The sequence below is a fragment of the Acidovorax sp. genome (assembly GCF_021287135.1).
GTDB lineage: Bacteria > Pseudomonadota > Gammaproteobacteria > Burkholderiales > Burkholderiaceae_C > Acidovorax.
The window spans coordinates 1-55,039 of sequence record NZ_JAJTBB010000070.1 but is presented as its reverse complement, the minus strand read 5'-3'; the positions used below and the strand labels follow the sequence as shown (position 1 = coordinate 55,039).

51 protein-coding genes and 2 pseudogenes are annotated in these 55,039 nt (G+C 69.2%); 32 read left to right on the top strand and 21 right to left on the bottom strand.

Features of this window, described 5'->3' with window-relative positions; all coding sequences use genetic code 11:
• The first annotated feature begins 9 nt into the window (after window positions 1-9).
• The 7 genes and pseudogenes from LWW96_RS16520 to LWW96_RS16490 all read left to right on the top strand — a co-directional run bounded on the left by LWW96_RS16520 (window position 10) and on the right by LWW96_RS16490 (window position 6,567).
• Complete coding sequence (locus LWW96_RS16520; protein ID WP_291488894.1) at window positions 10-1,044, top strand: amidohydrolase family protein; 1,035 nt, start codon at window positions 10-12, stop codon at window positions 1,042-1,044.
• Between the two features lie 58 nt (window positions 1,045-1,102).
• A complete protein-coding gene (locus LWW96_RS16515; protein ID WP_291488892.1) occupies window positions 1,103-2,467 on the top strand; it encodes an MFS transporter in 1,365 nt (454 codons plus the stop codon).
• A gap of 40 nt (window positions 2,468-2,507) precedes the next feature.
• Window positions 2,508-3,191, top strand: a complete 684-nt coding sequence (ligK, locus tag LWW96_RS16510; RefSeq protein ID WP_291488890.1) for a 4-carboxy-4-hydroxy-2-oxoadipate aldolase/oxaloacetate decarboxylase — start codon at window positions 2,508-2,510, stop codon at window positions 3,189-3,191.
• A gap of 79 nt (window positions 3,192-3,270) precedes the next feature.
• The gene (locus tag LWW96_RS16505) at window positions 3,271-4,215 is read left to right on the top strand and encodes an amidohydrolase family protein (RefSeq protein ID WP_291488888.1); all 945 of its coding nucleotides are present in this window, start codon (window positions 3,271-3,273) and stop codon (window positions 4,213-4,215) included.
• A gap of 2 nt (window positions 4,216-4,217) precedes the next feature.
• A pseudogene (ligA, locus tag LWW96_RS16500) lies at window positions 4,218-4,586 on the top strand (protocatechuate 4,5-dioxygenase subunit alpha); the annotation flags it as partial.
• 99 nt (window positions 4,587-4,685) lie between these two features.
• The gene (locus LWW96_RS16495; protein WP_291488931.1) at window positions 4,686-5,594 is read left to right on the top strand and encodes a class III extradiol dioxygenase subunit beta; all 909 of its coding nucleotides are present in this window, start codon (window positions 4,686-4,688) and stop codon (window positions 5,592-5,594) included.
• Window positions 5,595-5,616: 22 nt separating this feature from the next.
• Window positions 5,617-6,567, top strand: a complete 951-nt coding sequence (locus LWW96_RS16490; protein WP_291488886.1) for a Gfo/Idh/MocA family oxidoreductase — start codon at window positions 5,617-5,619, stop codon at window positions 6,565-6,567.
• 84 nt (window positions 6,568-6,651) lie between these two features.
• On the opposite strand, the gene LWW96_RS16485 is transcribed toward LWW96_RS16490, so the two are convergent.
• Both LWW96_RS16485 and LWW96_RS16480 read right to left on the bottom strand, forming a co-directional pair.
• Window positions 6,652-7,254, bottom strand: coding sequence for an ATP-dependent Clp protease proteolytic subunit (locus LWW96_RS16485; protein WP_291488884.1), 603 nt, complete (start codon window positions 7,252-7,254; stop codon window positions 6,652-6,654).
• 177 nt (window positions 7,255-7,431) lie between these two features.
• Window positions 7,432-7,785 (bottom strand): FlxA-like family protein, encoded by a 354-nt coding sequence (locus LWW96_RS16480; RefSeq protein WP_291488882.1) that lies wholly within the window; start codon window positions 7,783-7,785, stop codon window positions 7,432-7,434.
• Window positions 7,786-7,891: 106 nt separating this feature from the next.
• Here LWW96_RS16480 and LWW96_RS16475 point away from each other — a divergent pair, with 106 nt between their 5' ends.
• A complete protein-coding gene (locus LWW96_RS16475) occupies window positions 7,892-8,719 on the top strand; it encodes a sigma-70 family RNA polymerase sigma factor (protein WP_291488880.1) in 828 nt (275 codons plus the stop codon).
• Between the two features lie 64 nt (window positions 8,720-8,783).
• On the top strand, window positions 8,784-9,401 hold the full coding sequence (locus LWW96_RS16470; protein ID WP_291488878.1) for a YdeI/OmpD-associated family protein: 618 nt from the start codon (window positions 8,784-8,786) through the stop codon (window positions 9,399-9,401).
• 10 nt (window positions 9,402-9,411) lie between these two features.
• Here the strand turns inward: LWW96_RS16470 and LWW96_RS16465 are convergent, their stop codons facing one another.
• The 4 genes from LWW96_RS16465 to LWW96_RS16450 all read right to left on the bottom strand — a co-directional run bounded on the left by LWW96_RS16465 (window position 9,412) and on the right by LWW96_RS16450 (window position 12,882).
• Window positions 9,412-10,524, bottom strand: coding sequence for an MFS transporter (locus LWW96_RS16465; RefSeq protein WP_291488929.1), 1,113 nt, complete (start codon window positions 10,522-10,524; stop codon window positions 9,412-9,414).
• Window positions 10,525-10,709: 185 nt separating this feature from the next.
• Window positions 10,710-11,195 (bottom strand): PaaI family thioesterase, encoded by a 486-nt coding sequence (locus tag LWW96_RS16460; protein WP_291488876.1) that lies wholly within the window; start codon window positions 11,193-11,195, stop codon window positions 10,710-10,712.
• The gene (locus LWW96_RS16455) at window positions 11,192-12,175 is read right to left on the bottom strand and encodes an MDR family oxidoreductase (protein ID WP_291488874.1); all 984 of its coding nucleotides are present in this window, start codon (window positions 12,173-12,175) and stop codon (window positions 11,192-11,194) included. The genes LWW96_RS16460 and LWW96_RS16455 overlap by 4 nt, the downstream gene beginning before the upstream one ends.
• A 68-nt stretch (window positions 12,176-12,243) precedes the next feature.
• Window positions 12,244-12,882 carry a TetR/AcrR family transcriptional regulator gene (locus LWW96_RS16450; protein WP_291488872.1) on the bottom strand — a complete coding sequence of 213 codons (639 nt, stop codon included), beginning with the start codon at window positions 12,880-12,882 and terminating at the stop codon, window positions 12,244-12,246.
• Window positions 12,883-12,993: 111 nt separating this feature from the next.
• Between LWW96_RS16450 and LWW96_RS16445 the strand changes: the two genes are divergently transcribed.
• From LWW96_RS16445 to LWW96_RS16410, 8 genes are all read left to right on the top strand, one after another.
• Window positions 12,994-13,692 carry a TetR/AcrR family transcriptional regulator gene (locus LWW96_RS16445; protein ID WP_291488870.1) on the top strand — a complete coding sequence of 233 codons (699 nt, stop codon included), beginning with the start codon at window positions 12,994-12,996 and terminating at the stop codon, window positions 13,690-13,692.
• A 90-nt stretch (window positions 13,693-13,782) separates the two neighbouring features.
• Window positions 13,783-14,319: a TRAP transporter small permease gene (locus tag LWW96_RS16440; protein WP_291488868.1), complete on the top strand. Its 537-nt coding sequence runs from the start codon at window positions 13,783-13,785 to the stop codon at window positions 14,317-14,319.
• 20 nt (window positions 14,320-14,339) lie between these two features.
• Window positions 14,340-15,617 carry a TRAP transporter large permease subunit gene (locus tag LWW96_RS16435; RefSeq protein WP_291488866.1) on the top strand — a complete coding sequence of 426 codons (1,278 nt, stop codon included), beginning with the start codon at window positions 14,340-14,342 and terminating at the stop codon, window positions 15,615-15,617.
• Between the two features lie 45 nt (window positions 15,618-15,662).
• Complete coding sequence (locus tag LWW96_RS16430; protein WP_291488864.1) at window positions 15,663-16,667, top strand: TRAP transporter substrate-binding protein; 1,005 nt, start codon at window positions 15,663-15,665, stop codon at window positions 16,665-16,667.
• A 61-nt stretch (window positions 16,668-16,728) separates the two neighbouring features.
• Window positions 16,729-17,562 carry a shikimate dehydrogenase gene (locus LWW96_RS16425; protein ID WP_291488863.1) on the top strand — a complete coding sequence of 278 codons (834 nt, stop codon included), beginning with the start codon at window positions 16,729-16,731 and terminating at the stop codon, window positions 17,560-17,562.
• Between the two features lie 26 nt (window positions 17,563-17,588).
• Window positions 17,589-18,470 (top strand): VOC family protein, encoded by an 882-nt coding sequence (locus tag LWW96_RS16420; protein ID WP_291488862.1) that lies wholly within the window; start codon window positions 17,589-17,591, stop codon window positions 18,468-18,470.
• Between the two features lie 13 nt (window positions 18,471-18,483).
• Entirely contained in the window at window positions 18,484-19,419 is a 936-nt protein-coding gene (locus LWW96_RS16415; RefSeq protein ID WP_291488861.1) for a sugar phosphate isomerase/epimerase family protein, read from the top strand.
• Entirely contained in the window at window positions 19,416-20,441 is a 1,026-nt protein-coding gene (locus LWW96_RS16410) for an aldo/keto reductase (protein WP_291488860.1), read from the top strand. Before LWW96_RS16415 ends, LWW96_RS16410 begins: the two co-directional genes overlap by 4 nt.
• A 69-nt stretch (window positions 20,442-20,510) precedes the next feature.
• On the opposite strand, the gene LWW96_RS16405 is transcribed toward LWW96_RS16410, so the two are convergent.
• A complete protein-coding gene (locus LWW96_RS16405) occupies window positions 20,511-21,431 on the bottom strand; it encodes an OmpA family protein (RefSeq protein ID WP_291488858.1) in 921 nt (306 codons plus the stop codon).
• Window positions 21,432-21,505: 74 nt separating this feature from the next.
• Entirely contained in the window at window positions 21,506-21,883 is a 378-nt protein-coding gene (locus LWW96_RS16400; protein ID WP_291488856.1) for a DUF4398 domain-containing protein, read from the bottom strand.
• A gap of 323 nt (window positions 21,884-22,206) precedes the next feature.
• Between LWW96_RS16400 and LWW96_RS16395 the strand changes: the two genes are divergently transcribed.
• On the top strand, window positions 22,207-23,373 hold the full coding sequence (locus tag LWW96_RS16395; RefSeq protein ID WP_291488854.1) for a mechanosensitive ion channel family protein: 1,167 nt from the start codon (window positions 22,207-22,209) through the stop codon (window positions 23,371-23,373).
• Between the two features lie 228 nt (window positions 23,374-23,601).
• On the opposite strand, the gene gap is transcribed toward LWW96_RS16395, so the two are convergent.
• The 6 genes from gap to LWW96_RS16365 all read right to left on the bottom strand — a co-directional run bounded on the left by gap (window position 23,602) and on the right by LWW96_RS16365 (window position 33,948).
• Window positions 23,602-24,600, bottom strand: coding sequence for a type I glyceraldehyde-3-phosphate dehydrogenase (gene gap / locus LWW96_RS16390; RefSeq protein ID WP_291488852.1), 999 nt, complete (start codon window positions 24,598-24,600; stop codon window positions 23,602-23,604).
• 77 nt (window positions 24,601-24,677) lie between these two features.
• Window positions 24,678-26,720: a transketolase gene (tkt, locus tag LWW96_RS16385; protein WP_291488850.1), complete on the bottom strand. Its 2,043-nt coding sequence runs from the start codon at window positions 26,718-26,720 to the stop codon at window positions 24,678-24,680.
• A 406-nt stretch (window positions 26,721-27,126) separates the two neighbouring features.
• Window positions 27,127-29,268 carry a glycosyl hydrolase family 18 protein gene (locus LWW96_RS16380; protein ID WP_291488848.1) on the bottom strand — a complete coding sequence of 714 codons (2,142 nt, stop codon included), beginning with the start codon at window positions 29,266-29,268 and terminating at the stop codon, window positions 27,127-27,129.
• Window positions 29,269-29,280: 12 nt separating this feature from the next.
• Window positions 29,281-29,979: a hemerythrin domain-containing protein gene (locus LWW96_RS16375; protein WP_291488846.1), complete on the bottom strand. Its 699-nt coding sequence runs from the start codon at window positions 29,977-29,979 to the stop codon at window positions 29,281-29,283.
• A gap of 58 nt (window positions 29,980-30,037) precedes the next feature.
• Complete coding sequence (locus LWW96_RS16370; RefSeq protein ID WP_291488844.1) at window positions 30,038-32,878, bottom strand: IPTL-CTERM sorting domain-containing protein; 2,841 nt, start codon at window positions 32,876-32,878, stop codon at window positions 30,038-30,040.
• An 89-nt stretch (window positions 32,879-32,967) separates the two neighbouring features.
• Complete coding sequence (locus LWW96_RS16365; protein WP_291488842.1) at window positions 32,968-33,948, bottom strand: AraC family transcriptional regulator; 981 nt, start codon at window positions 33,946-33,948, stop codon at window positions 32,968-32,970.
• A gap of 57 nt (window positions 33,949-34,005) precedes the next feature.
• On the opposite strand from LWW96_RS16365, the pseudogene LWW96_RS16360 reads away from it, so the two are divergent.
• From LWW96_RS16360 to pyk, 5 genes and pseudogenes are all read left to right on the top strand, one after another.
• Window positions 34,006-34,359: pseudogene (locus LWW96_RS16360) on the top strand (S-adenosylmethionine decarboxylase); the annotation flags it as partial.
• Window positions 34,360-34,374: 15 nt separating this feature from the next.
• Entirely contained in the window at window positions 34,375-35,181 is an 807-nt protein-coding gene (locus LWW96_RS16355; protein WP_291488927.1) for a nucleotidyltransferase family protein, read from the top strand.
• On the top strand, window positions 35,178-36,575 hold the full coding sequence (locus tag LWW96_RS16350) for an aminopeptidase P N-terminal domain-containing protein (protein ID WP_291488840.1): 1,398 nt from the start codon (window positions 35,178-35,180) through the stop codon (window positions 36,573-36,575). The genes LWW96_RS16355 and LWW96_RS16350 overlap by 4 nt, the downstream gene beginning before the upstream one ends.
• Window positions 36,576-36,616: 41 nt before the next feature.
• Window positions 36,617-37,393, top strand: a complete 777-nt coding sequence (locus tag LWW96_RS16345; protein ID WP_291488838.1) for a CPBP family glutamic-type intramembrane protease — start codon at window positions 36,617-36,619, stop codon at window positions 37,391-37,393.
• 93 nt (window positions 37,394-37,486) lie between these two features.
• Window positions 37,487-38,923, top strand: a complete 1,437-nt coding sequence (gene pyk, locus LWW96_RS16340; protein ID WP_291488836.1) for a pyruvate kinase — start codon at window positions 37,487-37,489, stop codon at window positions 38,921-38,923.
• Here the strand turns inward: pyk and LWW96_RS16335 are convergent.
• A complete protein-coding gene (locus LWW96_RS16335) occupies window positions 38,901-39,512 on the bottom strand; it encodes a phosphatase PAP2 family protein (RefSeq protein WP_291488833.1) in 612 nt (203 codons plus the stop codon). The genes pyk and LWW96_RS16335 overlap by 23 nt on opposite strands.
• Window positions 39,499-40,245 (bottom strand): phosphatase PAP2 family protein, encoded by a 747-nt coding sequence (locus tag LWW96_RS16330; RefSeq protein ID WP_291488831.1) that lies wholly within the window; start codon window positions 40,243-40,245, stop codon window positions 39,499-39,501. Before LWW96_RS16330 ends, LWW96_RS16335 begins: the two co-directional genes overlap by 14 nt.
• Before the next feature lie 82 nt (window positions 40,246-40,327).
• Here LWW96_RS16330 and LWW96_RS16325 point away from each other — a divergent pair, with 82 nt between their 5' ends.
• The 9 genes from LWW96_RS16325 (at window position 40,328) to LWW96_RS16285 (ending at window position 50,219) form a co-directional block, all read left to right on the top strand.
• Window positions 40,328-41,032: a response regulator transcription factor gene (locus LWW96_RS16325; protein ID WP_291488829.1), complete on the top strand. Its 705-nt coding sequence runs from the start codon at window positions 40,328-40,330 to the stop codon at window positions 41,030-41,032.
• The gene (locus LWW96_RS16320; RefSeq protein ID WP_291488827.1) at window positions 41,029-42,411 is read left to right on the top strand and encodes a histidine kinase dimerization/phospho-acceptor domain-containing protein; all 1,383 of its coding nucleotides are present in this window, start codon (window positions 41,029-41,031) and stop codon (window positions 42,409-42,411) included. Before LWW96_RS16325 ends, LWW96_RS16320 begins: the two co-directional genes overlap by 4 nt.
• An 80-nt stretch (window positions 42,412-42,491) precedes the next feature.
• On the top strand, window positions 42,492-43,556 hold the full coding sequence (fba, locus tag LWW96_RS16315) for a class II fructose-bisphosphate aldolase (protein ID WP_291488825.1): 1,065 nt from the start codon (window positions 42,492-42,494) through the stop codon (window positions 43,554-43,556).
• 201 nt (window positions 43,557-43,757) lie between these two features.
• Entirely contained in the window at window positions 43,758-44,873 is a 1,116-nt protein-coding gene (locus tag LWW96_RS16310; protein ID WP_291488823.1) for a Re/Si-specific NAD(P)(+) transhydrogenase subunit alpha, read from the top strand.
• Window positions 44,870-45,637, top strand: coding sequence for a hypothetical protein (locus LWW96_RS16305; RefSeq protein ID WP_291488821.1), 768 nt, complete (start codon window positions 44,870-44,872; stop codon window positions 45,635-45,637). The genes LWW96_RS16310 and LWW96_RS16305 overlap by 4 nt, the downstream gene beginning before the upstream one ends.
• Before the next feature lie 55 nt (window positions 45,638-45,692).
• The gene (locus LWW96_RS16300) at window positions 45,693-46,022 is read left to right on the top strand and encodes an NAD(P) transhydrogenase subunit alpha (protein ID WP_291488819.1); all 330 of its coding nucleotides are present in this window, start codon (window positions 45,693-45,695) and stop codon (window positions 46,020-46,022) included.
• Window positions 46,019-47,443 (top strand): NAD(P)(+) transhydrogenase (Re/Si-specific) subunit beta, encoded by a 1,425-nt coding sequence (locus LWW96_RS16295; RefSeq protein WP_291488817.1) that lies wholly within the window; start codon window positions 46,019-46,021, stop codon window positions 47,441-47,443. Before LWW96_RS16300 ends, LWW96_RS16295 begins: the two co-directional genes overlap by 4 nt.
• Before the next feature lie 181 nt (window positions 47,444-47,624).
• Window positions 47,625-49,304: a long-chain-fatty-acid--CoA ligase gene (locus tag LWW96_RS16290; protein ID WP_291488815.1), complete on the top strand. Its 1,680-nt coding sequence runs from the start codon at window positions 47,625-47,627 to the stop codon at window positions 49,302-49,304.
• Window positions 49,305-49,448: 144 nt separating this feature from the next.
• Window positions 49,449-50,219 carry a 5'-methylthioadenosine/adenosylhomocysteine nucleosidase gene (locus LWW96_RS16285; protein ID WP_291488813.1) on the top strand — a complete coding sequence of 257 codons (771 nt, stop codon included), beginning with the start codon at window positions 49,449-49,451 and terminating at the stop codon, window positions 50,217-50,219.
• Between the two features lie 283 nt (window positions 50,220-50,502).
• Here the strand turns inward: LWW96_RS16285 and corA are convergent, their stop codons facing one another.
• The 5 genes from corA to LWW96_RS16260 form a co-directional block, all read right to left on the bottom strand.
• The gene (gene corA / locus LWW96_RS16280) at window positions 50,503-51,492 is read right to left on the bottom strand and encodes a magnesium/cobalt transporter CorA (RefSeq protein WP_291488811.1); all 990 of its coding nucleotides are present in this window, start codon (window positions 51,490-51,492) and stop codon (window positions 50,503-50,505) included.
• Between the two features lie 147 nt (window positions 51,493-51,639).
• Window positions 51,640-52,455, bottom strand: coding sequence for a uracil-DNA glycosylase family protein (locus tag LWW96_RS16275; RefSeq protein WP_291488809.1), 816 nt, complete (start codon window positions 52,453-52,455; stop codon window positions 51,640-51,642).
• 52 nt (window positions 52,456-52,507) lie between these two features.
• Window positions 52,508-53,005: a ribosomal protein S18-alanine N-acetyltransferase gene (rimI, locus tag LWW96_RS16270; protein ID WP_291488806.1), complete on the bottom strand. Its 498-nt coding sequence runs from the start codon at window positions 53,003-53,005 to the stop codon at window positions 52,508-52,510.
• A gap of 37 nt (window positions 53,006-53,042) precedes the next feature.
• Window positions 53,043-53,771, bottom strand: coding sequence for a tRNA (adenosine(37)-N6)-threonylcarbamoyltransferase complex dimerization subunit type 1 TsaB (tsaB, locus tag LWW96_RS16265; protein WP_291488804.1), 729 nt, complete (start codon window positions 53,769-53,771; stop codon window positions 53,043-53,045).
• A 34-nt stretch (window positions 53,772-53,805) separates the two neighbouring features.
• Complete coding sequence (locus tag LWW96_RS16260) at window positions 53,806-54,804, bottom strand: DMT family transporter (protein ID WP_291488802.1); 999 nt, start codon at window positions 54,802-54,804, stop codon at window positions 53,806-53,808.
• Between the last annotated feature and the right edge of the window lie 235 nt (window positions 54,805-55,039).

Here is a 55,039-nt window from a genome sequence, read left to right as displayed (position 1 = left end):
AGCACACAAATGAGCCTCATCATCGACTGCCACGGCCACTACACCACGGCGCCCAAGGCGCTGGAGAACTGGCGCAACGCGCAGATCGCCGGCATCAAGGACCCCGCCGCCATGCCCAAAGCGGCGGACCTGAAGATCAGCGACGACGAGCTGCGCGAATCCATCGAGACCAACCAGTTGCGCCTGATGAAGGAGCGCGGCAGCGACATCACGCTGTTCAGCCCGCGCGCCAGCTTCATGGCCCACCACATTGGCGATTTCAACGTGTCCAGCACCTGGGCGGCCATCTGCAACGAGCTGTGCTTTCGCGTCTCGCAGCTCTTCCCCGACCACTTCGTGCCTGTGGCCATGCTGCCGCAGTCGCCCGGCGTCGACCCGGCCACCTGCATCCCCGAGCTGGAAAAGTGCGTCAAGGAATACGGCGCCGTGGGCATCAACCTGAACCCCGACCCCTCCGGCGGCCACTGGACCAGCCCGCCGCTGACCGACAAGCACTGGTACCCCATCTACGAAAAGATGGTGGAGTACGACCTGCCCGCCATGATCCACGTGAGCACCAGCTGCAACGCGTGCTTCCACACCACCGGCGCGCACTACCTGAACGCCGACACCACGGCCTTCATGCAATGCATCCAGGGCGATTTGTTCAAGGACTTCCCCACGCTCAAGTTTTTGATCCCGCACGGCGGTGGCGCGGTGCCCTACCACTGGGGGCGCTTCCGCGGCCTGGCGCAGGAGATGAAGAAGCCGCTGCTCGAAGAGCACCTGCTGAACAACATCTTCTTCGACACCTGCGTGTACCACCAGCCCGGCATCGACCTGCTGAACACCGTGATCCCGGTGAAGAACGTGCTGTTCGCCAGCGAGATGATCGGCGCGGTGCGCGGCATCGACCCCACCACCGGAAACTACTACGACGACACCAAGCGCTACATCGAGGCCAGCAAGATTCTGAGCGCCGAAGATAAGCACCAGATCTACGAAGCCAACACGCGCCGCGTGTTCTCGCGTCTGGACACGCGCCTGCGCGGCCAGGGCCGCTGAGCCGCCGGGTTCCTTCCATCACCCCTCCAAGACCTCATAACAACAGGAGACACACGCCATGGCGATCCCCGGCCAGGACATGGACGTCCAGACCTTCTTCAACCGCAACCGCTTCTCGGGCATGCAGTGGCTCACCTTTGCCCTGTGCTTCCTGGTGGTATTGCTGGACGGCTTTGACACCGCTGCCATCGGCTACATCGCGCCCTCGCTCATCAAGGAGTGGGGCGTGACCAAGCCGGCGCTGGCGCCGGTGCTCAGCGCCGCCCTGTTCGGCCTGGCCGCAGGGGCCCTGCTGGCGGGACCGCTGGCCGACCGGCTGGGCCGCAAGCGGGTGCTGACGGGCTCGGTGCTGCTGTTCGGCGTGGCCTGCCTGGCATCGGCCTTCAGCCGCGACCTGACGGAGCTGAGCGTGCTGCGCTTCATCACTGGCGTGGGCCTGGGCGCCGCCATGCCCACGGCCGTGACGCTGACCAGCGAATACTGCCCCGAGCAGCGCCGCTCGCTGCTGACCAACGCCATGTTCTGCGGCTTTCCGCTGGGCGCGGCCTTTGGTGGCTTCCTGGCGTCGTGGATGATTCCGCACTGGGGCTGGCGCAGCGTGCTGGAGCTGGGCGGCTACGTGCCCCTGGCGCTGGGCGTGCTGATGCTGGTGCTGCTGCCCGAGTCGGTGCGCTACCTGATCAGCCGCAACGCCCCCGTGGAGCGGGTGCAGGCCATCCTGCGGCGCGTGTCCGCATCGGCCGACCAGGTGCGGCGCTTCGTGCTCAGCGAGACACGCCCTGATGCCGGTGCGCGCCAGGGCCTGGGCGTGGTGTTCTCGCCCGAGTACCGGGTGGGCACGCTCATGCTGTGGGTGGGCTACTTCATGGGGCTGGTGGTGTTCTATGCCCTCATCAACTGGATGCCCGTGCTGTTTGCCGAGGTGGGCCTGGCCCCGCAACACGCCACGCTGATTTCCGCGCTGTTCCCGCTGGGCGGCGTGGGCGCCGTGTTCTTTGGCTGGCTCATGGACCGCTTCAACGCCAACCGCATCATCGCGCTGGGCTATGCGCTCACGGCCGTGTCCATCTACGCCATCGGCCAAGCCGCGGGCAACGTGGGCACGCTGGTGGTGGTGGTCTTCGTGGCCGGCACCATCATGAACACGGCCCAGTCCTCCATGCCGGCGCTGGCCGCGGCCTTCTACCCCACCAGCGGCCGTGCCACGGGCGTGGCCTGGATGCTGGGCGTGGGCCGCCTGGGCGGCATCGCGGGCTCGTTCCTGGTGGCGCAGCTATCGGCCCTGCACCTGGGGTTCAGCCAGATCTTCGCCGTCGTGGCCGTGCCGGGCCTGATCGCCATGGCGGCGCTGCTCATCAAGCAGGCCTCGCACCCGGACGGCGGCGGCGGGCCTTCCGTTCGCGGCGGGGTGTCCGCGCACTGAGCGCGCCACCCGCCCATCCTCAATTTCAGGAGCATCCGACATGTATGAACTAGGCGTTGTCTACCGCAACATCACCCGCGCCGACCGCGCAGCCGCCGACGGGCTGGGCGCCCTGGGCTCGGCCACCGTGCACGAGGCCATGGGCCGCGTGGGCCTGCTCAAGCCCTACATGCGCCCCATCCAGAAGGGCGTGCAGGTCAGCGGCACGGCCGTGACGGTGCTGCTGCACCCCGGCGACAACTGGATGATGCATGTGGTGGCCGAGCAGATCCAGCCCGGCGACATCGTGGTGGCTGCCATCACGGCCGAGTGCACCGACGGCTACTTCGGCGACCTGCTGGCCACGTCCTTCCAGGCGCGCGGCGCGCGGGCGCTCATCATCGACGCGGGCGTGCGCGACGTGAAGACGCTCAACGAGATGAACTTCCCGGTGTGGAGCAAGTGCATCTCCAGCAAGGGCTGCATCAAGGCCACCATCGGCTCGGTCAACATCCCCGTGGTCTGCGCGGGCATGCTGGTCTCTCCCGGCGACGTGATCGTGGCCGACGACGATGGCATCGTCTGCGTGCCCGCCGCCCGCGCCGTGCAGACGCTGGAAGCCGCGCAAAAGCGCGAGAGCTTTGAAGGCGAAAAGCGCGCCAAGCTGGCCAGCGGCGTGCTGGGCCTGGACATGTACAAGATGCGCGAGCCGCTGGCGGCCGCAGGGCTGAAGTACATCGATTGACTAAAAATTTTGATTCTTTTTGGCCTCTCGCGCCCGTCCATCAAGCGCGAGCAGCTATCAATTTGAGAGCATCACTGCCATGAGCGAATTCACCAAAACCGAAGGTTTCACCAAAACCCCCGGCTGGCTCGACTGGTACGCCGGGCCCGCCAAGCCCCGCTTCCAGGTGCCCGCAGGCGCGGTGGACGCGCACTGCCACGTGTTCGGCCCCGGCGCGGAGTTCCCCTTCGCGCCCGAGCGCAAGTACACGCCCTGCGACGCCAGCAAGGCGCAGCTGTTTGCGCTGCGCGACCACCTGGGCTTTGCCCGCAACGTGATCGTGCAGGCCACCTGCCACGGCGCCGACAACCGCGCCATGGTGGATGCATGCCTGGCCAGCGCTGGCCGGGCGCGTGGCGTGGCCACGGTGCGCCGCTCCATCACCGACGACGAACTGCAACAGCTGCACGCAGCGGGCGTGCGCGGCGTGCGCTTCAACTTCGTCAAGCGCCTGGTGGACTTCACGCCCAAGGACGAGCTGATGGAGATTGCCGGCCGCATCGCCAAGCTGGGCTGGCACGTGGTGATCTACTTCGAGGCGGTGGACCTGCCCGAGCTGTGGGACTTCTTCACCAGCCTGCCCACCACCGTGGTGGTGGACCACATGGGCCGGCCCGATGTGAGCAAGCCCATCGGCGGGCCGGAGTTCCAGCTGTTCCTGAAGTTCATGCGCGAGCACCCCAACGTGTGGAGCAAGGTCAGCTGCCCCGAACGCCTGTCCGTGACCGGCCCCAAGGCATTGAACGGCGAGCAGAAGGCCTACCAGGACGTGGTGCCCTTTGCCCGCAAGGTGGTCGAGGAGTTCCCCGATCGCGTGCTGTGGGGTACCGACTGGCCGCACCCCAACCTCAAGGATCACATGCCCGACGACGGTCTTCTGGTGGATTTCATCCCGCACATTGCGCCCACGGCCGAGCTGCAGCGCAAGCTGCTGGTGGACAACCCGATGCGGCTCTATTGGCCCGAAGAAGTGAAGGTGAAGTAGCCATGGCCCTGGACAAACCGTACAAGGACGTGCCCGGCACGACCATCTTCGACGCCGACCAGAGCCGCAAGGGCTATTGGCTCAACCAGTTCTGCATGAGCCTGATGAAGGCCGAGAACCGCGCGCGCTTCAAGGCCGACGAAGACGCCTACCTGGCCGAATGGCCCATGACCGACGAGCAGAAGGCGGCGGTGCGCGCGCGCGACCTGAACTGGGCCATGCGCACGGGCGGCAACATCTACTTTCTGGCCAAGCTGGGCGCGACGGACGGCCTCTCGTTCCAGCAGATGGCAGGCAGCATGACCGGCATGAGCGAACACGCCTACCGCGACATGATGATCGCGGGCGGCCGCAGCCCCGAGGGCAACCGCTATGCCGGCGAAAGCGGCAATGCGCAAGGCCCCGCCGCGCAGTCCGAGGCCTGGAAGGAATGGGAGCTGACCCACCAGGAAGCCCTGGCCGCGCAGATCCTGGGCGACCACGCCGCGCGCCAGACGGCCGGGGCGGATGCAACGGCCGGCCACGCGCGCATCACGGCCTCCGTCTACACCTCGCACGTGCCCGCCATCGGTGCCGCCATCGACCTGGGCAAGACCGGCGAGCCGTACTGGCAGCCGCTGTTTGCGGGCTACGAGCCGTCCAAGAAATGGATGGAGGAAAACCGCCCCGACGTGGTCTTCCTGGTCTACAACGACCACGCCACCAGCTTTGACCTCGGCATGATTCCCACCTTTGCCATCGGCACGGCGGCCGAGTTCGAGCCCGCCGACGAGGGCTATGGCCCGCGCCCCGTGCCCAAGGTGATGGGGCACCCCGAGCTGGCCTCGCACATCGCGCAGTCGGTCATCCAGCAGGACTTTGACCTCACCATCGTCAACGAACTGCAGGTGGACCACGGCCTGACCGTGCCGATGAACCTGCTCTTCGGTTCGCCCGAGGCCTGGCCCGTCAAGGTCATCCCGTTCGCCGTCAACGTGGTGCAGTACCCCGTGCCCTCGGGGCAGCGCTGCTTCCAGCTCGGCCAGGCCATCCGCCGCGCCATCGAATCGTTCGATGCGCCGCTGAAGGTGCAGATCTGGGGCACGGGCGGCATGAGCCACCAGCTGCAGGGCCCGCGCGCGGGCCTCATCAACAAGGAATGGGACAACCAATTCCTCGACCGCCTCATCGCCGAGCCCGCCGAATTGGCCAAGGTGCCGCACATCGAATACGTGCGCGAAGCCGGCAGCGAAGGCATCGAGCTGGTGATGTGGCTGATCGCTCGCGGCGCCATGAGCGACGTGGCCGGCACCGGCCCCGCGCCCAAGGTGGCGCACCGCTTTTTCCATGTGCCTGCCAGCAATACGGCGGTGGGGCACCTGATTCTTGAGAACCAATAAATAAGCTAAGGAACAACCGACCATGACCATCAAAGTCGCACTCGCCGGCGCTGGTGCCTTCGGCATCAAGCACCTGGACGGCATCAAGAATATCGACGGCGTCGAAGTCGTCTCCCTCATCAGCCGCGATCTGGCCAAGACCCAGGAAGTGGCCGACAAGTACGGCATCAAGCACGTCACCACCGACCTGGCCGACAGCCTGGCCATCAAGGAAGTGGACGCCGTGATCCTGTGCACGCCCACGCAGATGCACGCCAGCCAGTCGATCGCCTGCATGGAAGCCGGCAAGCACGTGCAGGTCGAGATCCCGCTGTGCGACGTGCTGGCCGATGGCGAGAAGGTCGTCGCCCTGCAAAAGCAGACCGGCCTGGTGGCCATGTGCGGCCACACGCGCCGCTTCAACCCCAGCCACCAGTACGTGCACAAGAAGATCACTGCGGGCGAGTTCAACATCCAGCAGATGGATGTGCAGACCTACTTCTTCCGCCGCACCAACATGAACGCGCTGGGCCAGCCCCGCAGCTGGACGGATCACCTGCTGTGGCACCACGCCGCCCACACGGTGGACCTGTTCGCCTACCAGGCCGGCAGCCCCATCGTCAAAGCCAACGCCATCCAGGGCCCCATCCAAAAGGACCTGGGCATCGCCATGGACATGAGCATCCAGCTGAAGGCCGCCAACGGCGCGATCTGCACGCTCTCCTTGAGCTTCAACAACGACGGCCCGCTGGGCACCTTCTTCCGCTACATCGGCGACACCGCCACCTACATCGCGCGCTACGACGATCTGGTGAACGGCAAGGAAGAGAAGATCGACGTGAGCCAGGTGGATGTGTCGATGAACGGCATCGAGCTGCAGGACCGCGAGTTCTTCGCCGCCATCCGGGAAGGCCGCGAGCCCAACGCCAGCGTGGCGCAGGTGCTGCCGTGCTACCAGGTGCTGAACCAGTTGGAGCAACAGCTGAACGGCTGAGATTCAAGCCAAATTGGCTGCTAGCGCTTTCCCATAAAGCGCTAGTAGCTATCAATTTAGTAGTGAAAATCGGGCGTCACATCCTTATCGCAGCTGCGCCTTGTGCTCGATGATGCGCGACACCAGCCCGTAGTCCACCGCCTCTTCGGCCGACAGCCAGCGGTCGCGTTCGATGTCGGCCAGTACCATCTCCAGCGGCTTGCCCGTCTGGCGGGCGATGGTGCGCGCAATGCGCTCGCGCGCCTTCACGATCTCGCGGGCCTGGATGGCGATGTCGCTGGCCGGGCCGCCGGCCCCGCCGCTGGGCTGGTGGATTAGAAAGCGGGTGTTGGGCAGGCACACCCGCCGCTCACGCGGCGCCGCCAGGTACAGGTGCGTGGCCGCGCTGCCCACCCAGCCGGTGCCAATCATGTTGACCGGCGCGGCGATGAAGCGCACCAGGTCGTGCAGGGTGTCGCCCGATTCCAAATGCCCGCCGGGCGAGCTGACCAGCAGGTCGATGGGTTCGGCGCTGTCGGCATCCAGCGCAATCAGCCGCCGCGCCACATCGGCGGCCAGGGTGTCGGTGATGGTGCCGAAGACCAACAGGGTGCGGGCCTTGAAGGCTTTTTCTTCCAGGTACGAGGTGCGGGGCTCGGTGCTGGGGCTGGGCCCGGAAGGGAGTGCGGGGTTGTCTGGCGTGTCCATAAGACGGCAAGTCCTTGCAGAGAGTGACAGGACTGCCATGACGAACGAGCCGCACCGCGCGTGACATGCCCCGCTCTCGCCAGCCCGCTGCCACGCGCCGCCCCCGGGGCAATGCTCGGGCAGCGCGCCGCGCCTCGGAGCCCATGCCGAGCGGCCGTCCACCCCGGTGGGCGCAGGTCAGGCGTAGGTATCGACGTTGTTGCCCAGCCCAGCGGGTTGATGCTTCGCCGACGAGGCCTTCTGCTGCTGCGCAGCGCTGGCCGCCGCGCCTTCGGCCTTTGCGGCCTGGGCCCGTTGCTGCTCTTGCTGCTGCGCGCGCTGTATCGCCGTAATCTGGGCTTGCACCATCTGAATCTGGGCCTGCAGCACCTTGGCTTTCTGTTGCTTGGCCTTGGCATCCATGTCGGAGCTGGCCACGCCCTTGAGTTCCTCGGTCAGCTCGCGCAGCTGCTTTTGCAGCTTGGCGATGTCGCTGCTGCCGCTGGAGGAAGAAATCTGGCCGGTGGTGGATGTCGTGCTGGCAATTTGCATGCATGGTTATCGGCACGGCGCAGGGAAAGTTGACTGGCGCGATCACTTCTTGCCGGTCTTCCCCTGTCGACGTGCGGTCGGCTCCCGCCTGTGGCACCATGCCGCGATGCAGAACGATGAACACCGGATGGCGCTGATGAATGCCAGCCGCAGCACCCTGCTGCGCGCCGCCACGCGCCTGCTGGGCCCGGCCGAGGCCGAGGACGCCGTGCAGGACGCATATGTGCGTGCGCTGGAGGCCCGAACCCCGGCGCTCAATGCGGCGCAGGCCTGGCTGCTGACAGTGGTGCGCAACCTGGCCATCGACCGGCTGCGGCGGCGCCAGTGGATGGCGCAGTGGCTGGCGGAAGCGGCCCAGGCGGCACAGGGGGACGCGGCCGGCAGGGCCGCCCCCTCGGCGGAGGCCGATGCGGCCCTGGCGCAGCAGGCCACATGGGCGCTGCGGCGGCTGGCCGCGAGCGTGGCGCCGGCGGAGGGCGCTGCGGTGCTGCTGCATGCGGTGTTCGACGCCAGCCATGCCGAACTCGCGCAGGCCAGTGGTCGCACCGAAGCGGCCAGCCGCCAGCAGCTGCGCCGCGCGTTGCAGCGTCTGCGGTCGGCGGCACACGGCCCCCGCAACGGCAGTGAGGGCGATGGGTGCGATGCACCCCGAAGCCCCGACCCTGGCGTGCTGCGCCTGTACCTGCAGGCGCTGCAATCGCGGGACCCGCAGGCCCTCTGGGGGCTGCTGCGCCAGCCGCCCGTCAGTGCGCAGGCGGTGCACCGCTCGGTGCAACACGCGCCGCCGCATGCCGCGCTCGCCCCGGCCACGGTGGGTGGCGTGGTGCAGGTGGGCGGGCAGCTGGGGCTGGTGCTCACGCTCGACGGGGTGGCGCTTTGCGTGCTGCCGCTGGGGCCCCGCGCCGAGCAAGCGCACGACGCGGTGGTGGGCTGACCGGCGCACCCGCAGTTGCGGCCGGCCGGAAAACGCAAGACAACAGCAGGCTTGCAGCACCGCCATGACCCAGCAGACCCCGCCTACCTTCTTTGCCACTCCGCAAGCCTTCCGCCGGTGGCTGGAGCGCCACGCGGCCAGCGCGCAGGAGCTGCTGGTGGGCTTTCACAAAGTCGGTTCGGGCCGCCCCAGCATGGGCTGGTCGGAATCGGTGGATGAAGCCCTGTGCTTCGGCTGGATCGACGGCGTGCGGCGGCGCATTGACGAGCACACGTATTCGATCCGCTTCACTCCGCGCAAGCCTTCCTCGATCTGGAGCGCGGTCAACATCGCCAAGGTGGAGCAGCTGCAGGCAGCGGGCCGCATGACGCCTGCGGGGCTGGCGGCCTTTGCGCACCGCCAGGCCCACAAGTCGGTCATCTACTCGCACGAGCAGCCGGCTGCGGCCGAGCTGCCGGCGCCCCTGCAGCGCGCCTTCCAGCGCAACAAGGCCGCGTGGCGCTTCTTTCAGGAATCCACGCCGCCCAGCTACCGCAAGAGCATGCTGCACTGGGTCCTGTCTGCCAAGCGGGACGCCACCCGGGAGGCGCGGTTTGCGGAACTGCTCGCCGCCTGCGCGGCAGGCCAGCGCATCGATCTGTGGGCGAAACGCCCTCCGGCGAAGGGCTCTGCTGCCGCGTGAGTGCTGTCCGTCAGGACTTCCTCGCCCACAGCCCCAGCAGCGCCAGCACGCTGAAAACCGCCCCGGCGTAGAACGTGAACGACGCGCCCAGCCGGTCCCACAGCAGCCCTGCCACCACACTGGCCAGCAGCATGGCCACGCCGCTCACCAGGTTGAAGAAGCCATAGGCTGTGCCGCGCAGGTCGGCCGGAGCCGTGTCCGCCACCATGGTGGCCAGCAGGCCCTGCGTCATGCCCATGTGCACGCCCCACAGCGCCACGCCGGCCAGCACGGTGGTCCAGTGGCCGTCCGCCGCCAGCACCAGATCGGCCGCGATGAGCACCACCAGGCCCCAGGCCAGCAGTGTCTTGTGCTGCATGCGGTCGGACAGCTTGCCAAACGGGTAGGCCGATGCGGCGTACACCAGGTTCATGGCCACCATCACCAGCGGCACCAGGGCCACGGCGATGCCGCTTTGCTGCGCGCGCAGCACGAGGAAGGCCTCGCTGAAGCGCGCCAGCGTGAAGACGGCACCCACGCCCACCACCCACCAGTAGGCGCCGCTCAAGCGCCGCAGGTTGTCGCGCCGGATCGGGTTGGTGCGTGGCGCACCGGTGGCGCGCTCGGGCTCGCGCACGCACCACAGCAGCAGCGCCACGGCCAGCAGGCCGGGAATCACCGCCACCCAGAACACGGCGCGGAAATCGTTGGCCCACCACAGCATCAGCCCCACGGCCAGCAGCGGCCCGAGAAAGGCGCCCACCGTGTCCAGCGACTGCCGCAGGCCGAAGGCCGCGCCCCGCATCTCGGGTGGCGCGATGTCGGCCACCAGCGCGTCGCGCGGCGCGCCGCGCACGCCCTTGCCCACGCGGTCGAGCAGCCGTGCCGTGAGCACGATGCCGGTGCCCGGCGCCAGCGCAAACAGCGGCTTGGTCAGCGCGCCCAGCGCGTAGCCGAACACGGCCAGGCCCTTGCGCTTGCCCAGGTAGTCGCTCAACGCGCCGGAAAACACCTTGACGATCAGCGCCGTGGATTCGGCCAGCCCTTCGATCACGCCCACCGTGAGCGCGCTGGCGCCCAGGGTGCCCACCATGAACAGCGGCAGCAGGCTGTGGATCATCTCGGAGGAGATGTCCATCAGCATGCTCACCAGGCCCAGCACCCAGATCGCGGGCGGAATGCGCCGCAGCGGCGTGTGCGAGGGCGGCGAGGGCGGTGAGTCAGGAGGTGCGGAGGAAGAAGCAGGGGAGGTGGCCATGGTGCGGGGCAGCCCACGAGGAGAGGGCGCCATTTTCCTTCAGCCGATGGGGCAGCCGGTGTGGCGGCCGTTCACTCCTGCAGGCGCAGCGCCAGCATCTCTGCCTGCGCGCACACCTCGCCGCCGGCGCTGAGCGCCAGGTCGATCCAGACCTTGCGGCCTTCGATGGCACGCAGGCGTCCGGTGATGAGCAGCTCGGTGCCCATGGGGGTGGGGCGCTTGAAGTCCACCTTGAGCGAGGCCGTCACGTACCGCCCGCGGGGCTGCACGCCCGCAGCGCCGGCCGCTTCCGGGCCTTCGGCGCGCCGGGCAAAGGCGGCCGCCGAAGCGGTGCCGTGGCAGTCGAGCAGCGAGGCAATGAGGCCGCCGTACACATGGCCGGGCACGCCGCCGCTGTATTCGGGGCGGGGCGTGTAGCGCGCCACGGTCTCGTCGTCGCCGTTCCAGCGGCTCTTGAGCTGGTGCCCCTGCGGGTTGAGCCGGCCGCAGCCGTAGCAGTGGCTGAACCGGTCGGCGTAGAGATCCTGGAATGCGGGTTCCATCGGCGCGGCGGTCATGGGTTCACGTCCACCACAATGCGGCCGCGGACCTGGCCGCTGAGCAGCTGCGGCGCCAGGACCAGGGCTTCTTGCAGCCCGACGGTGCGGCTGATGTCGCCCAGCCGGTCGAGATCGAGATCGCTGGCCAGCCGCTGCCAGGCCTGCAGCCGGTCTGCGCGGGGGCACATCACGCTGTCGATGCCGGCGAGCGTCACCCCGCGCAGGATGAAGGGCGCCACCGTGGCCGGCAGGTCCATGCCGCCGGCCAGGCCGCAGGCCGTCACCACGCCGCGGTATTTCATCGTGGCGCACACGTTGGCCAGCACCTGGCTGCCCACCACGTCCACCGCGCCCGCCCAGCGCTCCTTGCCCAGCGGCTTGCCGGGGCCGGTGAACTGGGCGCGGTCCAGCACCTCGGCGGCACCCAGGCGCTGCAGGTAGGCCGCGTCGTGCGGCCGTCCGGTCGCGGCCACCACCGTGTACCCCAGCCGGGCCAGCAGGGCGACCGCCACGCTGCCGACGCCGCCGGCCGCGCCGGTGACCAGCACTTCACCGTCGGCGGGCCGCACGCCGTACCGCTCCAGCGCCATCACGCACAGCATGGCGGTGTAGCCGGCGGTGCCGATGGCCATGGCCTGCTGCGGCGTGAACGCGGCGGGCAAGGGAATCAGCCAGTCGCCCTGAAGCCGCGCTTTCTGCGCCAACCCGCCCCAGTGGGTTTCTCCCACGCCCCAGCCGTTGAGCAGCACCGCGTCCCCGGGCTGGTAGTCCGGGTGCGCGCTGCTTTCCACCACGCCGGCCAGGTCAATGCCCGGCACCATGGGGAATTTGCGCACCACCGGCGCTTTGCCGGTGAGGGCGAGGGCATCCTTGTAGTTGAGCGTGGAATGGCTGACGCGCACCGTCACGTCGCCCGGCGGCAGCTGCGCGTCGTCGAGGCTGCGCACGGCCGCGCGGTAGCCTGTGTCGTCTTTCTCGATCAGAAGGGCTTGGAACATCTGCGGGGTCTCTCCAGGTGGGTTCGGAAACGGCGGGGAAGGATGGGGAAGGAAGGGCGAGGGCGGAGCTACCGGGCGTTGAAGCCGGCGAAGAAGAAGCGGGCAAAGACGTCCAGCGGCTCCGGGCTCTGTTCGAGCTTGGAGCGCAGCACCGCACCCTCCCAGCCGATCCAGAAAAATGCCGCGACCTGCTGCACGTCCACGGCCGGGGCCAGCTCGCCGGCCTGCTGTGCCTGGGCCAGGCAGGCGGCCAGGCGGCGCTGCCAGTCGGCGAACGTGGCCTGCAGCTGCGCGCGAAAGCTCTCGGGCAGCGCGCCCATTTCCTGTCCCAGGTTGCCGATCAGGCAGCCGCGCCGGTAGCCGAAGCGCGCCATGCCCGCCTTCGCGTCGTCCACGAAGGTGTGCATCCGCGCCAGCGGCGTCAGCGCCGGGTTGCAGAGGTGCCGGTCCAGCTTGCGGGCGAAGAAGTCGCCGTAGCGCGCGATGAGCGCCAGGCCGAAGGCTTCCTTGCTGTCGAAGTAATGGTAGAACGACCCTTTGGGAACGCCCGCGCGGACCAGGATGGTCTCGAGGCCGGCGGCGGCAAAGCCCTTCTCGGTCAAGGTCTCCAGCCCCGCACGCAAGAGCAGCTCGCGCGTGTCCGCGAGGCCGGCCCGCGGGCGGGGCGGCCGACCGCGGCGGGGGGCACGGGCTGCCAATGTCTCCATGGCGCGATATTAGACCGGTTGTCTTGGAAATTCCAGCCGTCCCCTGCCCCAGGCCCGCTCCGCCGTGCATTCCGGTCGGGGCGCCGTCCAGGTGCCGCCTATACTTCACGAATGAACCAGACGGTACATGGGCCAGCAACGCGCGCCAGCGCGCGGAAGTCGTCGCCGAAGCGTGCGACCACCCGCACCAACGACCCCGAACGCACGATGGCCGGCATCCTGGAGGTGGCCACGGCCGAGTTCGCCGCCAAGGGGCTGGACGGAGCGCGCATTGACGCGATCGCGGACGCCACCCACACCAGCAAGCGGATGATCTACTACTACTTCGGTAGCAAGGAAGGTCTGTACCTCGCCGTGCTGGAGGAGGCGTACCGCCGCATGCGCGCCATCGAGTCGCAGCTGCACCTGGAAGACCTGACGCCCGAGGCGGCCATGGCCGCGCTCGTGGGGTTCACCTTCGACCACCACCTCGACCACCAGGACTTCATCCGCCTGGTGATGACGGAGAACATGCAGCGCGGCCAGTACCTGGCGCGCAGCAAGATGATCCAGGAGCTGAACGTTCCGGCCATCCAGGCCATCCAGGACCTCTACGACCGGGGCGTGGCGCAGGGGGTGTTCCGCGCGGGGCTGGACGCCATCGATATCCATGCCTCCATCTCGGCCCTGAGCTTCTTCAACGTGTCCAACCAGTACACGTTCGACATGATCTTCAAGCGCAGCACCCTCACGCCCGCCCAACGGGCCGTGCGCCGCCAAAGCGTGGTCGACATGGTGCTGCGCTTCGTGCGCCATTCCAACCCGGCATAACTGGTAGAACCTGCGCTGCCCTGCAGATAGGGAAAAACGCGAATGCGTAGAAACTAACCAGTTCGTACATTACGAACCGGAGGCAATTTCATGAACCAAGTGATTGCGCGCATGTGCTGGCTGATCGACCAGATGATCGCGGCCATGCTGGCTGTGATGGTCGTTCTCGTGTTCGGCAACGTGGTGCTGCGCTATGTATTCAATTCCGGCATCAGCGTGTCGGAAGAGCTCTCGCGCTGGCTGTTCGTGTGGCTGACTTTCCTTGGGGCCGTCGTGGCGCTGCACGAGCGCGCACACCTGGGCTCCGACATGCTGGTGGGGCGCCTGGGTCCGCTGGGCCGCAAGCTGTGCCTGGGGCTGTCCTACGTGGCCATGCTGGGGGTCTGCTGGCTCGTGTTCCGCGGTGCGCTGGAGCAGACTCAAATCAACCGGGAGACGGCCAGCGCGGTCATGGAGGTGCCGGTGGCGCTGTTCTATGCCTGCGGTGTGGTGTTCGCCGTGCTGGCTGCCTTGATCCTGTTGCGCGATCTGGTGCGCCTGCTGCGGGGCGAACTGTCGGCGGACGAGTTGCAGATGTTCCAGGAAAGCGAAGAGCGCCCCCATGCCGACGGCGCGGATCCGCGCTGAGCCCGCACCGGAGATTCCCCATGACACTGGCCATTTTTCTCGGATCGCTGCTGGGCGCCATGGCGCTGGGCATCCCCATCGCCTTTTCCCTGCTGATCTGCGGCGCCGCGCTGATGTGGCACCTGGACCTGTTTGACGCGCAGATCCTGGCGCAGAACCTCATCAACGGGGCGGACAGCTTTCCGCTGCTGGCCGTGCCGTTCTTCATGCTCGCGGGCGAACTGATGAATGCCGGCGGCCTGTCGCGCCGCATCGTGCAGTTCGCCATGGCCCTGGTCGGGCACATTCCGGGTGGGCTGGGCTATGTCGCCATCGTCGCGGCCGTGATCATGGCCGCGCTGTCCGGCTCGGCGGTGGCGGACGCCGCCGCCCTGGGCGCCTTGCTGCTCCCGATGATGGTGGCCGCGGGGCACGACCGGGCCCGCTCCGCGGGGCTGATCTCGGCGGCCAGCATCATCGCGCCCGTCATTCCCCCCAGCATCGGCTTCGTGATCTTTGGCGTGGCCGCCAACGTCTCCATCTCCAAGCTGTTCCTTGCAGGCATCTTCCCCGGCGTGCTGCTGGCTGTGTCCCTGTGGGGCACCTGGTGGTGGATTGCACGGCGCGAGCCGGTGGCCCCCGCGCCCCGGAAGACCCGCACCGAGGTGCTGCAGGCCCTGCGGCAGGCGACGTGGGCCCTCGTGCTGCCGGTGATCGTGGTGTTCGGCCTGAAGTTCGGCATCTTCACGCCCACCGAGGCGGCCGTTGTGGCCGCGGTGTACGCGCTGCTCGTGTCCACCCTGGTGTACCGCGAAATCGGCCTGCGCGACCTGCGCCGCCTGTTCATCAGCGCGGGCAAGACCAGCGCAGTGGTCATGTTCCTGGTGGCTGCGGCCATGGTGTCCGCCTGGCTCATCACGGTGGCCCAGCTGCCCGCGCAGGTGGTCGTGCTGCTGCAGCCCCTGCTGGACAACCCCCGCGTGCTGATGCTGGCGATCATGGTGCTGGTGATGGTCGTGGGCACGGCGCTGGACATGACGCCCACCATCCTGCTGCTCACGCCGGTGCTGATGCCGGTGGTCAAGGCGGCCGGCATCGACCCGGTGTACTTCGGGGTGCTGTTCATCATCAACAACGCCATCGGGCTGATCACGCCCCCGGTGGGCACGGTGCTCAATACCGTGGCTGGGGTGGGCAAGGTCAGCATGGACGAAGTCACCCGCGGCGTCATGCCCTTCATGGTGGCGCAGTTCGTGGTGATGTTCCTGATGGTCGCCTTCCCGCAGCTGGTGATGGTGCCCGCGCGCTGGTTCTATTGACGCTGCCCCCCGCTTCCCCCGATTTCCAACCCCCGGAGACAACGCATGAAACGCCTTCTTCTCAAGACCCTCATTGCCGCCCTGGCCGTCGGCGCCGTCGGCCTCGCCGCGGCGCAGGACCTCCGTGAGCGATCGTTCAAGCTCGCCTTGCAGAACCCCAAGGGCCACCCCCTGGCCAGCGGCGCGGAAAAGTTTGCCGAGATCGTGGCGGCACGCTCCGGCGGCAAGCTGAAGGTGAATGTGTTCCCGGGCGGCACGCTGGGCGGTGACGCGGCCAACGTGAGCGCCCTGCAAGGCGGCACCATCGAGATGGTGGTGCTGAACTCGGGCATCCTCGCGGCCCAGGTGAAGGAGTTCGTGGTCTACGACTTCCCGTTCATGTTCGCCAACGCGAAAGAGGCCGATGCCGTGGTGGACGGCCCCTTCGGCCAGAAGCTGCACGCGAAGCTGCAGGACAAGGGCATCGTGGGCCTGGCCTATTGGGAGCTGGGTTTTCGCCAGCTGACCAACGGCCGCCGCCCCGTCACCAAGGTCGAGGACATCGCGGGGCTGAAGCTGCGCGTGATCCCCAACCCGATCAACATCGACTGGGTGAAGGCGCTGGACGCCAACCCGACGCCCCTGGCCTTCCCCGAGCTCTATGCGGCGCTGGAGCAAAAGGCCGTGGACGGGCAGGAAAACCCCATCAGCGTCATCCAGGCCAACAAGTTCTCCGAGGTGCAGAAGTACCTCACGCTGACCAACCACCAGTACAACCCGCAGTCCGTCATCTTCAGCAAGAAGGTCTGGGACGGGCTGAACGCCGCCGAGCGCAAGGTGCTGCAGGACGCCGCCGTGGAGGCCGGCAAGTTCCAGCGCCAGCTGACGCGCGAGCAAGCCAGCGGCAGCGTGGACGAGCTGCGCAAGGCCGGCATGCAGATCACCGAGTTCTCGCCCGCGGAAACCGCCAAGCTGCGCGAGCGCATGAAGCCCGTGATCGAGAAGCACGGCGCGCCCATCGCGGACACCGTCAAGGAGCTGCAGGCCGCGCTGGACTCGCTGCGCAAATGACACCGCTGCGGCGCGGGCCCCGGCCCGCGCCGCTCCTTCACCGATCCCTTCTGGCCAATCCATGATCCGCGGCACGACTTCCCTCATCGCCCACATCGGCTACCCCACGTTCACGTTCAAGTCGCCGATGATCTACAACCCCTATTTCGAGCACGCCGGCATCGATTCGGTGGTGGTTCCCATGGGGTGCCAGGCGCAGGACTACCCGGACCTGCTGCGCTCGGTGTTCCGCCTGGCCAACATCCAGGGGGCGCTGATCACCATGCCCCACAAGGTCACGACCGTGGCCTTGCTGGACGAGGCGAGCCCGGCCGTGCGCATTGCGGGCGCGTGCAACGCCGTGCGGCGCGATGCGCAGGGCCGCTTGCAGGGCGATCTGTTCGATGGCGAGGGCTTTGTGCGCGGCGTGGGCCGCAAGGGCCTGCTGCTGCAGGGGGCGAGTGCGCTGGTGGTGGGCACGGGCGGCGTGGGGTCGGCCATCGCGGCCTCCCTGGCGGCGGCGGGCGTGGCGCGGCTGCAGCTGTTCGACGTGAACAGCGCCTCGGCCGACGGCCTGGCCCAGCGGCTGAAGGCCTGCTACCCCGGCCTGGCCGTGGCCACCGGCACGCGGGACCCGGCCGGCATGGAACTGGTGGTGAACGCCACGCCGCTGGGCATGCACGAAGGCGACCCCCTGCCGCTGGACGTGGACCGCCTGCAGCCGGGCACCTTCGTCGGCGAGGTGGTGATGCGCGCCGAAATGACCGCCTTCCTGCAGGCCGCGCAGGCGCGGGGCTGCCGCGTGCAGGTGGGCTCGGACATGCTGTTCGAGCAGATCCCCGCCTACCTGGAGTACTTCGGCCTGCCCGTGGCCACCCCCGAGCAGCTGCGGGCACTGGCCCGCCTGGACGCCTGACGCAAAGCAAAGCCCCTTTGGAAGGAATGCCCGTGAATTCATCGCACCGCGAAGAGGTCCCCGACCTGCCCAACCGCCTGGGCATCGAGGGCATCGAGTTCATCGAATACGCCACCAGCCGCCCGCAGGCGCTCGGCCAGGTGCTCGAGCGCATGGGGTTTCGCCCCGTGGCGCGCCACCGCTCGCGCGAAGTCACGCTGTACCGCCAGGGCAGCATGAACTTGGTGGTGAACGCCAACCCCGACGATGCCCGCGTGAGCGCGACGGTGGACGGCCATCCCGTGCTGTCCGCCGTGGCGCTGCGGGTGCGGGACGCGCTGCAGGCCCACCGGCGCTGCCTGGAACTGGGCGCCTGGGCCGTGGCCAGCCACGCGCAGGCCATGGAGCTGCACATCCCGGCCATCCACGGGCCGGGTGCCAGCCGCTTCTATTTCGTGGACCGGTGGCAGGAGTTTTCCATCTACGACATCGACTTCACGCCCATCCCGACGGTGGACCCGCACCCGCCAGCCGTGGCGGGCCTGGGGTATTTCGGGGTCGTCCAGTACATCGGCTGCGACCGCGCGGCGGACTGGATCGCCTACTACGAGCACATGTTCGACTTCCGGCTGCTGCCGGACGAGGAACGCTTTGGCATCCTGCCCAAGGGCAAGCTGATGCGCAGCCCCTGCGGGCGCTTCCTGTGGCAGCTGATCGAGCCCGACGCGGGCCTGGAGCACGACGCCACGCCGGAGTGCCTGCAGCGCATCGGGTTCGGCACCCCCGATGTTGGCGCCGCCGTGGCGGCCCTCAAGGCCCGCGGCGTGGAGTTCGTGGAGTCCCACCGGCTGCACCCTGAAGACCGCGGCGCCCTCACGCGCACGGCGCTGGAGTCGGTGGCCTTTGAGCTGGTGCACCAGGATGCGTGAGGAGGCCGTGATGATGAGCGCAGGCGCCCTGGCCGGGTACGGCATGGACACCATCACCCTGGCCGGCCCGCTGGAGGCCAAGCTGGACGCCATGCGGCGCGCGGGCTTCAGCCAGGTGATGCTGAGCGCGCGCGACCTGGTGGGCCACCCCGGCGGCGTGCCGGCCGCGGCCGAGGCCGTGCGCGCCAGCGGCATGCGCCCGACGGGGTTCCAGGTGCTGCGTGACTTTGAAGGCCTGTCCGGCCACCTGCACCACTACAAGGTCGATATTGCCAAGGCCATGCTGGAGATGTGCGCGGCCACCGGCAGCCGGGTGCTGCTGGCCTGCTCGTCCACCTCGCGCCACGCCACGGAAGACCGGGACGCGATCGCGCGGGACTTGCGCAAGCTCGCGATGCTGGCCATACCGTTCGGCATCCGCGTGGCCTACGAAGGCCTCTCCTGGGGCCGCACCATCAACGAGTTCACCAGCGGCTGGGATGTGGTGTGCCGCGCCGACTGCCCCAACCTGGGGGTGGGGCTGGACTCGTTCCATATCTTTGCCGCCCAGACGCCCCTGGCGGCGCTGGCCGAGATCGACCCCGCGCGCATCTTCCTGGTGCAGCTGTCGGACTTCATGTGGAACGAAACCCCCACGTTCGAGGACCGCATGACCACGGCCCGCACCTTCCGCGTGTTTCCCGGCGAGGGCGTGCACAGCGAGCAGCTGGCCGACCTGGTGCTGCGGCTGGACCGCATCGGCTACCGGGGCGACTACAGCTTCGAGGTCTTCAACGACGACTACCAGCAGCTGCCGCTGGACGTGGTGGCCGCGCGTGCGCGCCGCAGTGCGCTGTGGCTGCACAACGACGTGCTGCACCGCGCCGCGCCCCTGCCGGAGTGGACGGCGGCGCAGGGGCGCCCGCAGGGCCACACAGGCCGCGCCATCGCGGCACAATCCTTGCCATGAACACCCGAACCTTAGGCCCCTTTTCCGTCAGCGCCATCGGCCTGGGCTGCATGAACCTCAGCCACGCCTACGGCGCCCCCGTCAGCCCCGAACAGGGCGAGCGCGTGCTGCTGGCCGCGCTCGATGCGGGCGTGACGCTGTTCGACACCGCCACGCTCTACGGCTTTGGCGCCAATGAAACCCTGGTGGGCCGCGTGATGAAGCCGCACCGCCACCGCTTCACCCTGGCCAGCAAATGCGGCATGCAGGGCGTGGACGTGAACGGCGACGGCAAGCTGGTGCGCGTGATCGACGGCCGCCCCGCGACCCTGCGCCAGACCTGTGAGGACAGCCTGCGCCGCCTGCAGACGGACGTCATCGACCTGTACTACCTGCACCGCTGGGACCGGCAGGTGCCCATCGAGGACAGCGTCGGCGCGCTGGCCGACCTGGTGCGCGCAGGCAAGATCCGCAGCATCGGTCTGTCGGAGGTTTCGGCCGCCACGCTGCGCCGTGCGCATGCGGTGCATCCGATTGCCGCCGTGCAGACCGAATATTCGCTGTGGACGCGCAACCCCGAGATCGCGGTGCTGGACGCCTGCCGCGCACTGGGCGTGGCCTTCGTGGCCTTCAGCCCCGTGGCGCGGGGCTTTCTGTGCGGCGAGCTGCGCGACGTGGCCACGCTGGATGCCAAGGACATTCGCCGCGCCATGCCGCGTTTTGCTCCGCAGGCCTATGCCGCCAACCTGCAGCTGCTGGACGGGTACCTGCAGGTGGCGCGCGACGTGGGCTGCACGCCCGCCCAGCTGGCGCTGGCCTGGCTGCTGCACCGGGGCGAGCACATCATTCCCATCCCGGGCACCACGCGCGTGGAGCACCTGCACGACGACCTGGGGGCCGTGAACGTGCGGCTGGACGCCGCCACCCTGGCGCGCCTGAACGCGCTGATCAATGAACGCACGGTGGTGGGCCCCCGCTACAACGCGCAGAACGCCAGCGAAGTGGATACCGAGAACTTCGAAGACGCTGCGCCGCAGGGCTGAGCGGCCTGCCCAGCAGGGCTGCGCAGGGCGCGGCAGTGCCCGCCCGAGCGAGCGACCCGGGGACGGTGGCTACCGCCCCCGCAGCGTTCCCTGCTCGTCGGCAATCACGATCTCCACGCGGCGGTTCATCGCGCGGCCTTCGGGCGAGGCGTTGTCCGCCACCGGGTAGGCCTTGCCGTAGCCGCGCACGGTGATGCGGTTGCTGTTCACGCCGCGCTGGACCAGCGCGTCGCGCACTGATTGGGCGCGCCGGTCCGACAAATCCTGGTTGTAGCTGTCCGAGCCCACGCTGTCCGTGTACCCCTCGATGAGCAGCCGGCGGTCCGGGAACTGCTGCAGAAAGCTGGCCAGCTTGTCCAGCCGGGGCGCGGCCTGGGCCGTGAGTTCGGCCTTGTTGAAGGCAAACAGGACATCGCCCAGCGTTACCAGCAGCCCGCGTTCGGTCTGCCGGGCCTCCATGTCGCGCAGCTGCGCCTCCAGCGCCCGCACGCGGTCCTGTGCGGCGGCAGCCTGGGCCTGCGCCGCCTGGGCCGCGGCCTGCTGTTGCGCCGCGCGCTGCTCGGCGCTCAGCGCTTGCGCCTGGGCCTGCTGGGCGCGCAGCCGGGCCTGGTCGGCCTCCAGCGCGCGGGCCTGCAGGCGGATACGGTCGGCCTCGCTGCCCGCCTGCTGAATGCTGGCGTCCAGCTGCCGTGCCCGGGCCGCATTGGCCGCGATCTCGGCGCGCTGGCGGGCCAGGTAGGACAGGTGGTCCGTCTCGGCCACGTCGCGGTCGTCCGCCCACTGGCGTTCGGCACGGGCCAGCGCATCCGTGGCGTCCTTGAGTTCCACGGGGGCGTACTGGTTCACGACGGGGTCTCCCGCCGTGGCGCTCACGGCCGCACGGGCCTGCTCCAGCGCGGCGGAGGGCGGGGTGCTGGCGCAGGCGGCCAGCAGGCCCACGGCAATCAGGCTGGCGCACAGGGTGGTGGTTCGGTGGATCAGGGAATGCATGGCGGTGTTCCTTTGAAATGCCTGCCGGCGGGCAGCGGGCAGGTGCACGGGGGGCAAAGCGGCGGGTGGCGCCTTCAGCGTGGCGAGCGGCGCTGGATCTCTTCCTGCAGGGCGCGGATGCTGTCCTGCACCTGGGCGAGGTTGGTGGCATTGCGGGCGGCGTCGGTGCGGGTTTCGGCGACGCGTGCATCCACTTCGGCCTCGGCCGCCAGCCGCCGCGCCATGCGGTAGTCCTGCTGGGCCATGGCCTTCTCGGCCTGGATGAGCTTTTCCTGCGCACGTTGCAGATCGGTGGGGGCCGTGGCGGCAGTGGCCGGGGCGGCCGCCACACGCGTCACGGTGGTGCGGGCCAATGCCATCTGCTCGGTGGGGGCCGGTGCGGACGCGCAGGCGGCCAGCGTGCCCAGCGCCAGGGCTGCGGCCGCGGTGCGGAATGGGGCGGACGGTTGCATGGTGGTAACACTCCTTGGGCAATGGATCGGCGGGGCGTGGTGCCGCCGCAAAGCGGCACGGCCCCGAGGGGCAAGCCCGGGGTGCGGGCTTTCCAAAGGTGCCTGAATTGTGGGAACACTGGCGCCGCAGCGTGCGTAGGCACGGCCCGGGTTTGGAGGTGGGCGGGTTCTTACGAAGGTTTGCCGGGGCGAGGTGCCCGGCCCTGCGCGGCGGTGTCCTACGGCGCGCGCCGCGCGGCCGTGGCACGCTTGCAAAGCCCGGTCGCTCGGCCGGGCGGACCCACCCTACCACCCCACCAAGCACCCCAAGGAGTATTGGCCGCATGCAGGATTCCGCCTTCCTGGACTGGATTCGTTCGACGTTTGTTCTCGGGATTCCGTTGTGGACCCTGCTGGTCGCGTTGGTGGCCACGGTGGCGACGTATGCGGTCATCCTGCTGGTGCTGGGCTTGCTGACCCACCGCGCCCGCCATTGGGCCGGGCAGTCGCACAGCGGCGTGGCGGCCACGGTGGTGGATGTGCTGGAGGGCACCAGCCGCTTGCTGATGCTGGTGGTGGCGCTGCTGGTGGGCGCCAGTTTTCTGGACCTGCCGGGCCGGTGGGAGAGCCGGCTGAGCCAGCTGTGGTTCGTGGCGGTGGCGCTGCAGATGGGCCTGTGGGGCATGCGGGCCATCGGCATTGGCGTGCGCCACTACCTCGCGCGCCACGGCTCCAGCGGCATGACGCAGGTCGGCGCCTCGGCCACGTTGATGTCCTGGGGCTTGCGCACCCTGCTGTGGAGCGTGATCCTCCTGGCCATCCTGTCGAACCTGGGGGTCAACATCACGGCCTTCATCGCCAGCCTGGGGGTGGGGGGCATTGCCGTAGCGCTGGCCGTGCAGAACATCCTGGGAGACCTGTTTGCGTCGCTGGCCATTGCGGTGGACAAGCCGTTCCAGGTGGGCGATTTTGTGGTGGTGGGCAACGTGGCGGGCACGGTGCAGATGATCGGCCTCAAGACCACGCGCATCCGCAGCCTGCAGGGCGAAGAGGTGGTGATGTCCAACACCGATTTGCTCAAGCAGACCATCAGCAACTACCGGCCCATGCGCGAGCGGCGCATCGTCTTCACCTTTGGCGTGGCCTTCGATACCCCCGCGGAGCAGGTGGCGGCCATTCCGGACGTGGTGCGGCGCGTCATTGAAGGCCTGCCGCAGCTGCGCTTTGACCGCGCCCATTTCAAGGCGTTCGGCGCCAGCTCGCTCGACTACGAGGTGGTGTACATCGTGGAGGACGCGAGCTTCAACGTCTACATGGACCGCCAGCAGGCCATCAATCTGGCGCTGTTGCGCGAGTTCCGGGACCGGGGCGTGCAGTTTGCCTTCCCGACCCAGACCGTGCACGTGGCGAGCGTGCCCGAGCCGCTGCGCACGGCCGCGACAGATGCTGCGGCCGGCGGGGCCACGGCGGCTCCGGGGAGCGCGGCGGCGCCGCCTGCGGCGCCCGTGTAAAGGGCGCACCGGGCCGCCAAAAAAAGAAGCCGGTGCCTGGGGACAGGCGACCGGCTTGAACAGGGTAGTTGCTCGGGGCCGTGCTGGCAGGCCCTGGCGGGCTGGTTCAGTGGGACCCGAGCGCTTCTTTCTTCATCTTCATGCAAAAGGGGCCGCAGCGTGCGCACGGTGGCGCCGGTGGCCCACCACGCTGCAGGCCTGGGGAGCCGGCGCGGGCCGGCCCCGGGATCACTTGGAAACCACGCGCACCATTTCCAGGCACTTGTTGGAGTAGCCCCATTCGTTGTCGTACCAGCTCACGACCTTGACGAACGTGCCGTCCAGCGCGATGCCGGCGTCGGCATCGAAGATCGAGGTGCGGGTGTCGCCGCGGAAGTCGGTGGCCACCACCTTGTCCTCGGTGTAGCCCAGCACGCCCTTCAGGGCGCCTTCGGACTGGGCCTTCATCTCGGCCTTGATTTCATCGTAGGTGGCGGCCTTGTCCAGTTCCACCGTCAGGTCCACCACCGACACGTCGGAAGTGGGCACGCGGAAGGACATGCCGGTCAGCTTCTTGTTCAGGGCCGGAATCACCACGCCCACGGCCTTGGCAGCGCCGGTGCTGCTGGGGATGATGTTTTCCAGAATGCCGCGGCCGCCGCGCCAGTCCTTGTTGGACGGGCCGTCCACGGTCTTCTGCGTGGCGGTGGCGGCGTGCACGGTGGTCATCAGGCCGCGCTTGATGCCCCACTTATCATGAAGCACCTTGGCCACGGGAGCCAGGCAGTTGGTGGTGCACGATGCATTGGAGATGATGGCCTGGCCGGCGTAGGTGCTGTGGTTCACGCCGAACACGAACATGGGCGTGTCGTCCTTGGAGGGGGCCGACAGGATGACCTTCTTGGCGCCGGCGTCGATGTGCTTCTGCGCCGAGACCTTGTCCAGGAACAGGCCGGTGGACTCGATCACCACGTCGGCGCCCACTTCGTTCCACTTCAGGTTGGCGGGGTCGCGCTCTTGCGTCAGGCGGATCTTCTTGCCGTTGACGATCAGCGTGTTGCCTTCCACCGCCACGGTGCCCTTGAAGCGGCCGTGCACCGAGTCGTACTGCAGCATGTACGCCAGGTAGTCAGGCTCCAGCAGGTCGTTGATGCCCACGACTTCGATGTCGCTGAAGTTCTGGAGGGCCGAGCGCAGCACGTTGCGGCCGATGCGGCCGAAGCCGTTGATACCAATCTTGATCGTCATAGTCACTCCAACAAAGTTGATTTCCAAAAGTCCCAAAACTCAAAGGGGCCCCGCATCGCTGCGGGACCCCTGGCAGATCACTTGCGCTTGAGGGCGGCGAGCACCGTGGCGGCGACGTTCTCTTCGGTGAAGCCGAAGTGCTTGAACAGCACTGGCGCGGGTGCGGACTCCCCGTAGGTGTCGATGCCGACCACCGCGGCGCAGCCGTACTTCCACCAGCCGTCCGTGGCACCCATTTCCACGGCCACGCGGGGCAGGCCCGCGGGCAGCACGGCCTTCTTGTACTTCACGTCTTCGCGGTCAAACGTGGTGGTGCTGGGCATGGAGACCACGCGCACCGGCACCTTGCGGTCGGCCAGCAGGCGCTGGGCCTTGAGGGCCAGCTGCACTTCCGAGCCGGTGGCGATGATCACGGCCACGGCCTTCTTCTTGAGGCCCACGTCGGCGGGTTCGGACAGCACGTAGGCGCCGCGCGAGATGTCGCCCAGGTCGCGCTTGGGCGCGTAGGGCAGGTTCTGGCGCGACAGGGCCAGCACGGTGGGCTTGTTCTTGTTGGACAGGGCCACGCTCCAGGCCACGGCGGTTTCGGCCGTGTCGGCGGGGCGCCACACATCCAGGTTGGGGATCAGGCGCAGGCTGGCCACGTGCTCGATGGACTGGTGCGTGGGGCCGTCTTCGCCCAGGCCGATGGAGTCGTGCGTGAACACGTGGATCACGCGCTGCTTCATCAGTGCCGCCATGCGGATGGCGTTGCGGCTGTAGTCGCTGAAGGTGAGGAACGTGCCGCCGTAGGGGATGAAGCCGCCGTGCAGCGCAATGCCGTTCATCACGGCGGCCATGCCGAACTCGCGCACGCCGTAGTTGATGTGGCGGCCGCCCACGCCGGCTTCGTTCTTGACGACCGCGCCTTGCAGGTCAAAGCGCAGGTTGGGCGTGCTCTTGGTGTTGGTGAGGTTGGAGCCCGTCAGGTCGGCGCTGCCGCCCATCAGTTCGGGCAGCGCGGCGGTGAAGGCTTCCAGCGCCAGCTGGCTGGCCTTGCGGCTGGCCACGGTCTCGGCCTTGGTGTGGGCGGCCACCACGGTGTCCACCGCCACCTGCGCAAAGTTGGCGGGCAGCTGGCCCCGCATGCGGCGCGTGAATTCGGCGGCCAGCTCGGGGAAGGCGGCCTGGTAGGCGGCAAAGCGTTCGTTCCAGGCGCCTTCGGCCTGCTGGCCGCTGGCCTTGGCGTCCCAGGCGGCATACACCTCTTGCGGGATGACGAAGGGCTCGCTCGTCCAGCCCAGGGCTTCGCGGGTGAGCTTGATTTCCTCCGCGCCCAGGGGCTCGCCGTGGGCCTTGGAGGTGTTGGCGCGGTTGGGGCTGCCCTTGCCGATGTGCGTCTTGCACACGATGAGGGTGGGGCGCTCGGTCTGCTTCTTGGCTTCGGCAATCGCCTCGGCCACCTTGTCGGCATCGTGGCCGTCGATGGGGCCGATCACGTTCCAGCCGCTGGCCACGAAGCGCAGGGGCGTGTTGTCGGCAAACCAGGGGGCCACCTGGCCGTCGATGGAGATGCCGTTGTCGTCGTACAGGGCGATCAGCTTGTTCAGCTTCCAGGCGCCGGCCAGCGAGATGGCTTCCTGGCTGATGCCTTCCATCAGGCAGCCATCGCCCAGGAAGGCGTAGGTGTGGTGGTCCACCACCGCATGGCCTTCGCGGTTGAACTCGGCAGCCAGCAGCTTCTCGGCCAGCGCAAAGCCCACGGCGTTGGTGATGCCCTGGCCCAGCGGGCCGGTGGTGGTTTCCACACCGGGGGTCACGCCCACCTCGGGGTGGCCGGCGGTCTTGCTGTGCAGCTGGCGGAAGTTCTTGAGCTCGCCGATGGGCAGGTCGTAGCCCGTGAGGTGCAGCAGCGAGTAGATCAGCATCGAGCTGTGGCCATTGGACAGCACGAAGCGGTCGCGGTCGAACCAGCCGGGGTTGGCGGGGTTGTGCTTGAGGTGGCGCGCCCACAGGCCGACCGCCATGTCGGCCATGCCCATGGGGGCGCCGGGGTGGCCGGAATTGGCTTGTTGAACGGCGTCCATGGCCAATGCGCGGATTGCATTGGCCATCTGTTGGGATTGCTGGGTGTCGGCCATGGGGGAGGAGGGGGTCAGGGTGGTGGTACGGGGGAAACCCGGCATTTTACCGGGGCGGCCCCGGCCCCGGGCCGGGATGTTGCGGCACCGGCTCTCCCGTCCGCAGGACACCGTGCTTCGGCATTCCCTCCCCTTGGGCCGGGTCAGCCACTGGGCACCAGCGGTGGGTTGCGGTTCAAAACGGTTGCAGCGCTTTCGCCGCCGGCGCTGGCAGCTATCGAATCAGGAGCCGGGCCGGCGCGTGGGGCCTCGGCCTGCACCCGCGCCGGCGCCCCCCGTGGACACGGCGCGCCACCGGGCACCGCGCAGCTGGCATGGGGAATGTTCGATGCGGTTTGTAATGATTTTGGCCGCCAGCGCTTGTCCATAAAGCGCTGGCAGCTACTGTTTTGATAGCGACTGCGCCTTACGGAACCTGAACGACCACTGCGGTGGAGCGCGGCCCCTCCTGCCCCTGCGTGTCCACCACGCTCACCTGGTAGCCATGGCTGCCGCTGGGCGGTGTGGGGTCGAGGTAGCGCGGGTCGGCGGTGGTGGCGATGGGGGCGCCGTCGCGGTAGATGCGGTAGCGCGCGGATCCGTCCATGAACGACTGCTTGACGGCCTGCATCTGCGGGTTGGCGTTTTGCAGCGGCAGGTAGCCATAGTTCACCGTCCAGACCAGCGTGCCGCCCAGGCCTTGTGCGCGCACCCACTGGCCCTTGGCGGCAATGGAGCGTTCGTCCTCATAGCTGAGGTAGGTCACCGGCGTGCCGGGGCCGCGCTGCCACGGCTGGGTGTAGGTGATGTAGCTCTGCTGGGCCACGTCGTCCCAGTGGTAGACGGCGCCGGGCTGCCCGAATGCGTTGTCGTTCACCAGCCGCTGGAAGTTGTTCTCCCAGTCGCCGTTGTTCATCCAGCCCTGCATGCCGTCCAGGCTTTGGCGCGGGCCGGTCACGGGGCTGTTGTAGTAAGCCCCGTACAGCCCGATGCCGATGCCCAGCTTGGAGCGGGGCACCCCGGCGTTCAGGTACGCCTGCACGGTGGATTCGATGGATGTCGGGTGGTAGGTGTCCGCGCCGAACAGCGGCGAGTGGTGCCACGACAGCCAGCCCCAGTCGCCGGCCATGCTGTAGGTCATGAGGTTGAAGCGGTCCACCGCGCCGGCCACCTCGGCGTGCCATGGCGTGATGTCCGGTTCGTTCTTGTTCACCCAGAAGCCGGGCCAGCTGATCTCCAGGGGCTGGGCCTGGTAGCGGGGCCGCTGCTGCGAGGCCGCCCGCAGTTCGCGCAGCAGGGCCAGGGCCTGGGCGCGGGCTGCGGGGGTGTCCAGGTCTTCTTCCCAGTCGATGTCCACGCCGTCGTAGTTCTTCTGCACGGCCTTGTCCAGGATGTTCTGGATGAACCGCGCGCGCACGGTGGCGTTGGCCGTGGCGGCCAGGAAGCCCGGGCCATCGCTGTCGCCGCCCACCATCATGATGGCTTTCACGCCCGCCGCATGCGCTTTGGCGATCAGTGCGTCCTCCACCTGCGCGTGCGCGCCGCCTGCGCCTTCCAGCAGGTCGCCGGCGCGCCCGCCCGGCAGCGAGCCCAGCGCAGGCGCATAGCGGCCAAAGACGAAGTGCGTCATGGTGCCCATGTCCACAGCCTCGGGCGGATACGTCTCCCAGAACCAGCCGGCGTAGTAGCCATTCACCCACTTGCGGCCCTGGGGTGACGCGGGCCAGGCCAGCCGAACGCCCGAAGGCGTCACGGTCGCGGTGAGTTCGCCGGTGTCTTCGGGCGGAGGGGGCGGTGGTGGTGGCGTGGTGACGCGAACGGTCACCGATACCGCCGCGCTGGCCGCGGTGCCCGCCGCATTGCGGCAGGCCAGGCCATAGGTGGCGGTGGCTGCGGGCTTCACGCTGGCACTGCCGCTGGGCGACTGGGCGCCTTTCCAGCCCGCGTCCTCGGCGCTGCTGGCCGTGCAGGCCACCGCGTTGTCGGTGTTCCAGGTGAGGATGCTGGTGCCCCCCGCGTCAATGGTGGCCGGTTGCGCGGTGAAGCCGGTAATGCGCGGTGGCGCAGGGGGTGGCGGCGGCTCGGCGGGCGCCGCGCCCTGGATGAACAGCTGCGCCAGGCCTTCGCCGCCGGCCTCGTAGTACTCCATGCGCACCGTGTGCGTGCCAGCGCTCAGCGGGAGCTGTGCCGTGTCCTCGGTGATGCCATGGCGCGCCCAGTGGTTGATGATGCGCTTGCCGTTCACGAACAGGCGCACGCCGTCGTCGGTGTAGGTCGTGAACCGGGCGGTGCCGGCGTGGAACTGCAGGCTCGCCGTCCAGCGCGCGGAGAAGGCATCCACAGGCAGGCGTGGGTCGGGGCTGTCGGTCATCCAGTAGTAATCGATGGGGCCGGCTTCGCAGCGCGTGAGCACCGCTGCGCCCGATAGTTTGGTGTTGGGAAAGTACTCAGCCAGCCACTGGCCCGGGGGGCAGGTGAGCGCGAGCGCCTGCGTGCCAGCCAGCAAGAGGGGCGCAGCCAGCACAAATGATGCGAGGCGAAGGGGGGGAGTGCGGTATCGACTTTTCATGGGTTGTACGGATCAGGAAGAGGAAGCCTGGGTCAGTGCGGTGTTCAATGCAGCCCAATCACCAGCGCTCAGGTGCGGCCGTACCGTGTCGAGCACGGCGTCGAAGGCAGGGCGCGGTGCGGCCCCGCGCAGGCCGGCCAGTAGGGCGGCGCGCTCGGTGGTGGGCAGTGCCGGAATCATCCAGCGCATGAACAGCAGGTGCTGCGCCGGGGGGAGGGATGCGGCGATGCGCTCTTCCAGCGCGCGCAGTTCGGCGTCGCTGTGGCTGGCCCAGAGCACCGGGCTGTGCTCGGCCTCCTCGGCGTGCATGTGGACGAAGTTCTCGGCCACGAACAGCGCCAGCTTGCGGTACAGCGCCGTCACGGCCTGTTGCCGATCCGGCCCAGTACCCGTGGGCAGTGCGCGGGCCATGGCGCACAGCTCTGCGATGGCGTGCAGGTGGTCTTTGTGGTCGGCGGCGATCGGTGCGGTGGAACCGGGCCGGTACGCCTCCATCGCGGGGTGGATGAATTCGTTTTCATGCTCGAGGTGGCTGGCGCAGGTGTCGCACAGCACCAAGACCCGTTCGCACACGTCCTGCATTTCGGCGCTGTCGCGGGCGTCGCAGCGGCCGACGGCGGACAGGGTGTCCATCATCATGGCGCGCAGGCCCTTGTGGATGCCGGCGTAGATGTCCAGGCGCGGGACAGAGGATGTCGGTGGATTTTTCATGATGATTTGGAGCCCCAGTGCTTTCCCATAAAGCGCTGGGTGCTCATTTTTTTGGTGATCAAACAAGGCGGCGCGTGCGCAGGCCCGCCAGGAGCATCAGCGCAGCCAGCAGCAGCACGCCCCATTCGGAAAGCGTGGGCACGCTTTGAACGCCACCGCCGGAGCCGCCCGCGGGCGCCACGCCGCCCGTGGGCGGGGCCGATGAGCTTCCCCCTGCGTTGGTGGCTGTCACGATGAAGGTATAGACCGTGCCGTTGGTCAGGCCGGTCACGGTGCAACTCGTTGCGGGCGCCAGCACGGTGCACGTGGCGCCGCCGGGTTGGGCCGTCACGGTGTAGCTCGCGGGCGGGGTGCCGGTGGCGGGCGCCTGCCACGATACGGTGACTTGGGCATTGCCCGGCATGGCCGTAACGTTGGTGGGTGCGCCGGGGGCGCCGCCCGCCAGCAGGGTGACTGGCAGGCCCGCCGATGCCATGCCGCCGGTGAACAGCGTGGCCAGGTAGGGGCCGGCGGGCAGACCTGGGGCGCGCGGGCGTGCCGTGAACTGTGTGGCGCTGGACTGCTGCGCTGGCAGCCAGAACTCCGCGCCGTCGTCCAGGCGGCGCAGCCGCACCAGGGGCGCGTGCGTGGCCGACTGGCTGGTGGCGCCGCCGCTGCCTTCGCTGTCGCTCAGGAACCGCTGGCCGTCCAGTTGCAGCGTTCCGCCCGTGGCAAGCAGGACGGGGCTGGCGCTGGTGGCGTCGGGGCGGCGGCCGCCCGGCACGTCGTTGCTGCGGCCATAGAGCACCGTGGCGGCGGAGCCGTTGCTGGTGCCGCCGCCAGCGATGAGCACCTGGCCGCTCGCCAGCACGGTGGCGGTGTGCGCCCAGCGGGCCATGGGCATGGCACCGGCGGGCTCCCATACGCCGCGCGCAGGATCGTAGGTTTCGGCGGAGGCCAGCATCACCGCGTTGAGGTAGCCGCCCGTGACCAGCACGCGCCCGTCGGGCAGCAGCGTGGCGGAATGGAAGGCGCGGCCTTCCTGCAGGTCGCCGGTGGCCTGCCAGGTGTTGGTGGCGGGGTCGTAGATTTCAGTGCTGGCGAGCGCACTGACGTTGTTGCCGCCGCCCGCTACCAGCACACGGCCGTCGGGCAGCAGCGTGGCCGTATGCTGGATGCGCGCGGCGGCCAGGCTCGGGCCGGCGCTCCACTGGCCGGTGGCGGGGTGGTAAATCTCCACGCTGCCGGTGGGCTGGTTGCCCACGGATCCGCCCGCCACCAGTACGCGGCCGTCGGGCAGCAGCGTGGCGGTGTGGCCGGTGCGCGGGCTTTGCAGCGCACCCACCGGCTGCCAGGTGCTGGTGGCGGGGCTGAACACCTCGGCCACCCCGGCCGAGCCGACGGTGCCGTCGCTGCCGCCCGCGATCAGCACGTTGCCGTTGGCCAGCAGGGTGGCGGTGTGCCCGTGGCGGGGATATTGCAGCGAGGCCACCGCCGTCCAGGTGTTGGCGGCGCTGTCGTAAATCTCGACGTTGGCGATGCCGGGCGCCGTCGGGTTCTGGCCGCCCACGGCCAACACGCGCCCGTCACCCAGCAGCGTGGCCGTGTGCTTGAAACGGCGCTGCTGCATGGCGGCAGCGGTTGTCCACTGGCCCGTGGCCGGGTGGTAGCGAAAGGCGCTGTCGCGCGCGCCGCCCTGGCTGTTGTCCGCGCTGCCGCCGGTTACCAGCACGTCGCCGCCGGGCAGCAGCGTCGCGGCGGGCCGCACGCGCGTGTCGGGCAGCGCGCCGTTGAAGCTGGCGGAGACGTCCCAGCGCAGGCGCTCGGCGCTTTGCAGCGACGCCACCGCGCCCACGCCGCCCGTCACCAGCACCTCGCCGGTATGCAGCAGCAGCGCGCCCAGCGCACTGCGCGCCTCGGCCAGGGGCGCGAAGACGGACGACAGGCCTGCGGCCGGGTTGTAGATCTCGACCACGGCGGTGGGCGTGCCCGCCGCCTCGCCGCCCGCCAGCAGCACGCGGCCATCGGGCAACAGGATGGCGGCATGGCGCTCGCGTGCGGTCTGCAGCGTGGGGCCGGGGGTCCAGGTGTCGGCGGCAGGGTCGTACAGCAGCGTGGAGGCCAGCGCGCCGGTGCCGTCCGAGCCGCCCGCGACGAACACGCGGCCGTCCGGCAGCAGCGTGGCGGTGTGGTCGCGGCGCGGCGTGGGCAGGGGCGCGGCGCCCGCCCACGTGCCGTCTGTGGGGCTGTACAGCAGAGCGGCGGCGGTAGTGGATTCGCCGTTGTCGATGCCGCCCACGGCCAGCACGCGCCCGTCCTGCAGCAGCGTGGCCGTGTGCTGGCGCTTGCCCGCGCCGCCCATCTGGCCTGTAACACTCCAGGTGCGTGTGGCGGGGTCGTACAGCTCGGCCGATCTCAGGCCCTCCTGGCCGCTCGTGCCGCGCCCGCCAGCGATCAGAACGCGTCCGTCCGCCAGCAGTGTGGCGGTGTGCTGACGGCGGCGCACGGCCATGGTGCCCGCATCGGTGAAGGCGTTGGTTTGCGGGTCGAACGTGGCGGTGGCCGTGACCGATGCGCTGCCGTTGATGCCGCCCGCGAACAGCACGGTGCCGTCGCGCAGCGGTGTGGCCGTGTGGTCGGCGCGCGGGCCGGGCATGTCGGGGCCGTTGCTCCAGCGGCCGGTGGCGGGGTCATAGAACTGCGTGGTGGGGCGCGGCATGGAGCCAACCTGCCCGCCGGCAACGAGAACGCGCCCGTCACTGAGTTGCGTGGTGGTATGGCGGGCGCGGGCGCCGGCGAAAGTTCCGGCCGCCTGCCAATCGGTGGCGGCGGTGGCTGCTGTGGCCGCGGCCAGTCCCAGGCACAGCGCGGCTGCGCCCAGCACACGCCGTTTGTGGGCGGCCCAACGGGTATCTGTCATGCGAAATCCCCTTCGAGGAAAAACAAAACGGGCCCGCTGTGGGCCCGTGGTGGATTCTTCGGAAAGGCAGCCGCCGTGGCGACAGCTGTTCAGCGCGTTTTTGCAGCCGATTGTTCGGCGCCGGCCTCCAGCGTGGGCGCGACGCCCCGTTCACGCTTGTACGCCCGTGCGAGGATGGCGCCGGTGGAATAGCCCACGGCATCGGCCGCCTGCTGCAGCGTCAGGCGCTTTTCCTTGAGCATGCGCTCGGCCAGATGCACGCGCCAGCGCGCCAGATACCGCATGGGCGGCCACTGCATCTGGGCCTGGAAGCGCTGGGTGAACGTGGTGCGGCCGAGGTGGCACAGCGCAGCCAGGCGGGTCGCCGTCCAGGGTTCGGCGGGGCGGGCGTGGATCGCCTCCAGCGCCGGCGCGAGCCGCGGGTCCCGCACCGCCGCCGGGGCCAGCGACGCAGCGGGCGTGGCGCGCTCCGGCGCCTGCAGCCATTCGAGCACCAGGTGCTGCAGGAGGGCCGTCATGGCCTGGGTCATGCCCACGCCCTTTCCGCCGGCGCGGATGTCGCTGATCCATTGCACCACCTGGGCCATCAGGGGCAGCCAGGTCGGGTTGCTCGACCGGTTCATGCGCATCACGGGCGGCAGGCCGGCGACGAGCGGGTGGCTTGCCAGATCGGCGGTCCAGTAGAAGCTGCCCGTCCAGGCCAGCGGTGCCGCATCGCCGCCCACCGTCAGGTTGTAGGTCGAGCCGTGGCGCACGGGCTTGTGCGACAGCAGGGTTTCCCACGGTTGAAGGGGGGCTTGCGGGTCGGTGAAGACCTGGTGGCGCCCCGCATGCGGCAGGAACACCACGTCGCCGGCTTCCAGCGCTATCGGGGCCTGGTCCTCCCACTGAATCCACCAGCCCTCCGTCCCCACCACGTACAGCGGCGCGCGCTTGCGGCTGGAAATCTCCAGGCGCAGCGGCGGCAGCAGGTGGAACTGCAGGTGCAGGAAGGGCGTGAAAACCAGTCCCTCGACAACTTTTTCGTAGGTGGCGGCGGCTTTGTCGTTGCGGGGGGCAAGGGCGGGCATGGCGCGATTGTGGCAGCGCACCTGGTGCGGCTGCCGCGTGTAATACAGTCCCTCCCCATGCAAGGACTGCACCTCACCGCCGATCTTCAAGGCTGCCGCTGCGCGGCCCCGTGGCTGCTGGACGCCGCAGTGCTGGGCCAGGCCTGCGTGGAGGCCGTGCGCGCCGCCGGCCTGCAACCCGTGGGCCAGCTGTTCCACCAGTTCCCCGCATCGGCCCACGGCCCGGGCGGCGTCACGGCCACCGTGCTGCTGGCGGAATCGCACCTGTGCGTGCACACCTGGCCCGAGCAGCGCGCGGTCACGCTCGATGTGTACGTGTGCAACTTCAGCGCGGACCACTCCAGCAAGGCCCAGGCGCTGCTGGGCACCCTGCTGGCGCTGTTTGAGCCCACCTCCGTGCACCGCCACAGCCTGCAGCGGGGCGCGCTGCCGGCGCAGGCCGAAAGCCCCGCCGCAGCCCCGGGCCCGGTCCCCGCGCTGCTCCTGGCCGCCGGCCGGGGCGAGCGCATGCGCCCGCTCACCGACACCACGCCCAAGCCCCTGCTGCCCGTGCAAGGCCAGCCGCTGCTGCAGTGGCATCTGCAGGCCTTGCAGACGGCGGGGGTGGAGCGGGTGGTGATCAACACCGCCTGGCTGGGCGAGCAGATCAGCGACTATTTTTCAGATGTTTTTGGCCTCCAGCCCTTGATGGACAAGCGCAAGCAGCTATCAATTTCATACTCCCACGAAGGCCGGGACTTTGGCGGCGCGCTGGAGACTGCCGGGGGGATCGCACGGGCGCTGCCGCAGCTGGGGCCGGTGTTCTGGCTGGCGGCGGGCGACGTGTTCGCGCCGGATTTCGTGTTCGACAGCGCCGCGGTGCAAACCTTTGCCGCCAGCGGCCACCTGGCCCACCTGTGGCTGGTGCCCAACCCCGCCCACAACCCGCGCGGCGACTTTGGCCTGTCGGCCGACGGGCTGGCGCTGAACCTGCCCGCCGGCAGCCCGGTGCCGCGCTTTACCTACAGCACCATCGCGCTGCTGCGCGCGGAGCTGTTCTCGGCCCCCTGGTGCGACATTCCGCCCGGCAACCCGGGCGGCGTGAAAGCCCCGCTGGCCCCGCTGCTTCGGCGGGCGATGGACAATGGCCGTGTCAGCGCACAGCTCTACACCGGCCGATGGACCGACGTCGGCACGCCCGAGCGGCTGGCCGAACTCAATACTCCCACCCCGCCTTGCGGTACCTCTTCATGAACACCCCAGTGCCCGCCTCCGTCTATGCCCAACGCCGTGCCCGGCTTGCCGCCCAGCTGGGCCCCGGGGGCATCGCCGTCGTTCCCACTGCTACGGAACAGCCGCGCAACCGGGACACCGACTTCCTGTTCCGCCACGACAGCTACTTCTACTACCTCACCGGGTTCACGGAGCCTGGGGCCTGCCTGGTGCTGTCGCAGGACGGCCGCAGCACACTGTTTTGCCAGCCCAAGGACCTGGAGCGCGAGATCTGGGACGGCTACCGGCTGGGTCCCGCTACAGCACCCGGCGCGCTGGGCGTGGACGTTGCGCACTCCATCGCCGACCTGGATGCCCGGCTGCCCCGCCTGCTGGAGAACACCCGCTGCGTGTGGTACCCCTTTGCCACGCACCCGGGCCTGGCGGCGCGGGTGGAAGGCTGGCTGAACGCCGTGCGGGCGCGGGTGCGCTTTGGCGCGCTGTGCCCGGCCGAGCAAAACGACCTGTGCACGCTGCTGGACGAAATGCGGCTGTTCAAGGACGCGCACGAGCAGGACGTCATGCGCCGTGCCGCCGCCATCAGCGCCCAGGCGCACATCCGCGCCATGCAGCGCTCGGCCCGCATGCTGCGCGCCGGCGAGGACGTGCGGGAATACCACCTGGACGCGGAGCTGCTGCACGCGTTCCGCGAGGCGGGGTCGCAGTACCCGGCCTACAGCTCCATCGTTGCCGCGGGCGCCAATGCCTGCGTGCTGCACTATCGCGCCGATGCGGCGCCGGTGCGCAGTGGCGACCTGGTGCTGATCGATGCGGGCTGTGAGCTGGACGGCTATGCCAGCGACATCACCCGCACCTTCCCCGCCAACGGCACCTTCACCGGGCCGCAGCGGGCGCTGTACGACCTGGTGCTGGCCAGCCAGGACGCCGCCGTGGCGGCCACCCGGGCGGGTGCGCGCTTCAACGACCCGCACGACGCCACCGTGGCCGTGCTGGCGCAAGGCATGCTGGACCTGGGCCTGCTCGACAAGAACAAGGTCGGCACCGTGCAGGACGTGATTGAAAAGCGCGCCTACTTCCAGTTCTACATGCACCGCACCGGCCACTGGCTGGGCATGGACGTGCACGACTGCGGCAGCTACGTGGAGCCGGGCGAGGTAGGGCAGGTGAGCGAGCGCAAGGACCCGCTGTCCGGCGAGACCATCACCAACCGCCCCAGCCGCGTGCTGCGCCCGGGCATGGTGCTCACCATCGAACCCGGCATCTACGTGCGACCGGCCGACGGCGTGCCCGAGGCGTTCCACCACATCGGCATTCGCATCGAGGACGATGCCATCGTGACCGAAACCGGCTGCGAACTGATCACGCGCGGCGTGCCGGTGAAGGCGGACGAGATCGAAGCGCTCATGCGCGCCTGAAGCGGCAGACGCGCCAGAACGCAGCGCCCGGTCTATCTCCCATGGTGTGGAACGCTTCCGGCCACGCTGGCCAGGCGCTGCAGCCCTCCCGGTGGCGCCTGGGGGCCGTGTTGTGGCTGCTGGGCATGCCGGGGGTGGTGGCCGTGGTGGGGGCGCTGCTGCCGCCCCTGCGCGCCCATGCGGACCTCTTGCCCCTGCCGCTGTGGGCGCTGGTGCTGCTCAGTGGTGCGCAGACGGCCGTGCTGCTCGCCCTGTGCGTCGCCGTCGGCACGGTGCTCGCACCGCGCGTGAGCCTGGGGGCACCGGCGGTGTCGGCCTGGCTCTGCGGGGCGCCCGTGGGGCCCGCCGTGCGGCGCCTTTGGCGGCCGGGCGTTGCGGGCGGCATCGCGGGGGCGGCGTGGCTCTGGGCACTGTCCTGGGTGGCGCCGGCCGCCCTGCGCCCGTCCGATCCCGCCGCCGCCATGCCCTTGGCCGTCAAGCTGCTGTACGGCGGCATCACCGAGGAACTGCTGATGCGCTGGGGCGTGATGAGCCTGCTGCTGTGGCTGGGCTGGCGCGTGGTGCAGCGTGGGCAGGGCCGGCCCGGTAGGGGGCTGGTGGCCTGGGCGGTGGTGCTCAGCGCCCTGCTGTTTGCGCTGGGCCACCTGCCGGCGGCCCAGGCGATGGCGGGCGTGCTCACGGCGCCGGTCGTCGCCTTCGTGCTGGTGGGCAACACGGCGTTCGGCCTGGTCGCAGGCGGGCTCTATGCCCGCCACGGCCTGGAGGCAGCGATGTTGGCGCACCTGCTGGCCCATCTGCTGTCCCATGCGTTGTCGTGATGCCGAGGGCCACGCCGGGTAACCGGCATGTAACCGCTTCGTGTGAGAATTGAAATTCGATTACATCCCCGAACGAGAGAAAGAGACAAGCCCATGCCCACGCGCCGCGCCACGAAGATTGTTGCCACCCTGGGCCCCGCATCGAGCGATCCGGCGCTGCTGGAAGCCATGATCCGCGCAGGGGTCAACGTGGTCCGGCTGAACTTCAGCCACGGCAAGGCGCAGGACCACATCGACCGCGCCGCCACGGTGCGCGAGGCCGCCCAGCGCGCGGGCCGCGAGGTGGCCATCATGGCCGACCTGCAGGGGCCCAAGATCCGCGTGGGCAAGTTCGAGCAGGGCAAGGTGCTGCTGGAGCCCGGCGCGAAATTCGTGCTGGATGCGTCGCGCACCGAACTGGGCGACCTCCAGGGCGTAGGCCTGGACTACAAGGAGCTGCCGCGCGACGTGAAGGCGGGGGACATCCTGCTGCTCAACGACGGCCTGATCGTGCTCACGGTCGATGCCGTGCGCGGCGAGGCTGTGCACACCACCGTCAAGGTGGGCGGCGAGCTGTCCAACAACAAGGGCATCAACAAGAAGGGCGGCGGGCTCACCGCACCCGCGCTCACGGCCAAGGACATGGAAGACATCCGCACGGCCATGAGCTTCCAGGCCGACTACGTGGCGGTGAGCTTCCCCAAGAACGCCACCGACATGGAAATGGCGCGCCAGCTGTGCAACGTGGCCGCGTCCGAGCACCGGCACAAGCCCGGCCTGATCGCCAAGATCGAGCGCGCCGAGGCCATCCCGCACCTGGAGTCCATCCTGCGGGTCAGCGACGGCATCATGGTCGCGCGCGGCGACCTGGCCGTGGAAGTGGGCAACGCCGCCGTGCCCGCGCTGCAAAAGAAGATGATCCGCATGGCGCGCGACCTGGACAAGGTGGTCATCACCGCCACCCAGATGATGGAAAGCATGATCACCAACCCCGTGCCCACGCGCGCCGAGGTGAGCGACGTGGCCAACGCCGTGCTGGACGGCACCGACGCGGTGATGCTGAGCGCCGAGACCGCCGCGGGCCGCTACCCGCTGGAAACCGTGGAAGAGATGGCCACCATCTGCGCCGCCGCCGAGGCGGCCGAAGACCACCAGCTGGACGCCGACTTCACCGGCCAGACCTTTGGTCGCATCGACCAGTCCATCGCCATGGGCGCGCTGTTCACGGCCCACCACCTGGGCGCCAAGGCCATCGTCGCGATGACCGACAGCGGCGCCACGGCGCTGTGGATGAGCCGCCACCGCATCCACATCCCCATCTATGCCCTGACGCCCAAGGTGGCGACACAGCGCAAGATGGCGATGTACCGCAACGTGCGCCCCCTGCTGATGGACACCAGCGCCGACCGCGACACGGCCCTGGAGCAGGCCGAGGGCCACCTCAAGAGCCGCAACATCGTGCAGAAGGGCGATGTCTACGCGATCACCTGCGGCGAGCCCATGGGCGCGCCCGGCGGGACGAACATGCTCAAAATTTGCGTGGCCAGCTGACCGACGGCGCTGCCGGCTGCAGCGGCTCGGGGTGCGCGTCGGCCGCACGAGGCGGCAGCAAGGGCTCCGCGCCGGCCCACCGCAAGCTCAGTGCATGCACCACGCCCGCGCTGAGGGCGCCGGTCAGCATGCCGACCAGGACGTCTGACGGAAAGTGGACGCCCAGGCACAGGCGGCTCCACGCTACCGCAAAGGCCCCCGCCCACCCCGCCAGCGCGATGGAGCGCGCGGGTCGGGAAGCCTGCAGGCTGGCTGCGAGCGCAAAGGCCCCCGCCGCGTGCATGCTGGGAAAGCCCGCGCGCGCCGAGTGCTCGATCCACTGCACGCCCAGCCCGAGCTGGGCCGGGCGCGGTGCGGGCACGGCGTACCGCAGCAGCTGCACGCCCAGCCAGGCCAGCGCCATGGATGCCAGGACCCGGGCGACGGCGTGGCGCTGGGCGGCATTGCCCACGACCAGGCAGCCTACGAGGGCGCCGCCCATGGCAATGGGCAGTTGCTGAGAAGCCCACCGCGCTGCCGCCACCACCCCGGGCCACGTGGTGGCGTCGGCGTTGAGGGCGTGAAACACCGCGACGTCAAGCGGAAGCATGGGGCGCCTCGGCAGAGGGGGCGGTTCGAAGGGCAAAGCGCGGGCGCAGGGTCCGGGCCGCCACATCGCAAAGCCAGCCGGTGGTCCAGCACAGCCAGCCGGTCCACAGTGTGTGGCTCATGAAGTGGGCGCCGCGCACCTGTTGCGCGCCACCCAGTACCAGGCCGGCCAGCAGTGAACCCGCCAGCCACCAGCGCGCTGCGCGGGGCGCCTTGCGGCGCAGCGCGAAATAGCCGCCCAGAAAGGCAAAACCGGCCGACGCATGGCCCGCCGGGAAACAGCGCCCGCTGCCGCCGTCCAGCACGCCCAGCGCCCAGTGCGAGACATGCCGTGCCACGCCGCCGAACTGCGCCAGATCCCACGGGCAACTGGTCGCACTGAGGTTCTTGGTGATGCTGACCACGGCCAGGGCCAGCAGGGCGCTCACGGCCATCTGGACCCGTTCGCCCGCGTCCAGGCGCCGCAAGAATCCCAGGGGCCACCACACGCTGAGCGTCAGGAGCAGCACGAGCAGCCAGCCCAGGCGGCGGGCGCCTTCGTGCATGACCTGCACGAAGAACCACTGGTCCCGCAGGGGAAAGCCCTGGGCCGAGCCAAAGGGCTGCGCCCAGGCCAGGTCCTGCCCGCCCGCGTCCCAGGCCAGCACGCAGGCCAGGGCCCCCAGCGTCCAGAAAAGAAAGGCATGGCGGCGAAACAGGGGCGGCTCGGGCGTGGCAGACATGCCCGCCACCATAGGGTGGGCTACTTAACACGGTCTTAATGGCGCCGGGGCCGCCCGTTCGTCCGGCCCCGGCGGGCGCTGCGACAATGGCGCCATGCGAATCCTCGTGGTCGAAGACGATGCAGGCATTGCCAGCGGCCTGCGCACCAACCTCCAGCAACGCGGCTATGCGGTGGACGTCTGTGACGGCGTGGCGGGCGCCTGGAGCGCGCTGCGGGCGGAGCGCTTTGACGCGGTGCTGCTCGACCTGGGGCTGGCCGACGGTGACGGCGGCGAACTGCTGCGGCGGCTGCGCCTGAGCCCTGCGGCCGCAGCGGGCGCTCCCCCGGCCCTGCCGGATCCGGCCACCCCCGTGCTCATCGTGACCGCCCGGGACCAGGTGCACCAGCGCGTGGCGGGGCTGGATCTCGGCGCCGACGACTACCTGACCAAGCCGTTCGACGTGGACGAACTGGACGCACGCCTGCGCGCGCTGCTGCGGCGGGCCGCGGGGCGCGCGTCGCCCACCATCCGCCACGGTGACATCGAGCTGGACCCGGCCACCCGGACGGTGCGGCTGCAGGGCAAGCCGGTCGAGATGTCCCCGCGGGAGTTCTCCGTGCTGCTGGTGCTGCTGGAGGCCCGCGGGCGGGTGCTGTCGCGCCAGCAGATCGAAGAGCGGCTGTACAGCTGGGATGCCGCCATCGAGAGCAACGCGGTGGAAGTGCACATCCACCACCTGCGCCGCAAGCTGGGCAGCGGCTGCATCCAGACCATGCGCGGCGTGGGCTACTTTGTGCCGCAGGCGGTGGCGCCATGACTCCGGCCCAGGGCGGCCCCCCGGCTGCGCGCGGCCCGTCGCTGACCCGGCAGCTGCTGCTGTGGACGTTGGGGGTGCTGGTGCTGGTGTGGGCCAGCTTCGTGGTCATTGGCTACCAGACCGGGGTGCACGAGGCGGATGAGCTGACCGACGGGCACCTGGCCAGCGTGGCGGCGCTGCTGCTGAACCTGCGCGCCACCGAGTCCATGCAGGGGCCGCAGGTCACGCCCCAGGCGCCCACGCCCTGGCTCAAGTCCCATGACTACCAGCAGTCGCTGAGCGTGGTGCAGTGGGATGCCCAGGGCCGCGTTCTTTCCCTGCGGGGGGTGGCCGCGCCCCCGCCGTTCACCGTGGCCGAGGGCTTCGCCGACCTGGTGCTGGGGCCCGAACAGGTCGCGTGGCGCAGTTTTTCCCAATGGGACGCCGCCCGCCAGCGCAAGATCATGGTGCTGCTGGAATTGCGCGAGCGCGATGACCTGGCGGAAGACATTGCCGAGCAGATGATCGAGCCGGGCCTGTGGCTGCTGCCCGTGGTGGCGCTGGCGCTGGGCCTGGCCCTGTGGCGGGGCCTGCGCCCGCTCTATGCCCTGTCGGCCGATGTGGCCGCCCTGGACCCGACCAGCACGCAGCGGCTGGCGTCGCGCCACGCCTGGAACGAGTTCCAGTCGGTCGTTGCGTCCATCAACACGCTGCTGGACCGCCAGCAGGCGGCGCTCGTGCGCGAGCGCCGCCTGGCCAACGAGGTGGCCCATGAGCTGCGCACGCCGCTGTCGTCCATCGCACTGCAGGCCAGCGCCCTGGCCGGGCCGCTGGACGCCGATGCGCGGGCGCAGGCCATCGACCGCATTGGCCAGGACGCGCTGCGGGCCGGGCACGTGCTCCACCAGCTGCTGACCCTGGCGCGCGCGAGCCGGGCCGAGCTCCACGAAGCCAAGGCCCCCGTGGACCTGTGCGCCGTGGCCCGCCAGGTGTGCGCCGACTATGCCCAGACGGCGTGGCAGCGCGGCGACGATATCGCCGTGACCGCCCCCCCGGAACTTTGGGTGCCCGGACATGCGCTGCTGCTGGACATTGCTGCGCGCAACCTGGTGGAAAACGCGCTCAAGCACACCCCCGAGGGCACGCACATTGCCGTGCAGGTGGCGCCGTCGGGCGACGGCGGCGCCTGGCTGCAGGTGTGCGACGACGGCGGCGCACGCCAGGGCGCGGGCGGCGCCAGCGCCCGGCCGGCGGCGGACAGCCTGCACCTGGGCCATGAAATCCTGCGCCGGGTGGCCGAGGTGCACGGCGGCGGCTTCGGCCCGGCCCCGGCGCCCGCGCCGTTTACCACCTGCTACCGCTTGGTTTTGCCAGGCGCCCCGGCCGAAGCCGCCGGTTAAAATTGCCGGTTACCAAGCGGTTACCACCGCCGAGCCTGCCTGGCAGCGCCTTCTTCCACCCTTCAACGGACCCTACGACCATGCCTCTCGTTTCGATGCGCGAACTGCTCGACCATGCCGCTGCCAACAGCTACGGCATCCCCGCTTTCAACGTCAACAACCTGGAGCAGGTCCAGGCCGTGATGGCAGCCGCCGACGAGGTGGGCGCCCCCGTGATCCTGCAGGCCAGCGCCGGTGCCCGCAAATATGCGGGCGAGCCCTTCATCAAGCACCTGATCCAGGCGGCGGCGGAAGCCTATCCCCACATCCCGCTCGTGATGCACCAGGACCATGGCACGTCGCCCAAGGTCTGCGAAGGCGCGATCCACCTGGGCTTTGGCTCGGTGATGATGGACGGCTCGCTGATGGAAGACGGCAAGACGCCGTCGAGCTTCGACTACAACGTGGACGTGACCCGCAAGGTGGTGGACATGGCCCACAAGGTGGGCGTGACGGTGGAGGGCGAGCTGGGCTGCCTGGGCAACCTGGAGACCGGCGACGCGGGCGAGGAAGACGGCATTGGCGCCGTGGGCAAGCTCGACCACAGCCAGATGCTGACCGACCCCGAGGAAGCCGCCACCTTCGTGAAGGCCACCCAGCTGGACGCCCTGGCGATCGCCATCGGCACCAGCCACGGCGCCTACAAGTTCAGCCGCAAGCCCACGGGCGACATCCTGGCCATCAGCCGCGTGAAGGAAATCCACGCCCGCATCCCCAACACCCACCTGGTGATGCACGGCTCGTCCTCCGTGCCGGCGGAGTTGCTGGCCATCATCAACCAGTACGGCGGCAAGATGAAGGAAACCTACGGCGTGCCCGTCGAGGAAATCCAGGAAGCCATCAAGTACGGCGTGCGCAAGATCAACATCGACACCGACATCCGTCTGGCCATGACCGGCGCGGTGCGCAAGTTCCTGGCCGAGAACCCCGACAAGTTCGACGCCCGCGAGTGGCTCAAGCCCGCCCGCGAGGCCGCCAAGGCCGTGTGCAAGCAGCGCTACCTGGAGTTCGGCTGCGAAGGCCAGGGCGCGAAGATCAAGGGTTACAGCCTGCAGGAAGTCGCGCAGCGCTACGCATCGGGCACGCTGGCCCAGGTGGTGAACTGACCCGGCGTCCCGAAAGTCCTGTGCGGGAAGCCTTCCAAGCCCGGCGCGCAAGCGGCCGGGCTTTTTTCATGGGCCGCTGTGCGGCCGGGGCCCTGGGGAGTTCCCTCTACATCAGACAAAGGCGACAGCCATGAGAAATTCTTCATGTAAGCTCGTGGTCAGTAACTAAGTAATTCCACTGACCCTCTTCGAGGAGACGACATGCTGATTGGTGTGCCTGCGGAGTCCATGGCGGGAGAAACCCGGGTCGCGGCGACGCCGGAAACGGTCAAGAAGCTGAAGGCCCAGGGCCACACCTTGCGCATCGAGTCCGGGGCGGGCGTGGCCGCCAGCGTGACGGATGCCGCATACGAGGCGGCCGGCGCGGAAATCACCGATGCCGCCGGGGCCTGGGGGGCGGACCTGGTGCTCAAGGTGCGCGCGCCGCAAGACGCCGAGGCCGTGCGCCTGCGCGCCGGCGCGACGCTGGTGGGCATGCTCAACCCCTTTGACGCGGCCGGGCTGCAGCGGCTGGCGGCGGCCGGGGTCACGGCCTATGCGCTCGAAGCCGCGCCCCGCACCACGCGGGCGCAAAGCATGGACGTACTGTCGTCGCAGGCCAACATCGCCGGCTACAAGGCCGTGATGCTCGCGGCCGACCGCTACCAGCGCTTCTTCCCCATGCTGATGACGGCCGCCGGCACCGTGAAGGCGGCGCGCGTGGTGATCCTGGGCGTGGGCGTTGCGGGGTTGCAGGCCATCGCCACGGCCAAGCGGCTGGGGGCCGTGATCGAAGCCTCAGACGTGCGGCCCAGCGTGAAGGAGCAGGTGGAGTCGCTGGGCGCCAAGTTCATCGACGTACCCTACGAAACGCAGGAAGAAAAAGAGGCGGCCGAGGGTGTGGGCGGCTACGCGCGGCCCATGCCCGCCAGCTGGCTGGAGCGCCAGAAGGCCGAAGTGGCCAAGCGCGTGGCGCAGGCCGACGTGGTCATCACCACCGCGCTCATCCCCGGGCGGCCCGCGCCGGTGCTGGTCACCGAAGACATGGTACGGTCCATGAAGCCCGGATCGGTGATCGTGGACATTGCGGCGCCGCAGGGCGGCAATTGCCCGCTCACCGAAGCCGGCAAGACCGTGGTCCGGCACGGGGTGACACTGGTCGGCGAAACCAATCTGCCGGCCCTGGTGGCGGCGGACGCCTCCTCGCTCTATGCCCGCAACGTGCTGGACTTTCTCAAACTCATCATCAACAAGGACGGTGCCTTGCACATGGACCTGCAGGACGACATCGTTGCGGCTTGCCTCGTGGCCCATGAAGGCACGGTAAAGCGCGCATGAATTCCATTGGCAAGAACGTGAAGAAGAACAAGACTCAACTCCCAGGCGCCGGCCCGCGCCGCACAGCGGCCTGGCTGCTGGCGGCGGCGGTGGCGGCCGCGGGCCTCAGCGCCTGCGCCCCCATCCCGGCGGGGCCGGAGGAGTACGGCGCCGGGCGTGCGCGGCTGGTGCTGCCATCCACGGACTGGGAAGACCTGGGGAGCTCCAACGAGGCGCTGCCGCTGCAGCCCCTGCCGGGCAGTTTCCCCTTGCAGACGCGGGCCGTGGGGCTGCGCGGTGCCAACAAGGAGCTGCTGGCCGTGGTGCTGCTGCAGACCAACCGCACCAACAAATGGCAAGGCCCCACGCTCTGGACGGGGGCGTGCCAGCAGCAGCCCGACCTGCGGGTCGTGGACGCCGCGGAAGCCAGCCCCGTGCGCATCGATTGCCTGCAGGTCAAGCGCTGGGCCAACAACAAGGGATGGATCGAGAAGAACCACCCCGCCGTGGTGCGCTGGCTGGACGAGCACCATGCCACCGTCAACACGCCCTATACCCACCTGAACTACCGCTATGCCACGGAAGGCGGGGCGTACATCAATGTGAACGCCATCGTGGACCAGCGCCTGCTGTGGCCCAAGCCCCGCAACAACGAGGAATTCCTCCGCGCGGGCCTGCCGGTGCAGGAGTGGAGCCAGAAGGTGGTGCAGGCCGCGCGCACCAGCGTGGGCATGGTGGACGGCTTCTTTGCCCTGCCGCCGTTTCCGCTGCCGCTTCCCCAGTGATGGCCGGGGCGTGAGCCGCTGGTCTTCCTGAAACTACCGCTGAACGAAGGACCCCATGGACGCCGTCTCTCCCACCCTCATCAACCTGATCATCTTCGTGCTGGCCATCTATGTGGGTTACCACGTGGTGTGGAACGTCACGCCGGCCCTGCACACGCCGCTCATGGCGGTGACCAACGCGGTGTCGGCCATCGTGATCGTGGGGGCCATGCTGGCGGCGGCCCTGACCGAGACCCCGCTGGGCAAGGGCATGGGGGTGCTGGCCGTGGCGCTGGCGGCGGTGAACGTGTTTGGCGGCTTCCTGGTGACCCGCCGCATGCTCGAGATGTTCAAGAAGAAGGACCGGAAGGCGGCAGCGCCCAAGGCCGGGGGAGAGCAGGCATGAGCATGAACCTCGTCACGCTGCTGTACCTGGTCGCCAGCGTCTGCTTCATCCAGGCGCTCAAGGGCCTGTCGCATCCCACCACGTCCATCCGTGGCAACGTGTTCGGCATGGCGGGCATGGCCATTGCCATCCTGACCACGTCGGCGCTCATCGTGGAGCTGTCAGGCGGCAAGGCGCAGGGCATGGTGTACGTGCTGGGCGCGCTGGTGGTGGGCGGTGCGGCCGGCGCCTTCATGGCCCACCGGGTGGAGATGACCAAGATGCCCGAGCTGGTGGCGTTCATGCACAGCATGATCGGCCTGGCTGCCGTGTTCATCGCCATCGCCGCCGTGGCCGAGCCCTGGGCGTTCCAGATCGTGGCCAAGGGCCAGCCCATCCCTGCGGGCAACCGCCTGGAGCTGTTCCTGGGCGCGGCCATCGGCGCCATCACGTTCAGCGGCTCGGTCATCGCCTTCGGCAAGCTCTCGGGCAAGTACAAGTTCCGCCTGTTCCAGGGCGCGCCGGTGCAGTTCGCGGGGCAGCATCTGCTCAACCTGGTGCTGGGCCTGGCCACCGTGGGCCTGGGGCTGGTGTTCATGGCCACCGAGAACTGGACGGCGTTCTTCGCCATGCTGGCCCTGTCCTTCGTGCTGGGCGTGCTCATCATCATTCCCATCGGCGGCGCGGACATGCCGGTGGTGGTGTCGATGCTCAACAGCTACTCGGGCTGGGCCGCCGCGGGCATCGGGTTCTCGCTCAACAACAGCATGCTGATCATTGCCGGCTCGCTGGTGGGCAGCTCGGGCGCCATCCTGAGCTACATCATGTGCAAGGCCATGAACCGCTCGTTCTTCAACGTGATCCTGGGCGGCTTTGGCGGCGAGGCCGCGGCCGCCGGTGGCGCCAGCCAGGTGCAGCGCAGCGTCAAGAGCGGCAGCGCCGACGACGCGGCCTTCGTGCTGGGCAATGCCGAGACCGTGGTCATCGTGCCGGGCTACGGCCTGGCCGTGGCGCGCGCCCAGCACGCCGTGAAAGAGCTGGCGCAAAAGCTGGTGGACAAGGGCATCACCGTCAAATACGCCATCCACCCCGTGGCGGGCCGCATGCCGGGCCACATGAACGTGCTGCTGGCCGAGGCCGAGGTGCCCTACGACCAGGTCTTCGAGATGGAGGACATCAACGGCGAGTTCGGCCAGGCCGACGTGGCCATCATCCTGGGCGCCAACGACGTGGTGAACCCCGCCGCGCACACCAAGGGCAGCCCCATCTACGGCATGCCCATCCTGGAGGCCTACAAGGCCAAGACCGTGATCGTGAACAAGCGCTCCATGGCGGCCGGCTACGCAGGCCTGGACAACGAGCTGTTCTACATGGACAAGACCATGATGGTCTTCGGCGACGCCAAGAAGGTGGTCGAGGACATCGGCAAGGCCATTGAATGACCGCGTTCCGGCCGCGCACAGGAAAACCACAAAAAAAGATGGCGCTGCGGCCGTACCGCTGCGGCGCCTAGGGGAAACTACAACCATGGGGCTGCCGGACGGCGGGGACAATGCGGTCCCCACCGCGCCGCAGTCCATTTCGATTCCGTTCCGTCTAGAAGAATTTGGAGAGACACGCACCATGACCGACCGCCCCTGGCTGGCCGCCTATCCGCAAGGCGTTCCCGCGGACATTGACCCGTCGCAGTACCCCTCGCTGGTGGCCTTGATGGACGAGGCCTTCACCCGGTACGCAGACCGTGTGGCCTACAGCTTCATGGGCAAGGACGTGACCTACGCCCAGACCGATGCCCTCAGCCGCGCCTTCGCGGCGTACCTGCAGGGCCTGGGCCTGGTCAAGGGGGACCGCGTGGCCATCATGATGCCCAACGTGCCGCAGTACCCGGTGGCGGTGGCCGCCGTCCTGCGTGCGGGCTTCGTGGTGGTCAACGTCAACCCGCTGTACACGCCCCGCGAGCTGGAGCACCAGCTCAAGGACTCCGGCGCCAAGGCGATCGTCCTCATCGAAAATTTCGCCACCACGCTGCAGAGCTGCCTGGCCCACACCCCCGTCAAGCATGTGGTGCTCTGCGCCATGGGCGACCAGCTGGGGCTGCTCAAGGGCGCGCTGGTCAACTACGTGGTGCGCAACGTCAAGAAGATGGTGCCGGCCTACGACCTGCCGGGCGCCGTGCGCTTCAACGACGCCGTGGCGCAGGGTGCGCGCGGCGCGTTCAAGAAGCCGGACATCCGCCCCGACGACATCGCCCTGCTGCAATACACCGGCGGCACCACCGGTGTGAGCAAGGGCGCGGTGCTGCTGCACCGGAACATCATTGCCAACGTGCTGCAGTCCGAGGCCTGGAACGAGCCGGTGATGAAGAAGGTGCCCGCGGGCGAGCAGCCCACCAGCATCTGCGCGCTGCCGCTGTACCACATCTTCGCCTTTACCGTGAACATGATGCTCAGCATGCGCACGGGCGGCAAGACGATCCTGATCCCCAATCCGCGCGACCTGCCCGCCGTGCTCAAGGAGCTGTCCAAGCACACCTTCCACAGCTTCCCGGCGGTGAACACCTTGTTCAACGGCCTGGCCAACCACCCCGACTTCAACACCGTCAACTGGAAGAACCTGAAGGTCTCGGTGGGCGGCGGCATGGCCGTGCAAGGGGCCGTGGCCAAGCTCTGGCTCGAAAAGACCGGCTGCCCCATCTGCGAGGGCTACGGCCTGTCGGAGACCAGCCCGTCGGCCAGCTGCAACCCGACCACCAGCACCGAGTACACCGGCACCATCGGCGTGCCGCTGCCCAGCACCTTCATGAAGCTGCTGGACGACGAAGGCCACGAGGTGACCACGCCGGGCCAGGCGGGCGAGATCGCCATCAAGGGCCCCCAGGTCATGGCCGGCTACTGGCAGCGTCCGGACGAGACCGCCAAGGTCATGACCGAGGACGGGTTCTTCAAGTCGGGCGACATCGGCGTGGTGGACGAGCGCGGCTTCTTCAAGATCGTGGACCGCAAGAAGGACATGGTGCTGGTCAGCGGCTTCAACGTCTACCCCAACGAGGTCGAGGAAGTCGTGGCCAATTGCCCCGGCGTGCTCGAGTGCGCGGTGGTGGGCGTGCCGGACGAGAAGACCGGCGAAGCGGTCAAGCTCGTCATCGTCAAGAAAGACCCGGCGTTGACCGAAGCGCAGGTCAAGGAGTTCTGCCGCCATGAACTCACGGGCTACAAGCAGCCCAAGGTGATCGAGTTCCGCACCGAACTGCCCAAGACGCCGGTGGGCAAGATCTTGCGGCGTGAGTTGCGCGAAAGGAAGTGAGCATCCCCCTGAGCCGCTTCGCGGCCTCCCCCTTCTCTCGCCGCGCTGCGCACGGCGGGAAGGGGGACGACGCCAGCGCGGCGGGGCGGCCCTTGCGCGGCGTCCGCGGGGCTGTGCCGTGCCAGTATTGACCCTTGTAGATCCATGACGACCGCCATTCTGAGTGCGTTGCCGGAAGAGCAAAGCTCGCTGGTCCAGCACCTGTCGCACCCGCAGCGGCTGATGCACGCGGGCCGCGCCTTCTGGCGGGGCGAACTGCAGGGGCGGCCCGTGGTGCTGGCGCTCTCCGGCATTGGCAAGGTGGCGGCGGCCACCACGGCCACGGCGCTTGTCGAGCGGTTTGGGGTGGCGCGCATGGTCTTCACCGGCGTGGCCGGTGGCGTGGGCGAGGGGGTGCAAGTGGGCGACGTGGTCGTGGCCAGCGAGTACCTGCAGCACGACATGGACGCGTCGCCCTTGTTTCCGCGCTGGGAAGTGCCCGGCTATGCGCGCAGCCGGTTTGCGTGCGATGCGGCGCTGTCTGCTCTGCTTTCAGGAGCTGCTCGCGCTTATCTGGCAAGCGCTGAAGGCCAATTGGGCTTGAATTCGATGGGGGGCCAGGTACCGGCGACGTCAGCCGCCCCCCGCGTGCACGAGGGCCTGGTGGCCAGCGGCGACCGCTTCGTGTGCGCCGCCAGCGAGGCCCTGCACCTGCGCGGCACGCTGCAAGCCGCCGGCCACGACGTGCTGGCGGTGGAAATGGAAGGCGCCGCCGTGGCCCAGGTGTGCCAGGACTACGGCCGGCCGTTTGCCGCCGTGCGGACCATCTCCGACCGTGCCGACGACACCGCGCACGTGGACTTCCCCGCCTTCGTGCGCACCGTGGCCACGCGCTACGCGGAGCACATTCTGCTGGGGTTCATGCAGAAACTATGAAATTGATAGCTGCTTGCGCTTGCTGGATAAGCGCTGGAGGCCAATTTGACTCATATTTTCTGCGGGGTTGCCTCCGAACCCATCATCCTCATTGCCCGGGCCACTAAAAGCCCAGCCCGACGGGGACGTGTGCAGGCAGGGGTATAGCGCCAGCAGCGGCCCATGCCGCCCCGCGCCGTGAAATCGGCGCGCCCCAATACCAGTGCCACCGCGGAACCGGCTTCGCCGGGCCGCTGGAGGCGTCCCCCTCAGGGGGAAGGCGCGCAGCGCCACAGGGGGGAACCTATTTCAACCAGCCGCGCTTGCGGAAGTACCACATCGGCCCGAGCGCGCTGGCCACCATCAGCGCCAGCACGTAGGGATAGGCGGCGCTGCCGAGCAGCTGCAGTTCCGGAAACTGCAGGTTCATGCCATACACGCTGGCAATCAGCGTCGGGGGCAGCAGCGCCACGCTGGCCACCGAGAAGATCTTGATGATCTTGTTCTGGTTGATGTTGATGAAACCGACCGTGGCGTCCATCAGGAAGTTGATCTTGTCGAACAGGAAGGCCGTGTGGTTGTCCAGCGACTCGATGTCGCGCAGGATCTGGCGGGCTTCCTCGAACTGCTCGGAGTTGAGCATCTTGCTGCGCATCATGAAGCTCACCGCGCGGCGCGTGTCCATCACGTTGCGGCGGATGCGGCCGTTCAAGTCTTCCTGGCGGGCAATGGCGGCCAGCACCTCGCCGGCGCGGGTGTCGGTCACGTCGCCCGCCAGCACCTGCTTGCTCACCGCTTCCAGCTCGTCGTAGATGCCTTCCAGCGTGTCGGCGGAGTACTCGGCGTCGGCGTCGAACAGCTTGAGCAGCACCTCCTTGGCATCCTCGATGAGCCCCGGCGCGCGGCGCGCGCGCATGCGCAGCAGGCGGAAGACGGGCACATCCTCGTCGTGGATGGAAAACAGCACGCCCCGGCTCTTGAGGTTGGCGTTGTGCTGGTTCAGGATGAAGGCCACGCGCACCGAGCGGGGGTCTTCGTCGTCATCGATCAAAAAGTCGCTGCGGATGTGCAGCTCGCCGTTGTCTTCCTCGTAGAAGCGGGCGGATTCCTCGATGTCCTCGTCCATCGCATCCTCGGGGATGGACAGGCCGTAGTGCTGCTTGATCCAGCGCTTTTCCTCCAGCGTGGGGGACTCCAGGTCCACCCAGATCGGCTGGAACTTCGTCAGCTCTTCCAGCGACTCGATTTCTTCCTGGAACAGCCGGCCGTTGGCGAGCGTGAAGATGTTGAGCATAGGCTCACTCCCTTTTTTTGTGGCATCTGCGGTGTGGGGATGGGGGTGCTTTCAACCCCCACAGCGGCAGGCCGGGGAGCTGAAAGCTACCAACTCGGGTAGGTTTCCAAGGAACTGTCTCCGTCAAAAAAATCAACAGGCGGCGGATTATGGCACCGCCGCGCGGGCGCGCACGGTGGCCAGGGCCTGGCACAGGTCTGCCCAGGCGGCCGCCTTGGTGTCCTGCGAGCGCATGAGAAACGCCGGGTCGTAGGTCACCACGGCAGGGCAGCCCGCCAACTGGTGCGGGCTGGCGCGCAGGCGCCCCAGGGGCTCGCTGCGGCCCAGCACGGCCCGCGCCGCCACGTGGCCCAGCACCAGCACCATCGCGGGGCGCAGCGACGCCACCGCGTCGGCGAGCGCGGCCGCGGGCGGTGGCTCGGCGGCGCTGGCATCGGTGCCCACGGCCGCGCGCTCCAGCGCGGCGAAGAAGACGCGGGGGTGGCGGTGCAGTTGCATCGCGCGCAGCATGTTGTCCAGCAGGCGCCCCACGTCGCCCCCCAGCGGCTCGGCGGGGGTGGGGGACTCGGCCACGATCAGCCAGCCGCTGCCCAGCTCGGGCGGCACCGCCTGCGGATCGGCCGCTGGGTAGAGCGCCTGGGGCGCGTGCAGCCGCAGCGCAGGGGCCGCGCCCGGGGCTGCGGCGGGGAGGGCGGAGGCCACGGCTGCGGCGCGCGGCGCGTCCGTCGGCGCGGCGGCGGGCGTTGGGGTGTGCGGCTGGGCGGGGCGTGGGGGGCGCGCCGCTGGGGTGGCATCGGCCGCCATGGGCGCTGCCGCCCCAGCGGGCGGCGGTTCGGCAGCGGCCGTTGCGTTGTTCTGTGGCGGTCGGGCCTGCAGCGCCGGTTGCACGGGGGCGGGGGCCCACACGGTGATCCCCATTTCTTGCAGCATTGCGCGCTGGCGCGGATCGAGGTGCAGGCTCATACGGACTCGGACAAAGGGGGCATCGCCATGGTCGCCATCATGATCGCATGGTTCACAGGGCGCGGCTCATGACCACGGCATCCTCGCGCTGGCCGTGCGCGGCCGGATAGTAGCGCTTGCGTTCGCCCACGCGCCGGAAGCCGTGGGCTTCGTACACCTGCTGCGCGCGCAGGTTGCTCTGGCGCACTTCCAGCCACAGCCACTGGGCCCCGCGCCCGCGCGACCACAGTGCCAGCGCGTCCAGCAGCACCCGCGCCCAGCCCTGGCGCTGGAATTCGGGGGTGACGGTGATGTTGAGCAGATGCACCTCGTCCACCCCCATCATCGCAACGAAGTAGCCCAGCAGGTGCTCGCCGGCCACCAGCACCTGGGCCTGGTAGCCCGAGGCCAGCGCGTCCGTGAAGTTGCCGCGTGTCCAGGGGTGCGAGTAGGCGCGCTGCTCCACGGCCAGCACGGCATCCAGCTGCGCGAGCGTCAGGGCTTCGAAACGCGCCTCGGGCGCATGGGTCGGCGGGGTAGCGGCCGTGGGTGGGGTGGGCTGGGCGCTCATGGGGTGGGGGTCGCCAGAAGGAAGGGGAAGGCTGCCATCAGGGCGCGCTGGTCGCGGGGCCTGTGCCGCTCTGCGCAGCGCGCAGCGCCGCCCGCTCCGCGGTGGTCTGCGCAACTTTATCGCGGATGTAGCGGGGCAGCGCCTCGCTGGCGGTCACGGCTGCGCCAGCCGCGAGCAAGGCCGGGGCCAGGCGCAGCAGCGCGCGGGCCGTGGGCAGTACCGCCACATGGGGGGCGGCGGGCGCCAGCCGCTCGCCGTAGGCAGCCTGCGCATTGCCCGCGACCGTCCAGCCGGCAGGCGGCTGCAGGGCCTCGGGCGCGTCCAGGCCGAAGTCCGTATCCGTGCGCCAGTGGCCCGGCGCAGCGTCCCATTCGCAGCGTGCGTGGTACACCTCGTTCATGCGCGCGTCCAGCACGGCCACCACGCGGGTGCAGCCGTGGGCGTGGCGGGCTTCCTCGGCCACGGCCAGCAAGGTGTCCACCGGCAGCACGGGCACACCGTGCCCGCCGCGCGCCCCGAAGGCCAGCCCCTGGGCCACCGCGCAGGCCGTGCGCAGGCCGGTGAAGGAGCCGGGCCCCCGGCCGAACACGATGGCATCCAGCGTGTCGAACGACAGGCCGGCCTGCGCCATCAGGCTGCGTACGGCCGGGATCAGGGCGGCCGACGCCTGTGCCCCCCCGGGACCCGTGTGCTCCCAGACCTCCGGGCCGCGCTGCACGGCGATGGACAGGGTGTCGGTGCTGGTGTCGAAGGCAAGCAAGTTCATGGAAGGGCCCAAGGGCAGGGTGGGCGGCAAGAGTTCAGGGGCGGACGGCGGGGTGGGGCGCGGACGGCAGCGGGGCCGGTGCCTGGCTTTTGCGCAGCACACCCAGCAGGATACCGGCAGTCACCAGCAGCAGGCCGGCCGCCAGATTCCATTGCAGGGGCTCGTTCAGAAAGGCCACGGCGCCCATGGCGGACAGCCCGGGCACCAGCGCGGTGATCATGGTGGAGCGCACCGGGCCGTAGTACTGGATCATGCGGGTGAAGGCAATGCCCGACACCACCACCGAGCCCACGCCCTGAAAGCCCATCTGGAAGGCGATCTCGCTCCACGGCGCCTGCGCGAGGTGGCTGGTCACGGCGCCCAGCGCCACCAGCAGCGCATACGCGGGCAGGTACACCAGGCAGGCAAAGGCCGTGATGGCGATGGTCGCATGCACGGCGTCCACCGCGTGGCGCCGCGCCAGCACGCTGTAGGTAGCCCAGCAGGCCGCGGCCGACATGAACAGCAGGTCGCCCTTCCACACGTCGGTGCCGGAAAACGCCGCCAGCAGACTGCGGCCGCCCACCAGCAGGTCGCCGGCCACGATGAGGGCTAGGCCGGCCGCCCGCAGCGGGGTGATGCGGTCCCGCAGCAGCAGGGCCGCCAGCAGCGCCGTCCACAGCGGCAGGCTGCCCGGCATCAGCACGGCCGCATGCGTGGCCGGGGCGTGGAAGAACCCTGCATAGGCCAGCAGCGCGTACAGCAGCCCGCCAAAGCAGCCCAGCAGGGCGGTGGTGCGCAGCGGCAGCGGGGAGATGCCCCCGAGGCTGGCGTCCGGGCGGCCCGCCTCGGCCGCCTCGGCCGCGCGGCGGCGCACCAGCCAGGCGCCCCACGGGAGCAGCACCAGGCTGGCTCCCGCAATGCGCAGCAGCGCGATGTCAAAGGGCGTGAGCGTGCGCTGGGCCGAGGCCCGGGCAATGACGATGAAGCCCGTCCAGATGGTGACCGTGACAACGGCCGCGAGCAGGCCGAGGGCACGTGGTGAAAAACGCATCGCGCGATTATCCGCGGCGCCTTTTCAGTCGGCTGGGGCCGCAGCAATGACCGCACGGCAGCCACCGTGTCGCCGCAGCGCCGCCCGGGTGGCGCTCAGAACGATTCCCAGTCCTCGTCGTTGCCGGGTGCCGGCGCGCGGGCCGCCGGCTTGGACGCCGCCGCGGGCAGCGCCGGAGCAGCGGCCTTGGCCGCAGGGGCCTTGGGGGCGGCGGCCTTGGCGGGCAGCTTGGCGG

What these genes read in the sequence shown, in the direction of transcription:
- LWW96_RS16365 (WP_291488842.1), bottom strand. Translation starts at nt 33,948, where the DNA reads ATGCCCGCCCTTGCCCCCCGCAACGACAAAGCCGCCGCCACCTACGAA.
- LWW96_RS16490 (WP_291488886.1), top strand. Translation starts at nt 5,617, where the DNA reads ATGACCATCAAAGTCGCACTCGCCGGCGCTGGTGCCTTCGGCATCAAG.
- LWW96_RS16300 (WP_291488819.1), top strand. Translation starts at nt 45,693, where the DNA reads ATGGACGCCGTCTCTCCCACCCTCATCAACCTGATCATCTTCGTGCTG.
- LWW96_RS16415 (WP_291488861.1), top strand. Translation starts at nt 18,484, where the DNA reads ATGAGCGCAGGCGCCCTGGCCGGGTACGGCATGGACACCATCACCCTG.
- LWW96_RS16420 (WP_291488862.1), top strand. Translation starts at nt 17,589, where the DNA reads ATGCCCGTGAATTCATCGCACCGCGAAGAGGTCCCCGACCTGCCCAAC.
- LWW96_RS16400 (WP_291488856.1), bottom strand. Translation starts at nt 21,883, where the DNA reads ATGCAACCGTCCGCCCCATTCCGCACCGCGGCCGCAGCCCTGGCGCTG.
- tsaB (WP_291488804.1), bottom strand. Translation starts at nt 53,771, where the DNA reads ATGAACTTGCTTGCCTTCGACACCAGCACCGACACCCTGTCCATCGCC.
- LWW96_RS16410 (WP_291488860.1), top strand. Translation starts at nt 19,416, where the DNA reads ATGAACACCCGAACCTTAGGCCCCTTTTCCGTCAGCGCCATCGGCCTG.
- LWW96_RS16275 (WP_291488809.1), bottom strand. Translation starts at nt 52,455, where the DNA reads ATGAGCCTGCACCTCGATCCGCGCCAGCGCGCAATGCTGCAAGAAATG.
- tkt (WP_291488850.1), bottom strand. Translation starts at nt 26,720, where the DNA reads ATGGCCGACACCCAGCAATCCCAACAGATGGCCAATGCAATCCGCGCA.
- pyk (WP_291488836.1), top strand. Translation starts at nt 37,487, where the DNA reads ATGCCCACGCGCCGCGCCACGAAGATTGTTGCCACCCTGGGCCCCGCA.
- LWW96_RS16310 (WP_291488823.1), top strand. Translation starts at nt 43,758, where the DNA reads ATGCTGATTGGTGTGCCTGCGGAGTCCATGGCGGGAGAAACCCGGGTC.
- LWW96_RS16515 (WP_291488892.1), top strand. Translation starts at nt 1,103, where the DNA reads ATGGCGATCCCCGGCCAGGACATGGACGTCCAGACCTTCTTCAACCGC.
- LWW96_RS16305 (WP_291488821.1), top strand. Translation starts at nt 44,870, where the DNA reads ATGAATTCCATTGGCAAGAACGTGAAGAAGAACAAGACTCAACTCCCA.
- LWW96_RS16445 (WP_291488870.1), top strand. Translation starts at nt 12,994, where the DNA reads ATGAACCAGACGGTACATGGGCCAGCAACGCGCGCCAGCGCGCGGAAG.
- LWW96_RS16295 (WP_291488817.1), top strand. Translation starts at nt 46,019, where the DNA reads ATGAGCATGAACCTCGTCACGCTGCTGTACCTGGTCGCCAGCGTCTGC.
- LWW96_RS16350 (WP_291488840.1), top strand. Translation starts at nt 35,178, where the DNA reads ATGAACACCCCAGTGCCCGCCTCCGTCTATGCCCAACGCCGTGCCCGG.
- LWW96_RS16285 (WP_291488813.1), top strand. Translation starts at nt 49,449, where the DNA reads ATGACGACCGCCATTCTGAGTGCGTTGCCGGAAGAGCAAAGCTCGCTG.
- LWW96_RS16405 (WP_291488858.1), bottom strand. Translation starts at nt 21,431, where the DNA reads ATGCATTCCCTGATCCACCGAACCACCACCCTGTGCGCCAGCCTGATT.
- LWW96_RS16505 (WP_291488888.1), top strand. Translation starts at nt 3,271, where the DNA reads ATGAGCGAATTCACCAAAACCGAAGGTTTCACCAAAACCCCCGGCTGG.
- corA (WP_291488811.1), bottom strand. Translation starts at nt 51,492, where the DNA reads ATGCTCAACATCTTCACGCTCGCCAACGGCCGGCTGTTCCAGGAAGAA.
- LWW96_RS16465 (WP_291488929.1), bottom strand. Translation starts at nt 10,524, where the DNA reads ATGCTGATGGACATCTCCTCCGAGATGATCCACAGCCTGCTGCCGCTG.
- LWW96_RS16440 (WP_291488868.1), top strand. Translation starts at nt 13,783, where the DNA reads ATGAACCAAGTGATTGCGCGCATGTGCTGGCTGATCGACCAGATGATC.
- LWW96_RS16325 (WP_291488829.1), top strand. Translation starts at nt 40,328, where the DNA reads ATGCGAATCCTCGTGGTCGAAGACGATGCAGGCATTGCCAGCGGCCTG.
- LWW96_RS16345 (WP_291488838.1), top strand. Translation starts at nt 36,617, where the DNA reads ATGGTGTGGAACGCTTCCGGCCACGCTGGCCAGGCGCTGCAGCCCTCC.
- LWW96_RS16455 (WP_291488874.1), bottom strand. Translation starts at nt 12,175, where the DNA reads ATGTTCCAAGCCCTTCTGATCGAGAAAGACGACACAGGCTACCGCGCG.
- LWW96_RS16480 (WP_291488882.1), bottom strand. Translation starts at nt 7,785, where the DNA reads ATGCAAATTGCCAGCACGACATCCACCACCGGCCAGATTTCTTCCTCC.
- LWW96_RS16330 (WP_291488831.1), bottom strand. Translation starts at nt 40,245, where the DNA reads ATGGTGGCGGGCATGTCTGCCACGCCCGAGCCGCCCCTGTTTCGCCGC.
- LWW96_RS16485 (WP_291488884.1), bottom strand. Translation starts at nt 7,254, where the DNA reads ATGGACACGCCAGACAACCCCGCACTCCCTTCCGGGCCCAGCCCCAGC.
- LWW96_RS16370 (WP_291488844.1), bottom strand. Translation starts at nt 32,878, where the DNA reads ATGACAGATACCCGTTGGGCCGCCCACAAACGGCGTGTGCTGGGCGCA.
- LWW96_RS16460 (WP_291488876.1), bottom strand. Translation starts at nt 11,195, where the DNA reads ATGACCGCCGCGCCGATGGAACCCGCATTCCAGGATCTCTACGCCGAC.
- LWW96_RS16425 (WP_291488863.1), top strand. Translation starts at nt 16,729, where the DNA reads ATGATCCGCGGCACGACTTCCCTCATCGCCCACATCGGCTACCCCACG.
- LWW96_RS16260 (WP_291488802.1), bottom strand. Translation starts at nt 54,804, where the DNA reads ATGCGTTTTTCACCACGTGCCCTCGGCCTGCTCGCGGCCGTTGTCACG.
- LWW96_RS16375 (WP_291488846.1), bottom strand. Translation starts at nt 29,979, where the DNA reads ATGAAAAATCCACCGACATCCTCTGTCCCGCGCCTGGACATCTACGCC.
- LWW96_RS16395 (WP_291488854.1), top strand. Translation starts at nt 22,207, where the DNA reads ATGCAGGATTCCGCCTTCCTGGACTGGATTCGTTCGACGTTTGTTCTC.
- LWW96_RS16320 (WP_291488827.1), top strand. Translation starts at nt 41,029, where the DNA reads ATGACTCCGGCCCAGGGCGGCCCCCCGGCTGCGCGCGGCCCGTCGCTG.
- ligK (WP_291488890.1), top strand. Translation starts at nt 2,508, where the DNA reads ATGTATGAACTAGGCGTTGTCTACCGCAACATCACCCGCGCCGACCGC.
- LWW96_RS16450 (WP_291488872.1), bottom strand. Translation starts at nt 12,882, where the DNA reads ATGGAGACATTGGCAGCCCGTGCCCCCCGCCGCGGTCGGCCGCCCCGC.
- LWW96_RS16470 (WP_291488878.1), top strand. Translation starts at nt 8,784, where the DNA reads ATGACCCAGCAGACCCCGCCTACCTTCTTTGCCACTCCGCAAGCCTTC.
- LWW96_RS16435 (WP_291488866.1), top strand. Translation starts at nt 14,340, where the DNA reads ATGACACTGGCCATTTTTCTCGGATCGCTGCTGGGCGCCATGGCGCTG.
- rimI (WP_291488806.1), bottom strand. Translation starts at nt 53,005, where the DNA reads ATGAGCGCCCAGCCCACCCCACCCACGGCCGCTACCCCGCCGACCCAT.
- LWW96_RS16290 (WP_291488815.1), top strand. Translation starts at nt 47,625, where the DNA reads ATGACCGACCGCCCCTGGCTGGCCGCCTATCCGCAAGGCGTTCCCGCG.
- LWW96_RS16335 (WP_291488833.1), bottom strand. Translation starts at nt 39,512, where the DNA reads ATGCTTCCGCTTGACGTCGCGGTGTTTCACGCCCTCAACGCCGACGCC.
- fba (WP_291488825.1), top strand. Translation starts at nt 42,492, where the DNA reads ATGCCTCTCGTTTCGATGCGCGAACTGCTCGACCATGCCGCTGCCAAC.
- LWW96_RS16380 (WP_291488848.1), bottom strand. Translation starts at nt 29,268, where the DNA reads ATGAAAAGTCGATACCGCACTCCCCCCCTTCGCCTCGCATCATTTGTG.
- gap (WP_291488852.1), bottom strand. Translation starts at nt 24,600, where the DNA reads ATGACGATCAAGATTGGTATCAACGGCTTCGGCCGCATCGGCCGCAAC.
- LWW96_RS16430 (WP_291488864.1), top strand. Translation starts at nt 15,663, where the DNA reads ATGAAACGCCTTCTTCTCAAGACCCTCATTGCCGCCCTGGCCGTCGGC.
- LWW96_RS16475 (WP_291488880.1), top strand. Translation starts at nt 7,892, where the DNA reads ATGCAGAACGATGAACACCGGATGGCGCTGATGAATGCCAGCCGCAGC.
- LWW96_RS16520 (WP_291488894.1), top strand. Translation starts at nt 10, where the DNA reads ATGAGCCTCATCATCGACTGCCACGGCCACTACACCACGGCGCCCAAG.